The following is a 55,453-nucleotide window of genomic DNA, read 5'->3' as shown; positions in this document are numbered from 1 at the left end:
CCGTGGGGCGGGATGCTGATCAATATCGGTCTGGTGCTGTCGGTTGGCGGCGCACTGCTTGCCTGGACCATGATCTCCAGCGAGATGCTGTATCTGGCTGCGCGCGGCGACAACAATACCGCGCCCAAGGCATTCGGCAAGCTCAACAAGAACGGCACGCCGGCCAATGCGCTATGGCTGACCAATAGCCTGATCTCGCTGGTGCTGGTGATCAACCATCTGAACGATGCCGGTTACAACATCCTGATCCAGCTGGCTTCGTCGATGGCGCTGATCCCTTACCTGCTATGCGCCGGCTTTGGTCTGCGTCTGGCGCTCAAGGCAAAGGTCAAGTCGGTGACGCTGGTCGCTCTGACCGCGCTGGGCACGGTATACGGCATCTGGCTGATCTACGCCGGCGGCCTGAGCTTTTTGCTGCTGTCGATGATCCTGTATGCGCTGGGCCTGCCATTTTATCTGAAGGCCAAGCACGAGCGGGGCGAGAAGTTCTTCTCCCATCCGCTGGAAGCCGCGCTGGGCTTGCTGGTGCTGGCCTTGGCCATCGCTGCGCTGTACATGGTGTCGCAGGGGACGCTGGCCTTGTAAGGCAGATTTGGGTAGCCGCAGACGTAAAAAAGCCAGCCGTTCATCCGGCTGGCTTTTCCTGGTCAAGCGCTGCTTGGTGCAGCGTTAAATCAGGCGCGCTTCTTGAATTCGTTGGTGCGCGTGTCGATTTCGATCTTGTCGCCGGTGTTGACGAAAGCCGGAACCGGGATTTCGAAGGTGGTGCCTGCCAGACGGGCCGGCTTCAGCACTTTACCCGAGGTATCGCCACGTACGGCAGGCTCGGTGTATTCAACTTCGCGCACAACCGTCGTCGGCAGTTCAACCGAGATGGCCTTGCCGTCGTAGAAGGTCACCTGGCAAACGTCTTCCATGCCGTCAACGATGTAGTTCAGGGTGTCGCCCAGGTTGTCGGCTTCGACTTCGTACTGGTTGAATTCTGTGTCCATGAACACATACATCGGGTCAGCGAAGTAGGTGTAGGTGCAGTCCTTGCGGTCCAGAACCACGACGTCGAACTTGTCGTCAGCGCGGTAAACGGTTTCGCTGCCTGCGCCGGTCAGCAGGTTCTTCATCTTCATCTTGACGACGGAGGCGTTACGGCCCGACTTGGTGTATTCGGCCTTTTGCACAACCATCGGCTCGCTGCCGACCATAAAGACGTTACCTGCGCGGAGTTCCTGTGCGGTTTTCATGACTAAACATTCCCAAAGCTTGAATTGATTTCGGGGAATGCTTTCCCCAAGAGGGCGCTATTGTAGCTGTTTTTCAATCATTTGCACCAGCCTCGCGGCAAGTGCGCTGCGCCCCAGTGCCTGTTGCGGCCAGATGCGGGCATGCCCCGCCAGTTCAGGCAGATATTCCTGCAAAGCTATCCACGCGTCTGCCATGCCTGTGCCGCGGTTCCAGCCATGGGCGCAGTTTGTCAGTGCCTGTCGTGCCGGCGTGGACAGGCTCTGGCTGTAGCGTTGCAAAAAGGCATCGAGCTTGACGATATGGGCGTCTTCGTCCTGCGGGTAGATGTGCCACAGGAAGGGGCGCGCGGCCAGTGGCGGATTTCTACGCCTTCCAGCATCTGCTGCGCTTGGGCGGCGTCCAGCATGGGCTCGATACGGGCGAAGCTTTGCATGTCGTCGACCCATAGCCTGACCGCCTGGCCATACTCATGCGCAATCTGGTGCGCCAGACGCCAGGCGATGCCGATATCGCCGTAGTTGTCGATCACATTGCAGAACACGTCCCACTGCTGGCGCTTCATCTGCCGCTCTCCTGCAAAAGGCCGCCATGGTAGCGCCAGCGGCAGCGCGGGGAAAGTGGTGCTGAACAATATCTGCCCCGGTTCTTGTTGCGGGCGCTGGCCGATAGCCTGTCGCCGGCAATTCGTAGGCTATTTCTATTTTACAGGCTGAAAAACAATTCTTATGGCATTATTTGCGTCAGGGTTTTTTGGTGCCCATCAGCTCTGCAAGGGAGAAAAATAATGCAAAACATATTGGATCTTTATCGGCAAAAGCAGCTTGGTGCAGCGGATGCGCTGGGCTGGGTGAAGGATGGCGACAGTATTATCGTGCCGACGGCGGCAAGTGAACCGCCCGAGCTATTGACTGCGCTTGGCGAGGCGAGGCGTAAATTCAGGGATGTGAAGGTTTACCAGTTGCTGGGACTGGGCAATTACGGCTACTACGACCCGGAAACCACCGACCATGTGCGCCATGTGGCCTACTTTCTGAGTGGAACGACCCGCAAGCCTTGCCAGGAAGGGTGGGCGGACCTGGTGCCCAACCATTTTTCCGAAATTCCACGCATGATCAAGCGCGGCGAATTGCCGGCCGATGTGCTGTTCGCGCTCGCGTCACCGATGGACGAGCATGGCTATTTCTCCCTGAGCCTGGGGGCGGATTATGCGATGGCCGCTGTCGAGCGCGCCCGCGCCATCGTGCTGGAAGTCAACCCGAATGTTCCCTTTGCCTATGGCGAGTGCCATGTGCACATCTCTCAGGTGGCGGCCGTGGTGGAAAGCAGCTTGCCGCTACGCGAAGTGAAAATGGCGGAAATCGGCGAGGTACAAAAGGCCATCGGTGCGCATGTGGCCGGACTGATCAACGACGGTGATACGTTGCAGATTGGCTTTGGCGGCATCCCCGATGCCGTTGTGACCCAGCTGACGCACAAGCGCGATCTGGGCATCCACACCGAGATGATAGGCGACGGCATTATTTCCCTGTGGGAGAGCGGCGCCATTACTTGTCGCAAGAAAAACTTTATGCCGGGCAAGATGATTGCGACGTTCGCGCTGGGCACCCAGCGTCTGTACCGGGCGATGCACCACAACCTGATGCTGGAGATGCGGCCATCCGATTTCGTCAATGACCCGGCCATCGCCGGCATGAACGATAATCTGGTGGCGATCAACGGCACCTTGCAGCTGGATTTTGCCGGCCAGTGCGGCTCGGAAAGCCTGGGCTACAAGCCGTTTTCCAGTACCGGCGGGCAGACCGATTTTATTCGCGCCGCCAACCGTTCCAAAGGCGGGCGCGGCATTATCGTGACCCCGTCCACCGCCAAGAACGACACGATTTCGCGCATTGTACCGACCCTGACCGAGGGGACTTTCGTTTCGTGCAGCAAGAATGATGTGAACTATGTGGTGACCGAGTACGGCGTTGCGCAGTTGCGCGGCAAAAGCCTCAGGCAGCGTGCGCAGGAACTGATCTCGATCGCCCACCCCAATTTCCGCGCCGAGCTGACCGAGGAGGCCAGAAAGATGAAGCTGCTGTAAGACCCGCATCAAGCAGCTGATTTCTGCATAAGGGCTGGCATGTGCCAGCCCTTGTTTTTATTTGGCGCTGTTCACGATGAGCGCTGGTTTTAACTAGCGCAGTTCGCGCAGTGGCGCATCCTTTTCCCATGGGCGCTGGTAGGCAAACACCAGTGGCGCCGAGCCCTGCTTGCCGGCGACAAAGCGCCAGATCTGCAGCCAGCGGAAGGATTGGCCGGCAAGGCCACTGTCAGCACCTGCCCGCGATGCTATCCGCCCAGACGGGACTGCAAATCGGCCATCGGCATCGGCCGGTAGAAATAGTAGCCTTGCACCACATCCACCGCACAAAGCTTCATCTGTTCAAGCTCGGCGCTGGTTTCCACTCCCTCGGCCAGTACCCGGGCACCACACACCCGGCACATGCTGACGATGGACGCAAAAAAGGCACGCCCGTCAGGTCTGTCCAGTGCCAGCACCAGCGAGCGATCCAGCTTGATCTTGTCGAAATGAAAACTGGTCAGATAGGCCAGCGTGGAGTAGCCGCTGCCAAAATCGTCCAGCGCGATACGCAGGCCGCGCGCACGCAAGTCGGCCAGATTGGCGGTAAAGCGCTTGAAGTCGCCGGCGGACTGGTTTTCGGTGATTTCTATTTCCAGCGACACCCCGGCAGGCAGCGGCGTGGCGAGCAAACGGTCCAGTACGCCCCCCAGACGCGGATCCAGCAGCGTCTGCGGCGACAGGTTGATGGCCAGGGTAAAGGGTACGCCCTGCCCGAGGTCATGCGCGGCGGCAATGGCGTGCTCCAGCACCCAGAAGTCCAGTTCGGGCATCAGGCCCAGGCGCTCGAAACTGGCGATAAAGGTGGGCGCCATGATGCGGCCATCGGTATGCTGATGGCGCAGCAAGGCTTCGGCACCGGTGATGCGTCCGCTCGCCAGTTCGATCTGGGGCTGGTAATACAGCACGAAATGCCCCTGTGTATGCAGCGTTTCGACTTCTTTTTGCGCACGGAAATTAAGCAGCATGTCCGCCACATAGCTGTGACGCTGGGCGGTGACTTCAATCTGCTCGGTCGCGTGGGTAAACTCGTCCAGCTTGCCTGAAGCGGCGGCCCCGCCCTGGCTGCGGTACTCCATCCAGCCAAAAAACGGCCAGTAGATCGCGACACCCAGGGCAATGATCAGCAACTGCAACAGCACGGCAGCAAAAGAGCCGCCACTGGCAATCCAGCTATTGACCAGTGGCGGCATCATCCAGCCGGTTTGCACCTGCAGCACCGGTACCAGACCCAGCCAGGTGGCCGTGTAGGCCAGCACAAAACCGGTTGCCGGCACCAGCAGAAAAGGAATGGCCATCACCGGATTGAAGAAGACCGGTACACCGAAGATGACGGGCTCGTTGATATGGATGAACGCCAGCGGCAAGGATGCACGCGCCAGCTGACGGTAGCCCTTGTCGCGTGCCCGCAACAGCATGCACAGCACCAGACTCAGGGTACCGCCGCTACCGCCAGATGCGCACCACACGTCGAAAAAGGTATTGCTTACCAGTTGAAGCGACGCTTCGCCGGCACGCCATTGCGCCATATTGATCTGGCTGGACTGCTGCAGGGCGGCACTGGTTTCGCTCCATAGATGATGGCCATTCACGCCGAACAGCCAGCTGATCCCGCGCATGGCCTCGTACAGCAAGCCGCCGCTAAACTCGGTCGGATGCAGGCTAGCCTGCCATTGCAGCCAGTTTTCTACCAGCAGTTGGCGTAGCGGCGCCAGCAAAAAAGCAAACAGAGCGGCACCGGCAGTAATGGCAATCAGGCTCAACATATGGTTGATGCTCTGCTCGACCAGTCCGTGCGCCGTGCCGCTTGAAATCGACGGCAGCCGCTTGCTGGCTTTCAGTAGCATGCTGGACAGGAAACCGGCGAACAGCGCCATCGGGATGCTGTCAGGCAGGATGGCCGCCTTGCCCTGCCATACCAGGTCGAACACCATCAATACGCAGATACCCGCCGTCACGCAAAATACCGGAGACAGGCGGTCCCTGGCCGCGTAATACAGCGCCATATAGATGTTCAGCAGCAACGGCACCAGGGCAAGGCAGATCGCCTGCAGGTCTTGCAACTGTGCGGCCAGGTCCGGCCACTGCAGCGCGCCTGCCGTCATGGACAGCACCTGCAGCAGCGCCCGCAGCACCACCAGCGGCACGATCAGCACCGTCGCACTGATCACCGCCGTCAAGGCGGGATTGGCGACCAGGCGGATCAATAGCCGGTCAAATGCATCCCTGTGCAGTAAAGCTCCCAGCATGGAAGTCCAAATAAATAAACGTTCGCAAAAGAATATCAGATATAAATATCAAGGTGATACCCATGTTTCCCGTTTCAGCACGGATCACGCCCCATGAAACCGGCAAACAGTATCATAAAACACTAATTATGAATCGAAGATATCAAATTAGGTTGGTCATATACCAGAATCGTCCGGGGCAATCCGGCGTTGTTGAATAATTCGAAAGTTCAGCCGCGCACTTTTTTCTTGCGCCAACTTTGATGGTGAGGCCGACGATAGAGGCATCTCTTAGCCTTATATCGGATTTGTTATTAATAACCACTCCGTTATTGATGTTGGCAATGGAAATATCCCACCCTTGCAGGCTACAAACAGGCGCGATCCAGGAGGCCAGCAAGACGGGGCTAACGCCATAAGCGTTAGCCCCGTCTTTTACCGTGAGTATCAACTAAATCAACTGCTTAGACGTGCAGCAAGAGGAAGCGGCGCTCCCACGGGCTGATTACATCAAAATACTCGCGGTATTCCGCCTCTTTGATCGCGCAATAGGTGTCGATAAAGTGGCGGCCGAATACCTGGGCCAAAGGCTCGCAGGCGCGCAGCAGATCGGCCGCATCGTCCAGATGGCGCGGCAGCTGGTGTGGCTGCTCGTAGGCGCTGCCGGTCAGCGGCTCGGACGGCTTGATCTTCTCCTGCATGCCCAGAAAACCGCAGGCCAGGCTGGCGGCGATCGCGAGATAAGGATTGACGTCGACACCGGCCAGACGGTTTTCCACGCGCCGTGCCTCGGGGCTGGAGTGCGGGACGCGCAGGCCGCAGGTGCGGTTGTCAAAGCCCCAGCTCAGATTGATCGGTGCCGAGGTATAGCGCGACAGGCGGCGATAGGAGTTCACATACGGAGCAAAAAACGGCATCGCCGGCGGCAGATAGGTCTGCAGGCCGCCGATAAAGTGGTAAAACGCATCCGACGGTGTGCCATCGCTATTGGAGAAAATGTTCTGTCCGGTCTTGATGTCGACCACGCTCTGGTGGATGTGCATCGCGCTGCCGGGCTGGCCCTGCATGGGCTTGGCCATAAAAGTGGCGTACATATTGTGGCGGATGGCCACTTCGCGCACTGTGCGCTTGAACAAAAACGCCTGGTCGGCCAGCGCCAGCGGATCGCCGTGGTCGAGGTTGATCTCCATCTGGGCGGTGCCCATCTCGTGGATCAGCGTATCGAGCTGGATGCCCTGGGCTTCGCACCAGTCATACATCACATCGAAGATGTCTTCGTATTCGTTGACGGCGTCAATCGAAAAGCTCTGGCGTCCGGCTTCGGTGCGGCGGGTACGGCCGACCGGCGGGGTGAGCGGGATGTCTTCATCCGGCTGTACTTCGACCAGATAAAATTCCATTTCGGGTGCAACCACGGCCTTGAGGCCGGCATCTTCATATAGCTTGAGGATGCGTTTCAATACATTGCGTGGTGCAAGTTCGGCCGGCGTGCCGTCAAAATTCAGGCAGTCATGGATGATCTGCGCGGTCGGCTCTTTTTCCCACGGTACCGGGCGCACACTGGCCGCATCGGCAAGCAGGCGCATATCGGGGTCGGAAACGGCGGTGAAGTCCTGCTCGGGGTAGTCGCCGGTGACTGTCATCGACAGGACAGCTTCGGGCAGGCGCAAGCCTTCGGCGGGGTTGTACTTGTGGCGCGGCACGATCTTGCCGCGGGCCAGTCCGGTCATGTCCGGGATCAGGCATTCGATTTCGGTGATGTGATTGTCGTCCAACCACTGGTTGATCTGTTCTGCGTGTTGCATGGCAAGTCCTTGATGGTGATTACGGGTGAGCGCCGGAGCTGGTGGCCCGGCGGGCAAAATTGACCAGTGCGCCTTTGCGCTGGGCGAGAATCAGAAAGGCGCGCCGGTCGTTTAAATCGTCGATGCTGGCGAGGGCAAGGTTGGCTTTGGGGGCAGGCCATGGGACTGGGGGCATAAGCGTCTCCGTTTGGGCTATGCGGTGCACAGCTGTTTAAAATGCTCAACACGCATCCTATGACTAATGCGTGAATTTGGCAGGAAAAACTGCATGGCAGGCCAAGAGTGTGGCATCTGTGCCATCATTGGCATCACTACACGATAACAAACCCAAGAACTTCATGAATCAAGCTGCTCCCGAACACATAGCCAGGCCGGCCAGGCGCTGGCGTGGCCTTCGCCTGTTGGCCATGACCTTGCTGGCGCTGGTGGCGCTGCTATGGGGGGCCTTGTACGCGCTGGCGCCGCGCCTTTTGCAAAAAGGCGCAGCCGACTGGGCGCAGGGCATAGGTTACAAGCTGCAATTGGGGCAGGTGGATATCGCTCCGTGGGCCATGCGCGCCGAGCTGGGCGACATCGAGCTTAGCGACAGCCAGGGCGCGCCGCTGTTTGCGGCCAAGCGGCTGCTGATTAATGCTGAACTCTGGGCGCTTTTGGCCGGGCGCTGGCAAGTGTCCGCGCTGAATCTGGATGCGCCCAGGTTGACCTTGGCGCGCGATGCAGCCGGGGTGTGGAACTGGGCGCGTCTGGTCGAGGCGGCAAGTAGCAAGGATGAGAAAGCCAAGAGCACAGACGACAGCCTGCCTTCTCTTCTGATCGAAGCGCTGCGCATCAGGCAAGGGGTGATTGCGCTGGAGGATGCGGGCACCCGGGGCGGCAGGGCGGCGCTCACCCCGTTTGATCTGTCGCTCAATGAGCTGTCCACCCTGAGCGGGCGCGATGGGCAACTGCAACTGAATGCCAGCCTGAACGACGGGGCGCGCCTTATCTGGCAAGGCCGGGTGGGACTGTCACCTCTGGCGTCACAGGGCGAACTTTCGCTGCAGGGCCTGAAGCTGGCCAGCATCTGGCCGTGGGTTGCGCCGCATCTGCGCCTGGCAAGCCCGCAGGGCAGCGTCTCGCTGAATACGCGCTACCGTTTTGCCATGCCGGGCAGCAAGCCTGAGCTTGTCTTGCCGCACCTTGCGCTGCAAGGCAGCGATCTGGCCTTCAAGGCGCCGGGCAGCGGCAATCCGCTTTTGCTTAAAACGCTGGATGTGAGCGGTGCCAGTTTTGTGCTGGATGGCATGCGTGCCCGCGTGCAGGGCGTGAGGCTTGATGGCCTGAGCTTTAATGGCCTGCGTAATCAGCAAGGCTTGCTTGACTGGCAGGCGGCTTTGCCGGTGCCGGACACAAGTGGGGACAAGTCCGCCACGGCAACGCCCGGCTTAAGCCTGGCACTGGACAAGCTATGGCTTAAAAATGCGCAGTTCCAGCTGGATGATGCAGGCTTTATCCGGCCTTTGCGGGTATCGGGGCAGTTGCCCGAAGCGTCGGCACGGGTGCGGCTGGATAGCGCCGGTGCAGTTCGCGTCGATCAGGTTCAGGGGCAACTGGCGGCGCTGACACTGCAAAGTGAGGAAGCACGCTGGCTGCAGCTGTCTTCGCTTGCGCTGCAAGGGCTTGATGTGGACACCGCCGTGCGCAAGCTTGACGCCGGCACGCTTGATTTGGCCGGCTTGCAGCTGGACGTGGTGCAGACACGCGGCGGGCAGATCAATATTGCCCGTTATCTGCAGCAGCGCCCTGGCTTGCCTACGTCCAAGGCCGCGCCGGCAAGCGGCCGTGCATGGCAGACGCGTTTGCCGCAGCTGACGCTGGCGGACAGCAGTGTGCGCTGGCGCGACGAGGCGATGCCCAAGCCGCTGACGCTTGCGCTCACCGGCCTTGCCGGTACGGTCATGCCGGAACAGGGGGCGCTGGCCGTTGCGCTTAACGGTCGACTGGAGGGCGGGCAGCTTGATCTGAACGGCCGCACCAGCTTGGAAAATGTCAGCGGCCAGGCCAGGCTGGCGCTTAAGGGTGTGCCGTTACAAGCGCTTGCGCCTTATGCCTTGGCCGCTACCCCTTTGCAGCTGCGCTCGGGGTCGCTGGCGGCGGCGCTGGATGCGCGCTGGCAAGGGGCAGACTGGTCGGTGCGCGGCAAGGGCGATATTGCACGGCTAGCGGTGATGGAGCCGGGCCAGACGCAGCCTCTGCTAGCCTGGCAACGTTTGCAAATACAGGGCATACAGGCCGACGCCAAACGCGCGCGCATTGCAGAAATCCGCCTGGACAAGCCGGTGGCGCGGTTTTTACTGGATGAAAAGCGCAGCAGCAATGTAGAAAAGCTGTTTGCCGGCAAGATGGCGACTGCTAAGCCTGCCGCCGCCAAACAAGGCCCGGGCTATGCCGTGGATATCGCCAGCGTGCGTGTCACCCAGGGCGATCTCGAGTTTTCCGATCAGGGCATGAAGCCGGCTTTTGCCACGCGCATGCACGACTTGAACGGGTCGGTGCTGGGCATTTCCAGCCGCGCCGGCCGCCGTGCCAGCCTGTCTTTCAATGGTGAAGTCGACCGCTACGGCGATGTGCGTATCAAGGGCGCGCTGTCGCCGCAGGCGGTGACTGATGACCTCGATATTGCGCTGGCGTTTCGCAATATTCCGATACACAGCCTGAACCCGTACTCGATGAGTTTTGCCGGCTGGCAGGTGGACGACGGTCGCCTGAGCCTGGATGTCAGCTACCGTCTGGATCGGCGTGCGCTCAAGGCGGAAAACCGCGTGGTGATAGACAGCCTCAAACTGGGTGAAGAACTGCCCGACTATAAAGGCACGCGTCTGCCGCTGCGTCTGGCAATCGCGTTGCTGGAAGACGGTGACGGGCGCATCGATCTGGATCTGCCTGTCAGCGGCAGCCTGGATGATCCCGAGTTCAGTGTCGGTCATCTGGTGTGGCAGGCGGTCAAGAATGTGGTGACCAAGGTGGCGACTGCGCCGTTCCGAGCGCTGGGTGCCTTGCTGGGGGGCGAGGGATTTGACGCGGTGTATGCCGTGCCGGGCGAAGCGGCGGTGTCGCCACCCGAGCGCGAAAAGCTGGACCAGCTCGCCACGCTGCTGCAAAAGCGTCCGCAGCTGAAGCTGGAAATAGCCGGGCGCTATGCCGAGGCCGATCGCAAGGCGCTGGCGCGCTCCAGGATAGACCGCGCCATTCTGGCCGCTGCCCGCTTCCAGTTATTGCCGGGCGAGCCTTTGCCATTGCCGGACATGGGCGACCCTGCGATGCAGGATGCGGTGAAGTCGGTATACGTCGACAAGATAGGGCGCATCAAGCTGATGCAGCGCCTGTTGGCACTGCCGGACAATGATGCGCGCTACCAGGCTTTGCGCGAAGAAATGATTGCGGCAACGCCGGTAGCAGATGCCGAGCTGGCCACGCTGGCACAGGCGCGCGCTGCGGCTGCGCGCGCCATCATGCTGGAGGTGGATGCAGCGCTGGCTGGGCGTATCACCTTGGGCGCACCGGACAAGGCAGGCTCTGATGCCAATGGTGTCGAACTGGGCATCAAGCTGGATACGGCAGGGGCGTGAAGCCCGCTTTGAGTCTGCTGCGCGGACGTATTTGACTTGCCGCTTGCACGCGGTGCACGGGCAGGGCTGCAGGCGTATGGCACAGGGTACGGATAAGTGCAGTGCGGATGATCGCCACAACGCCGTTTCGGATGAACAATAAGTCCTGGCGCGTGCCGGGCAAGGAGCTTGTATGGCTGTCGAGATAGAACGCAAATTTCTGGTAACGGGCAATTTTCGCGCTGAGGCGCATGCGCAGCAGCGCATTACCCAAGGCTATCTGTCATCGGTGCCCGAGCGCACCGTACGCGTACGCATCAAGGGCGAGCAGGGTTTTATGACCGTCAAGGGCATAGGCAATGCCTCCGGCGCCAGCCGTTACGAGTGGGAGCGGGAAATTCCGCGCGCCGAAGCCGAGGCCTTGCTGGCTTTGTGCGAGCCGGGCGTGATCGACAAGGTGCGCCACCTGGTGACGGCAGGCGCCCATACTTTTGAAGTCGACGAGTTCTTCGGCGACAACCAGGGGCTGATTGTCGCCGAGATCGAACTGGGTCATGAAGACGAAGACTTTCTGCGCCCGGCGTGGCTGGGCGCGGAAGTCACGGGCGAGGTGCGCTATTACAATTCGGCGCTGATGCAGCACCCGTTCAAAAACTGGTAAGGCCTCAGAGCCTGTTCACGATCTGCTGCGCATCAGCGATACGGCGTTAAAAATGGCTTCGAAATGCTCATGTACCACCTGTACATTCCGCTTTCTCAGCCATTTTCGCCTTGTCTCGCCCTCGCTCGCGAGATCGTGAACACGCTCTCAGGCTTTCAAGCCTTGTACCCATACGCGGTAGGCGTGTTCGGCCAGACGGTTGGAACCCAGCACCCTTTGCGTGGCATTGCCCTTGAGTTCTAGTGCTTCTTGCACCCCCGGTTTGCCCAGATGCGGCGCCAGTTCGTCTTCGCATTCGCTCCAGTGTTCCAGCATATGGCTGGTCATCTCGATATGGAACTGCATGCCCAGATGGATGCCGTGACTGAAGGCCTGGTGCGGGCAGTGGGCACTGGACATTAATAGCTGTGCGCCTCTTGGCAGGGTGAAATTTTCGCTGTGCCAGTGGAACACTTCGACGCCGTCGGCTGCGCCAAACCAGTGCGCGCCTGCCGGTTCATGGCTGGATAATGGATGCCAGCCGATTTCGCTGCCGCCTGGGTTGTCGGTAATTTCGCCGCCCAGTACTTCGGCCAGCAGTTGTCCGCCCAGACAGTGACCGATCACCGGTATTTCCAGTTTGACCGCCTCGGCAATCAGCCTTTTTTCCGCCTCGACAAAGGGCAGGCGGTCGCGCACGCTCATCGGCCCGCCCATGACCACCAGACCTGCATAGTCGCGGCAGCTTTCGGGCAGCATCTGGCCTTCATAGCCCTGGAACAGGCGGGTTTTCAGGTGGACGCGTTCGGCGAATTCGGCAAAATAACCGGGGCCTTCACCCGGATAGTGCTGGAAAATGGCGACCGGTTTCATGTTTTCCCCTTGCAAAACAAGCAAAAAAAGGCCGCCCTGAAGGGCGGCCATGGTGTTATTCGATTTTCAGCGGAATGAACAGAGTGTTGTCCATGCGCCGCACCAGCAGCGCGATATTGCCGCGTGCGGCATTCAGCTCGCGCTCGAAGCCTTTGACCGTGCCCACCTCGTTCTGGTTGATGCCGATAATCACATCACCCATCATCAGGCCGGAGCGTGCCGCGATGCCTTTTACTTTTTGCACCAGCAAGCCGCCTTTGACGCCCAGCTCTTTTTTCTGCTCGGGCGTGAGCTCGGTCACGATCAGCCCTATCTTGTCGAAGTTGAATGGCTGAACTTCGCCTGATGGGGCTGAGGCGGCTTCATTTGGCTCGGGGCTTAGTTCAGCCAGTTTGGCTGTGACGACCTGCTCCTTGCCCTTGCGCCATAGCGTCAGCTTCACCTCGGTGCCCGGCTGCATGGCGCCAACCAGAATAGGCAGGTCGCGCGAGCTGTCCACCACCTTGTCGTTGAGCTTGATAATGATATCGCCCAGCTGCACGCCGGCCTTGGCTGCGGCACCATCGGGTTCGACCCGCACCACCAGCGCGCCATGCGGCCGGTCAAGGCCGAAGGACTGGGCCAGTTCCTGTGTCAGCTCCTGGATATGGATGCCCAGCTGGCCGCGGCTGACCTTGCCCTTGGTCTTGAGCTGCTCGACCACACCCATGGCGATGTCGATAGGAATGGCGAAGGAAATCCCCATAAAGCCACCGGAACGGCTATAGATCTGCGAGTTGATGCCGACGACCTCGCCCTTGAGGTTGAATAGCGGGCCGCCGGAGTTGCCCGGGTTGATGGCCACATCGGTCTGGATAAACGGCACATAGCTCTCATCCGGCAGACTGCGGCCTTTGGCCGAGACGATGCCGGCGGTGACAGTGTTTTCAAAGCCGAATGGCGCGCCGATCGCTGCCACCCATTCGCCAACCTTGAGTTCGGCCGGGTTGCCTATCTTGACTGCCGACAGGCCGCTCGCCTCTATCTTGAGCACGGCCACATCGGTGCGTTTGTCCAGGCCCACCAGCTTGGCCTTGACCTCGCGCCGGTCGGTCAGCATCACCTTGATCAGGCTGCCGCCGGACACCACATGGGCATTGGTCAGGATGTAGCCGTCTTCGCTGATAATAAAGCCGGAGCCAAAGGACACGCCCTCGTCAGGCGGATTGTCCTGCTGGTCGGGCGGTACAAAGCGTTTGAAAAATTCGTAGAAGGGATCATCTTCCGGAATGCCTCCGGGCAACTGGCTCTGGCGCGGGCTGGCCAGATTGTCGCTGCCGCGTGTGGCCTGAATATTGACTACCGACGGGCCATCGCGCTCGACCAGCAAGGTGAAGTCGGGCAGCAGCATTTGTACACGACCGTCCTGTGCCGGTACCGCGACTTTGGAAATAGGCTGCTCGCCCTTGATCAGCTGGCTGATCTTGTCGCAGCCGGTGAGGACGGACAGTGCAAGCAGGGCGATGGCGAAGGTGCGTAGGCTGGTATTCACAACAAATCCTTTACAGTGGCAACAGCGGCTGCCAGCCCCTTTTACATGCAGCGCGGGGCCATGATTTCAAGTGCTGCATCGCTTAATCATAACGGTTTTGCCCGGTATTCGCAGAGCTCGCGAATAATGCAGCGTCCGCATTCGGGTTTTCTCGCCTTGCAGGTGTAGCGTCCGAGCAAAATCAGCCAGTGATGGGCGTCCTGGCGGAATTCGGGCGGGGTGAAGCGCATCAGCTTGTCTTCCACCTCGCGCACGTCCTTGCCCGGCGCGAGGCCGGTGCGGTTGGCTACGCGAAAAATATGTGTGTCCACGGCGATGGTCGGCACGCCAAAGGCGGTGTTGAGCACCACATTGGCCGTCTTGCGCCCGACGCCGGGCAGGCTTTCCAGCGCTTCGCGCGTTTTGGGTACTTCGCCGCCATATTTTTCCAGCAGCAGGCGGCAGGTGGCGATGGTATTGCGCGCCTTGGTGCGATAAAGCCCTATGGTCTGGATCGCCTCGGCCAGACGTTCCTCACCCAGTGCCAGCATGGCTTCCGGGGTCGGTGCGACGGGAAAAAGCCGGCGTGTGGCCTTGTTGACGCCCACATCGGTCGCCTGCGCCGACAGCAGTACGGCGATCAAGAGCTGGAACGGGCTGCCGTATTCAAGCTCGGTGGTCGGGTGCGGATTGTCGTGTTGCAGAGTCTGGTAAATGGCGCGGCGTTTGGCAGGATTCATCAGGCACTGACCGTTTCATTGTCTGTCGTTGCCGGGAGGCTTGCGCGTTTGCGCGCACGGGCGTCCAGATAGTTTTTGCCGGCAATCAGCAAGGCTAGGCCGAAAAAAGCGCCCGGTGGCAGCAGCGCCAGCAAAAACTGGTAATTGAAAGCCGGCGGCACCACATGCAGCACCAGCGCGTGGCCGATATCGCCCAGCACCAGTTCGGCGCCGGAAAACAGCGTGCCGCGCCCGATCAGTTCGCGCATGCCGCCCAGAATGCCCAGTACGCCGGTGAGCCCCAGCCCCATCATCAGCCCGTCCAGCGCGGCTTCTGGCACCGTATTGCGCGAGGCGTAGGCCTCGGCGCGCGCCATGACGATGCAGTTGGTGGTAATCAGCGGAATAAATATCCCCAGCACCAGATACAGGCTGTGCATCCAGGCATTGATTGCCAGATCGACGCAGGTGACCAGGGCTGCGATCAGCATGATGAAGACCGGATTGCGGATCTCATTCGGAATGGTGTGGCGAAAGGTGGCCACCGCCGCGCCGGACACCGTGGTGACCAGCGTGGTGGCCAGCCCAAGCGACACGCCGTTGACCACGCTGGTGCTGACCGCCAGCACCGGGCACAGGCCCAAGAGCTGTACCACGCCGGCGTTCTGTTTCCATAGCCCGTTATGGACAATGTCACGCCAGGGTCTGGCGTCCGTGTTTGTTTCCATGTGGCTTTCCTTTACGGTTGGGCCAGAAAGTGGCTGCGATTGGCATCAAACAGCGTGACCACGCGTCCGACTGCGGCGCTGACGGCGCGCGCCGAGATGGTGGCGCCACTCATATAGTCGAAGTCGCCCCCGTCCTTGCTTACTTTCCAGCGTGCCTCCATGCCCTTGCCGGTGAACTGTTCGCTCCAGCGGCTTTTGGCGTGGTCGATATAGTCGCCCAGCCCCGGTGTTTCCTTGTGCGCGATCACGCGCACGCCGCTGATTTTGCCGTTCGCAAGAATTCCGACTAGGAGGCGGATCTTGCCGCCGTAACCGTTGGGTGCCACGCTTTCAAACACCAGTCCTACCGGTTTTCCGTTCTGGCGCGCGATAAAGGCCGTGGCGTTTTCAGGCAAGCCCAGCGTCTGGCGCTGGGCCTGATCCAGCGCCACCGGGTCGGCAATCAGGTTGTTGTTAAAGCTGCCTTCGGGCAGGGTTTGCGCCATCAAGCGGGTGCGTGCCGCATCTTCGTTGGCGCGTACCGTGTCATGGGTCAGCGCATAGGTCAGCGCGAGTACGGCGGTGGTGACCAGGGCAAAGACCAGCAGGGTCAGCGCGCTGCGTCTGGCTTGGCGGGCGGCGTTAAGCATGCTGGTCTGCCTTTTTCGCGCGCTTGCGCTTGCCAAAGGCAGGCGGGCGGGTGAGCTGGTCTATAAGCGGTACGGCGATATTCATCAGCAGCACGGCAAAGGCGGCCGCATCGGGGTAGCCGCCAAACACGCGGATCACATAGATCAGCAGGCCGACACCGAAGCCGAAGATCAGCTTGCCACGGGCGCTGGTCGGGCCGGAGACCGGATCGGTCACAATAAAGAAGGCGGCCAGCAAGGTGGCGCCGGCCACCAGATGAAACAGCGGGTCGACATAATGCGCCGGCTGCCATAGCCACAAGGGCACCGCCAGTGCCGTGATCCCCGCGAGCATCGCCAGCGGCGTCTGATAGCTGATCACGCGCTGCTGCAGCAAATACAGACCGCCACCCAGATAGGCCAGCGCCACCCATTCGCTGCCAACGCCGGCAATATGGCCGAACATGGGTGCCTGCTTCAGGCTGGCGATATCGCTGCCGCCCAGCAATAGCTGGGTTTTCAGATAGTCCAGCGGTGTCGCCATGGAGATGGCGTCCAGACTCAGCCCGGCGGGCAACTCGCGGCTGAAAATCCACGCCAGTTGCGCCGCGCTGTCCAGCGGGCCGTGCGGCATGCCCCAGTGCGCCATCTGTGCGGGAAACGACACCATGGCCACGGCAAAGCCGACCATGGCCGGGTTGAACGGGTTATTGCCCAGCCCGCCATAGAGCTGTTTGCCCACCACAATGGCAAACAGCGTGGCCACCACAATCAGCCACCAGGCACCCAGCGCCGGCATGGACAGTGCCAATAGCCAGGCAGTGAGCAGTGCGCTGCCATCCTTGAGAAAGGGCGCGACCGGCACGCCGCGCAGGCGCAGCATGGCCGCTTCGGCCAGCAAGGCAGTGGCGCTGGCTAAGCTTAGCTGCACCAGCAGCCCGATGCCGTAAAACCAGACGCTGACGGCAATGGCCGGCAGCAGGGCCAGCAGCACCTTGAGCATGATGACGGACACGGTGGTCGGCCGGGCGATATAGGGAGCGTGCATCTTAGTTGTCGCCTTTCTGTGCCGCATCGCGTTCGGCTTTTTTAGCCGCGGCGCGCACCATGGCCGCTTCGATGGCCGCACGCTTGGCGTCGTCGATGGCGGGTTTAGCTTGGGAAGGCATCGCGGCTGACGCCGCTCCTACCTCTACCCCCTGTTCGGCTTTGCGCGCGGCGGCGCGCGCCATGGCCGCTTCGATGGCCGCGCGCTTGGCGTCGTCGATGGCGGGTTTAGCTTGGGAAGGCATCGCGGCTGACGCCGCTCCTACATCTACCCCCTGTTCGGCTTTGCGCGCAGCGGCGCGTGCCATGGCCGCTTCGATGGCCGCGCGCTTGGCGTCGTCGATGGCGGGTTTAGCTTGGGAAGGTATCGCGGCTGGCACCGCTTCTGCCTCCGCACCTGTCGCGGCAGCCTGTGCGGCTTTGCGTGCGGCAGCGCGCGCCATCGCCGCTTCAATTGCCGCACGTTTGGCTTCATCTCCCGGCGCAGCCGCTGTACTGACGGCGGATTCGCGCGCAGCCTTGTTGGCGGCGGCGCGCGCCATGGCAGCTTCAATCGCCGCGCGTTTGGCGTCGTCGCTTAATGGCGTTTTGGCGGGTGCGTGACTGTCTTCGGCTTTTTTCTCGGCGGCGCGCGCCATGGCGGCGCGGATGGCGGCCGCCTTGTCCGGGTCGGGTGCGGCACTGCTGGCCGGTGCGGGTGTGGCGCGTGCGGCCAGACGCTGCGCTTTTTCCGCCTTGTCGCGTTCCAGACGCAACTGGCGGAAGTCGTGGCGCATGCGGGCGCGATCGGCGGCCTTTTTGTCGCGCTCGGCCGCCCAGATCTCGTCCTTGGCGAATTTGTAAAAATCCACCAGCGGCAACTGGCTGGGGCAGACATAGCTGCAGGCACCGCACTCTATGCAGTCGAACAGGTCGGCTTCCTGCGCCCGTCCCAGATCTTTGGCCTTGGCAAACCAGTAAAGATCCATCGGTTGCAATTCGGCCGGGCATACGCTGGCGCATTCGCCGCAGCGTATGCAGGGCAGGGCTGGCGGGCGCGGCGGAAACAGTTGGGCGCTTTTGGCAATCAGGCAATTGCTGGCCTTGGACACCCCTGCTTCCAGCGAAGGCAGGTCGAAGCCCATCATCGGCCCGCCCATGATCACGCCTTCGCTGTCTGGCTGGATGCCGGCCCAGGCCAGCAGATGGGCAAACGGTGTACCGATGCGCGCCTCGATATTGCCGGGGCGTGCCAGATGGCCGGTCAGGGTGAGGATGCGGCTGATCACCGGCTCGCCATCCACCATGGCGCGCTTAAGCGAATACAAGGTGCCGACGTTGAAACACTGCACGCCCATATCGGTCGCACGCACGCCATGCGGCACTTTCTTGCCGGTGAGGATGCGGATAAGTTGCTTGGCACCACCGGACGGATACAGGGTGGGAATGGCGACCACTTCAAAACCGCTGCTGGCGCAGGCCGCGCGCATCGCGATGATGGCTTCGGGCTTGTTGTCCTCTATGCCGATTAGCACCGTGCGCGGGTGCATCAATTGCGCGGCGATGCGGATGCCGTCCACGATCTCGCCGGCGCGTTCGCGCATCAGCCTGTCGTCGCAACTGATAAATGGCTCGCACTCGGCACCGTTGACGATGAGTTGCTCCAGCGTATTGACGCCCAGCTTGAGGCTGGTAGGGAACACGGCACCACCCTGGCCCACCACACCCATATCGCGCAAAAAGGTGCGGATTTCGTCGTCGCCGGCATCTTGCCAGTTTGGCAGCGGGCTAGGCGTGCACCAGTTATCCAGCCCGTCGCTGTCGATCACGATGCAGTCTTGCAGCAGGCCCGAGGGGTGACCCACGGCGTGCGGGCCGATGGCGCTGACCACGCCGGAAGTCGGCGCATGCACCGCCGCCGAGATGCGGCCGTCGGCGTCGCCTATGCGCTGGCCGGCCAGTACCCGCTCACCAATTGCGACGCAGGCCTTGGCCGGATTGCCCAAGTGCTGGGACAACGGCACGACAAAGCGCGCCGGCAAGGGCGGCGTGGCAATCGGCGTGGAGTTGGAGAGGTCCTTGCACTCGGGCGGATGGATGCCGCCGTGAAAGCGAAATAGCGCGCTCATGCCTTCACCGCCTTGATCGGAATCACCGGATACGACCATTTCCAGTTGGCCACCGTGGTGCCGACGGGCACCATTTGTATGCAATCGACCGGGCAGGGCGGCAGGCACAGTTCGCAGCCGGTGCATTCGCTGGCAATGATGGTGTGCATCTGCTTGGCCGCACCCACGATGGCATCCACCGGGCAGGCCTGTATGCACAGGGTGCAACCGATGCAGGTGGTTTCGTCTATCAGTGCCACCGATTTGGGTTTGACTTCAATCGCCCCCTCGTCAAATGGCTTGAAATCCACGCCCAAGAGTTCGGCCAGCTTGCGGATACCGTCTTCGCCGCCGGGCGGGCACTGGTTGATATCGGCCTCGCCGCCGGCAATGGCTTCGGCGTAAGGGCGGCAGCCGGGAAAGCTGCACTGGCCGCATTGCGTCTGCGGCAGGATGGCGTCGATCTTGTCGACCAGCGGGTCGGCTTCGACGCGAAAACGCACCGAGGCAAAACCGAGAATCGCGCCGAGCAAGATGGCAAGGGCCGCCATGATGGCCAGCGCAGTCAGAAAACCACTCATGCTTTACTTTCTTATTTGACCAGGCCGGAAAAGCCCATAAAGGCCAGGCTCATCAGCCCCGCCGAGACAAAGGCAATGGCCGAACCCTTGAACGGCGCCGGCACATCCGCGCCTTCCAGCCGTTCGCGCATGGCGCCGAACAGAATCAGGATCAGGGAAAAACCGACTGCGCTGCCAAAGCCGAAAACCAGCGACTCGGCAAAGCTGTGCTGTTCTTGCGCATTCAGTAGCGGCACGCCCAGTACCGCGCAGTTGGTGGTAATCAGCGGCAGGTAGATGCCCAGCACCTGATACAGCATGGGGCTGGTCTTGTGGATCACCATCTCGGTGAACTGCACGATGGCGGCGATGACCACGATAAAGGACAGGGTGCGCAGATACTCCAGCCCCAGCCCTATCAGCAACTCGTTGATCAGATGGCTGGTGCCGGAGGCCAGCGTCAGCACAAAAGCCGTGGCGGCACCCATGCCGATGGCGGCATCCAGCTTTTTGGAAACGCCCATAAACGGGCACAGGCCCAGTACGCGCACCAGCACCACATTGTTGACCAATACGGTGGCAACCAGGATGAGCAGGTAGTGTCCGAAGTCCATGACAAAGGCTCGCGTTCGGGCAAAGGACGAAATTATCCTGTTTTCGAGCAAGTGCTACAAGTTTTGTGCGGCAGGGCGCGCCGACTGTCTGGCGTGTGGCGTGATGTGGCTAGATTTTATGAATAAAACAACGCTCCGAGCGATGCCCATGGCATTGAGATTTGGTTCTTGTTAAAATCAATTTAATAAAATTCTTATTTTGTAGAGATTCTGGTTTTTGGTGATGGGCGTGTGGTCAGGTATCAGAAGAGGGCTGGCATGAAACGGATATTGAAAGTGGGTGTGACGGCAGTATGGCTGGCCTTGCAAGGCATGGCCGCACAGGCGGCCGATGCAGATCTGCTTACCGGTTCGCTGGATGACTTGCTGGCCACCGAAGTGGTGGGCGCCTCCAAGAGCCGGCAGCCGATAGCCGAGGCACCGGCTAACGTGACGGTGATCAGCGCCGACGAGATCCGCCGTTACGGCTACCGCACGCTGACCGACGCGCTGGTGCGCGTCGCCGGTGTGGTGGCCGCTCACACGCCGCATGGTTCGGCGCTGGCGGTGCGAGGTAGCAGCGCCAATCAGTCTACAGACTGGGGCGCTCGCATCCTGCTGATGATCGACGGTCATCGCGTCAATGACGGCATATATAACCAGGCGCTGTTCGGTTACGACAGTCTGGTCGATATCGAGGCAGTCGAACGCATCGAGTTTATCAAGGGGCCGGGCTCGACGCTGTATGGCGGCAACGCGCTCTATGGCGTGGTCAACGTGATCACCCGCCGTGGACGCGCGGCCGAGGGGGTGGTGCTGTGGTCGCAGGCGACGCCGGGCGCAACGGCGTTTGGCAGCACGCTAGGCGGGGTTGGCGGGCGCGGGGTCGAATGGCGGCTGTCGGCGGCGCGGCGCGCCAACCCGACTTTTACCAGCACGGTCGGCGGCCAGCCGCTGGGCGAACGGGGCACCTATAGCGAATCCGTTGACTATGCCGAGCGCAGCGAGCAGGCATCGTTGACAGTCGACGCCGGGCAGTATCGTCTGGTGGCGCTAGCCTCGCGCTGGCGTCCTGACGCTGGCGGGCAGCGGCGTACCGATTTCGACGGTGAATACTATCCGGCCCGTACCGATGGTGAGAACAGCCAGTACCTGTTAGGCGGCTCCGGGCGTTGGGCGTTGGGGAGCACTACAGAACTGGCCGCGCAGTTCAGTGTTGGTCAGAGCGAGCGCGAATTTTTAGAAGCGTGGGAGGAGGTCGGGCATGTGCCGTGGCTGGTGCGCTGGCGTGCGGCCTCGCGCTGGAGCGGGACCGAACTGCGGCTGACGACCGAGGCATTCGCGCGTCAGCGTCTGAGTCTTGGTGTCGAGTGGCGACGCGATTTATGGCGTGATTATGCTGATCAGTATCGTGTCGAAGGAGTGGCGTTGCCCCCCCGGAGGGCACGCTCGGCGCGCGACAGCGTCGGCGTCTACCTGCAGGACGAGATCGCGCTGGCCGAACGCTGGGCACTGACGCTGGGCGGGCGGCTGGACAAGGTAAGCGATTACGCCAGCGAGTTTTCGCCGCGGCTGGCGCTGATATGGGCGCCCACTGCGGCGACCACGGTCAAGCTGATCCACGCCGAGGCGTTTCGCCCGCCCAATGCCTTCGAGTACGAGTCGACCATGAGCGAGGGCGGGCTACCTATACCGCAGCAACGTCCCGAGCTTGAGCGGGTGAAGAGTGACGAACTCTTGCTCGAATACCGCCAGGGTGGCTTCAGCGGCAGTGCTTCGCTGTTTGCCAACCGTAATCAGGGGATGATCACTTATCTGGGCTGGATACCGACGGTCAACCAGATGCAGCTGAAGACGCATGGAGTCGAATTGTCGGCCAGTGCGCGCGATGTTTCCGGCTTCGGCGGCTACGCCAACCTCGCTTGGCAGAAGAGCCGCGACGCGGCCGGCGAGCAGCCCGCCGGCACGCCCGCGTGGGTGGCCAGCGCCGGTGTCGACGTCGCGACGGCAGACGGGCGCTATCAGGGCGCGCTGGAGTGGCAGGCGGTGGCCAGGCGTCAACTGGTCGACAAGCAAGAATGGGCGTGCGCTTATGGTGTTGCCAACCTGCGCCTTGCCGCACGGCCGTGGCACAAGGGGCTAGAGCTGAGCCTGCAGGTACTGAACCTGACCGATCGCAGCTACCTGCAGCCGTCGCAGGGAGCCTTGGCTTACGCCCGCGGGCGTACTGTCTGGCTGGGGGGGCGCTACACGCTATGAGGCCGATCTGTCTGGGTTTGTTGGCTTCGCTCGTGCTGGCTGGCCCTGTCTGGGCCGGGGAAGCTGCACACAAGGCTGTGTTTGTTTACAAGCTGCTCGACTTTGTGCAATGGCCCGATGCGACGACAAGCGGGCGCCGCCTGTGTGCGGTGGTTTCCGATACCGACTGGCCGGCATTTCGTGCGCTTGAGGGCCAAGATGGACTCAAGGTCGAGCGTCTGGTTCGCGATGCTTCGCTGGCCAACTGTTCGGTCGTCTATCTCGGTGAAATGCCGACAGCCGAATTGTCCGGCTGGGCGCGCCGTATCGAGCGTGAGCCGGTGCTGTCGATATGTGAGAACTGGCGCTGTGCGCGTGATGGCGTGATGCTGGGGCTGGGGCTGGAAAACAGCCGGCTGTATTTCGAATTCAATTCGCAGGTGATGGGCCGTTCCGGGCTGAAGCTCAGTTCTCGCCTGTTGCGCCTTGCGCGTACCGTCTATTGAGGTAGCCATGCGATTAGACTATCGAACCTTACCGGTAAGAATGAAGCTGCAGCTGATCGGGCTGAGCACGCTGGCCGTTTGTATCTTGCTGTCCACCTTGCTGTTGATTGCCAATGATTACCGTACATCGCTGGCCTTCATGCAGCAGGGCCTGCAGACCCAGGCGCGCATTATCGCCGACAATAGCGCGGCTGCGCTGCGCTTTGATGATGTAAAGGCGGCGGAAGAAACGCTGGCGGCGCTGCGCGCCTCGCCGATGATACATAGTGCCGAAATTCTGGAGCAGGATGGCGAGCTGTTTGCCGCCTATCCGGATCAGGCGACAGTGGCTGCCGGACGCGAGCATCTGCTGGGCAACAGCACGCTGCAGTTACGCGAAAAAATCATGCAGCGCGATCAGGTGCTGGGCGAACTGGTGATTCACTTTCATCTGACCCGTTTTTATCAGGCTATGCTCGGCAAGGCCGGTGCCGGTGTGCTGCTGGCCTTGCTGGCGATGGTGACGGCCTTTCTGATGCTGCGCCGGCTGCTGGTGGATATTGCCGACCCGATTACCCAGCTATCCGTCCTGATGGCCAAGGTGGCGGCAGATCAGGACTACAGCCTGCGCAGCAGTGTGGTGCGCGCGGACGAACTGGGAGCGCTGGCGCAGGGGCTGGATACCATGCTCTCGCATATCGAGCGCTACCGGAGCGACGAGTTGCATCGCGCCGAGGCCAAGTTATCCGAGAGTGAAAACCGCTACAACACCCTGGTCGAAAGCGTGCCGGTGGGGGTGGTGCAACTGGAGCGGGATGGCAGCCTGGCTTTTGCCAACCGCATGTTCTGGCACATCGCCGGCCAGCCGCCCGGCCTGTATGCGGGCGAGTCTGTGCTTGCATTCGTTCATCCCGATGACAGAGCCGCTTTGTTTGCGCTGTTCCGCTCGGTCATGAGTGGGCAGCCGGTGGCCGAGCTGGCGTTCCGCCTGCAAGGCGCGGGCGGGACAAGATGGGTCGCGCTGGAATTCAATGCCTTGCGCGGCCTTGATGGCCGCGTGCAAGGGGCAGTCGGAACTTTGCTCGATATTACCGAGCGCAGGCACAACGAGACTCAGCTGCGCCTTGCCGCCAGCGTGTTCGAGGCTTCGCATGAGGCGATCATGATTACCGATGCCGACGGGCGGATCGTATCGACCAACCGTGCGTTCACCCGCATCAACGAATATGCCGTAGACGAGGTGGCCGGCTTGACGCCAGCCGTGCTCAGTGCTGGCTCAACGCTGCCCGAGGTTTACCGGGATATGTGGCAGAAACTGGCGCATGAGGGGGCGTGGAGCGGAGAACTGCTTAACCGGCGCAAGAGCGGCGCGACCTATACGGCCTGGGTGTCGATTGCCGCGGTGTGCGACGGGAACGGGCAGACCTCCAACTATATCGGTATCTCGCGCGACATCACTGGCATCAAGGAAGAAAACGACCGCATTGCCTATCTTGCGCATTACGATGGCCTGACCGGCCTGCCCAACCGCACTCTGTTCTATGACCGGGCGCGGGTCGAGCTGGCTCGGGCGCAGCGTGATGGCCTTGGTTTTGCCGTGGTATTTATCGATCTGGATCGCTTTAAGTGGGTGAATGATACGCTGGGGCACGCCGTCGGTGATGCCTTGCTGCGCGAGGTGGCCTGCAGGCTGGAGGCCGGGGTGCGTGCCAGTGATACGGTATCGCGCTTTGGCGGTGACGAGTTTGTGTTGCTGCTTTGTGCCGTGCAGGTGGAAGAAGCCGCCGCAATAGCCGATAAACTCCTGGCGGAAGTGGGCGGGGAAGCCATATGCGGCGGACACGCCTTATATATCACGCCGAGTATTGGCCTGTCTTTGTGGTCACCACAGACGCCGGATCTGGAGAGCCTGATCCGCGAGGCGGACGAGGCGATGTATCTGGCCAAACGCGGCGGACGCAACAAGGTCTGTATCTATGAACATGGCGTGCCGGCTTAAGCTTGGAGCCGGCACGCCATGGCAGGGCAAAGGCGGCCGCGGGGTGTGCCCGTTGCCACCTGTCGGGCGCGCGTCAGCGCGCTGCGGGGGAGGGCGACAGGGCGATCTGCGGGCGGCTGATGGCGGGTTCTGTTTTGCCGACCATCCGCGCGGATGAGGCGGGGGTGCCGAAATGAGCCGCCTTGCCCAGAAAAGCAAAGCAGCTCTCCAGCCTTGTCTTTTCATTGGCCGACAGTTGTGCCGCGTAATTGAGTGCCAGCATGGTTTGGCCTGCTACATCTTTCTGCCAGACAATCTTGCCTTTAAGGCGTAAAGGCTGCTGATTACGGTAGTCCTCCAGATTGGCAAACGGGGTCATGATTTCCAGTTGCACATCGCCATCGGGCTGTGTCAGTGGGATGGGCAGACGCAGTTTCATGCCACTGAGCGACAGATCGGTGCTGATGCATTCGAGTTGCTGCTGGTGATGGCTGAGCTTGACCAGCAGTTTGTTGTCGGCCCGGGGCTTGGTGCGCTGCTCGCTGACCGGCAGCAGTGCTTCCGGTTCGCGTTCAAACTCGAAGCTGGCCAGCAGGTCGCGCAATTTTTGGGTGACCTCGTACAAATCGTGGCTGATCAGACCGGTAGTGTGTACGCGCGCCGTACTTTGTTCCAGCGTGTCGTACAGGCCGGACAGGCGACTTTGCTGACGCAAGACGCACTCGTTTTGCTGATCGACCACATGGTGGATCTGGTGGGCGACCTGACGTGTGTCTTCGGCGCTTTGGGCGATGGCATCTATCGTTGCCAGCGTGTTGGCAGATTGCGCCAGCCCGCTTTGGGTGCTGCTGGCGATGGCGTTGATGGCATGGCCGCTCTCAGCCAGCAAAGTGGAAAAACGCTGGATGATGGCCATGATGTCATTGGTGGCGCTGGCGGTACGCTGGGCCAGATTGCGCACTTCATCGGCGACAACGGCAAAGCCGCGCCCCTGTTCGCCTGCACGCGCCGCTTCGATGGCGGCATTGAGCGACAGGATATTGGTTTGTTCGGTGATATGGCGGATCACATCCACGATATTGCCTATCTCTTCGCCTGCCTGCGTGAGAGCCCTGACTTTGTCTTCTGCCTCTTGCGTGCGCTCGCCTATCGTACCCATTTCTGCCTGGCTGTTTTGCACCGCTTTCAGTCCGTCCAGCGCGCGCCGCCGGGTTTCTTCGACCTGTGCGATAGCCTGATCGGACAATAGCTTCACCTCGCTGACGGCCGTTTGCACCGCATTGGATGCCTCGTTCACCTCCAGCGCCTGTTCCGACTGGGTGCGGTTGACACCGACGATGTCGCCACTGATTTCGGAAATCTGGTAAGAGGAGACGGCAATTTGCTGGCTGGCCTGATGGATATTGCGCAAATGCTGAGCCAGTTGCCTGACCATCTGGTTCAGGCTGCCCAGTACGCTGTCGCTGTCGCCGCGCGGGTTTTCATGCGCTTGCAGGCGTCCGTTTGCCACGGCGCGTACCAGCTGCTGGGCAATCGCAGGTTCGCCGCCCATGATGGAAAACAGGCGTTTTCCCAGACGGATATTGCCACCCAGTAGCAGTAGCAGGGCCAGTAGCGAGACGCCACAGCTGGTGTAAATCAAATCGCGCATGCTGGCATCGGCTTGGGCGGTGTCCGCAGTGACTTTGGCGTCCAGCCTGCTGGCCAGTTGATCGAGCGTGCCGGCCAGGCGGGCTGCGGCGGCATCAAATCCGGTTTCCGGCTGTTTCATAATGGCATTGCCGGCTTCCCGTCCGCTGCCAATATAGGCATGCGCCATGCGCTCGCCGGTGTTGTACAGCGGATCTATCAGTGCGGAAGCGGCATGGATTTCGCTGGCGAGCGCCGTTTGCTGCTGGCCCAGTTGCTGCAATAACGCTTTGGCGCTATCGCGATGCTGGCGCGCATCGTTAAATTCGGCCACGCCGACGGCGGAGGCATCGGTCAAAAATTGCTGGATCTGGACGACGTGAAAGCGCACATCCTTGAATGCCGCGATGGCGGCGCTGGTTTGGCGGTTAGTGGCCTCGGCCTCATTCAGATGGACGCTTTGTTGCACTACCAGCAAAGCCCCCGCCAGAATGACGGCGGCAATCAACAGGGTTTGTCGCAAGAGCAAAGTACGCAGTGAAAACATGGACTGACTTTCGGGATTTGAATGGGCTGTTTAGCCGCGAATTTTCTGGATCAGGCTGAAGCTTGCCAGTGTGAGTGCTCCAGCGATGATGCCGACCAGCGCATTCAGCAGGGTAGGCAGCATGAAAAACAGTTGGCCCTGTTGTTCGATTACATGATGCAAGGGGGCGATGCCGTGTACCAGAATGCCGCCACCGACCAGAAACATGGCGACAGTGCCGACCACTGTCAGTGTTTTCATCAGCCAGGGGGCGGTCGCTAAAATGGTGCGCCCCAGAGAGCGCAGGGCAGGGCTTGGGCGTTGCAGCAGCCACAGTCCGCCATCATCCAGTTTGACGATGCCGGCTACCAGTCCGTACACCCCGACGGTCATCAGTACTGAAATGGCGGCAAGGACGGCCAGTTGCTGGCTGAAGCTCGCGCCGGCCACGGTGCCCAGCGAGATCACGACAATTTCGGCCGACAGGATAAAGTCGGTACGGATTGCACCCTTGACCTTGTCTTGTTCCAGTGCCAGCAAATCGGTGTCGGGTTGCGCCAGTGCGGCGGCCAGTTCGGCGGCGTGACTTTGTTCTTCGGCCGGATGCAGCATCTTGTGCGCCAGCTTTTCCACGCCTTCAAAGCAGAGAAACAGCCCGCCCAGCATCAAGAGCGGCGTGATGGCCCATGGGGCGAGCGCGCTGATGGCCAGTGCCAGTGGCACCAGAATCAGCTTGTTAATGAAGGAGCCCTTGGCGACTGCCCATACCACTGGCAGCTCGCGGCTGGAATCCACGCCGGACACCTGTTGCGCATTCAGGGCCAGATCGTCGCCCAGCACCCCGGCGGTTTTTTTGGCGGCGACCTTGGTCATCAGTGCGACATCGTCAAGGATGCTGGCGATATCGTCGAGCAGGATAAGTAGGCTGCTGGCCATGGCATACTCCGCGCGGGGAAATAAAGCGCTATTTTAGCTGGCCAGTCCGGATTTTACTATTTATTCGTCATCGTGTGGTGCATCAAGAAAAATACCCGCACCGAAAGGGTGCGGGTAGAGTCAGACCTCTGACGGAAGGGGCTTACAGACCTTGCTGCAATTGCTCCAGGATCTGCGGGTTTTCCAGCGTAGAGACGTCCTGGGTGATTTCCTCGCCCTTGGCAATGGAGCGCAACAGGCGGCGCATAATCTTGCCGGAGCGGGTCTTCGGCAGGTTTTCACCGAAACGGATATCGTCCGGCTGCGCGATCTTGCCGATTTCATGCGCCACCCAGCTCTTGAGTTCGGCCGCCAGTTTCTTGGCTTCTTCGCCTTCCGGACGGGCGCCCTTGAGCACTACGAAAGCGACTACGGCTTCGCCTTTCACATCGTGCGGCTTGCCGACCACGGCCGCTTCTGCCACCAGCGGGTTGGCAACCAGTGCCGACTCGATTTCCATGGTGCCCAGACGGTGACCGGAGACGTTCAATACGTCGTCGATGCGGCCCATGATCCAGAAGTAGCCGTTCTCGTCACGGTTGGCCGAGTCGCCAGCGAGGTAGTACTGGCCGTTGAACTCTTCCGGGAAGTAAGTCTTCTTGAAACGGTCCGGGTCATTCCAGATGGTGCGCACCAGGGACGGGAATGGCTTCTTGATCACCAGGAAGCCACCACGGCCCGGCTCAACCTGAGCACCGGATTCGTCGACGATGTCGGCGATAATGCCTGGCAAAGGCAGGGTGCACGAGCCTGGCTTGGTCGGTACTGCGCCTGGCAGCGGCGCAATCATGGCCGAGCCGGTTTCAGTCTGCCACCAGGTGTCAACGATAGGGCAGCGGCCGCCGCCTACCACTTCGTAGTACCACATCCAGGCTTCAGGGTTGATCGGCTCGCCCACAGTGCCCAACAGGCGCAGGCTGGACAGGTCGTACTGCTTGGGCAAATCGCCACCCAGTTTGATCAGCGAACGGATTGCGGTCGGCGCAGTATAGAAGGTGGTGACCTTGTGCTTTTCGATCATGCGCCAGAAGCGGCCTGCATCCGGGTAGGTCGGGATGCCTTCGAAAATGATCTGGGTTGCGCCATTGGCCAGCGGGCCGTAGCAGACATAGGAGTGGCCGGTGATCCAGCCCACATCGGCCGTGCACCAGAACACATCGTTCGGCTTGTAATCGAACACCCAGCGGAAGCTGTTGGCTGCGCCCAGCAGGTAGCCGGCGCTGCTGTGCTGGATGCCTTTAGGTTTGCCGGTGGAGCCGGAGGTGTAGAGGATGAACAGCGGATCTTCGGCATTCATCCACTCGGGTTCGCAATGCTCGCTCTGGCCTTCGGTCAGCTTGTGCCACCAGATATCGCGGCCTTCTACCCAGTTGGCGCCGCTATTGGTGCGCTGGTAGACAATGACATTGCGTACGGTCTCGCAGCCTTCCATGGTCAGCGCTTCGTCGACGGTGGCTTTGAGTGGAACGGTCTTGCCGCCACGCAGGCCTTCGTTGGCGGTAATCACGGCGACGGCACCGGCATCCTGGATACGGTCGCGCACGGCGCCGGCGGAGAAGCCGCCGAATACCACAGAGTGAATGGCACCGATACGGGCACAGGCCTGCATCGCGACGATGGCTTCAACCACCATCGGCATGTAGATGACGACGCGGTCGCCTTTTTTGATGCCTTGAGCCTTGAGGCCGTTGGCGAACTGGCAGACGCGCTGATACAGCTCGGCGTAAGTCAGACGGGTGACTTCACCGTCGTCGGCTTCGAAAATGATGGCGATCTTATTGGCGTTCAGCGGCAGATGACGGTCGATGCAGTTGTGCGAGACGTTCATTACGCCGTCGTCGAACCACTTGAAGAACGGGGCGTTGCTGTCGTCCAGTACGCGCGAAAACGGTTTTTTCCAGCTGATGACTTCACGGGCCAGGTCGCCCCAGAACGACAGGTAATGATCGTCGGCTTCTTCGCACAGGACATTGTAAGCTTCCATCCCCGAGATGGTGGCCTTGCGGCGGAAGTCGTCCGATGGATCAAAGCTGCGGGTTTCTTTGAGGATAGATTCGAGGGCGGACATGGGTGAATTCCTTTTCAACTTGGGTGTATTTCAAGCCGCACCCTCGGGAAGGGTGCGGCCCGGTCAAACGCGTTAAAGCTTAGTGCTTGGAGGCGCCGCTGGCACCGATACCGGTCATGGCACGGACAAACTGTGCGCCGAAGCGGGCTTTTTCTTCTGCGGCCTGCTTGGAGCTGTCGGTGACAGAGAACAACCAGGTAAAGAAGAAGGCCAGGGTCATCGAGAAGATGGCCGGGTTCTTGTACGGGAAGACGGCGGCTTCATGCTTCATTACATCTACCCATACTGCTGGGCCGAGGATAATCAGCACGACTGCACTTACCAGACCGATGGCACCACCGATAACGGCACCGCGGGTGGTCAAGCCCTTCCAGAACATGGACAGGAACAGCACCGGGAAGTTGGCCGAGGCGGCGATAGAGAACGCCAGGCCCACCATAAAGGCGATGTTCTGCTTCTCGAACAGGATGCCCAACAGCATGGCGATCACAGCCAGTGCAATGGTGGTCATCTTGGAGACGCGCATTTCGTCTTTTTCGTTGGCTTTGCCTTTCTTGATCACCGAGGCGTAGATGTCATGCGACACCGCGGATGCGCCGGACAGGGTCAGGCCTGCAACTACCGCCAGAATGGTGGCGAAGGCGACGGCCGAGATGAAGCCCAGGAACAGGTTGCCACCGACCACTTCGGACAGGTGGATGGCTGCCATATTGTTGCCGCCGATCAGCTGGGTCACTTCCTTGCCGTTCTTCATCACGGTTTCCATCATGCCTGGCTGGTTCAGTACCAGGAAGATCGCGCCAAAGCCGATGATGAAGGTCAGGATGTAGAAGTAGCCGATAAAGCCGGTGGCGTAGAACACCGATTTGCGGGCTTCTTTGGCATCAGACACGGTAAAGAAGCGCATCAGGATGTGTGGCAGGCCGGCGGTACCAAACATCAGTGCCAGACCCAGCGAGATCGCATCGATCGGGTTGGAAACCAGACCGCCCGGCTCCATGATCTTGATGCCCTTGTCGTGTGCATCGACGGCCAGCTGGAACATATTGCTGAGGCTGAAGTCAGCCTTGCCTAGCACCATGAAGGCCATGAACGAAGCGCCAGAGAGCAGCATGATCGCCTTGATGATCTGTACCCAGGTGGTGGCCAGCATGCCGCCAAACAGCACATACAGCATCATCAGGATGCCAACCAGAATCACAGCCGAGCTGTAGCTCATGCCGAACAAGAGCTGGATCAGCTTACCGGCACCGACCATTTGCGCGATCAGGTAGATGGCCACCACCACCAGCGTGCCGGTCGCGGCAAACAGGCGTACCGGAGTCTGGCTCAGGCGATAGGAGGCGACGTCGGCAAAAGTGAACTTGCCCAGGTTACGCAGGCGCTCGGCGACCAGGAACAGGATGATGGGCCAGCCCACCAGAAAGCCCATGGAGTAGATCAGGCCGTCGTAGCCCTTCTCGTACACCATGGCGGAAATACCCAGGAAGGAGGCTGCCGACATATAGTCGCCGGCAATGGCCAGGCCGTTCTGGAAACCGGTGATGCCGCCACCGGCGGTGTAAAAGTCGGAAGCAGACTTGGTCTGGCGTGCTGCCCAGTAAGTAATGAACAGGGTGCCAGCGACGAAGATGAAGAACATCACGATCGCAGCGATGTTCAGTGGCTGCTTCTCGACTTCGCCGGTCATGGCTTCACCGGCCAATGCCAGCGCAGGCAAGGCGGCCAGCAGGCCGGCAGTGAGGGAGGTCAGGCGAGCTTTCATTATTTGCGGGCCTCTTCGACGATTTGCTGGTTGAGGGTGTCGAATTCGCTGTTGGCCTTGCGCACATAGATGCCGGTGAGCAAAAAGGCCGAAACGATGATGAATACGCCGATCGGAATGCCGATGGTGATGACCGAACCCGCTGCTATCGGCGTGCCGAGTAGTGTCGGGTCAAAGGCCAGGGTCAGGATAAAGCCGTAGTAGATCACCAGCATGATGATCGACATCTTCCACCCGTAGCTGGTTTTCTTGTGAACCAGTTCGATGAACTTCGGGTTGGACTGTACTTTCTTGAGCACGTCCTCGTTCATTGTGTCCTCCTTGCCTTTTGTAGGGGCGGAACCGCTTTGGCACCGCGTGCAAGGAATCTAAGTGAACTGACGAATGCACGGCTAATCGCTTTTTTTGATTGAGTGAATTAGTGTGGCGAATGATGCGCTGCAATAGTTGTTTTTATTCATCGACTTATAGTCGATTTAAAACTCTAACTCGGGTGAAAAATATTTGATTCGAGTATGGTGTTTTTGGGTTTTTCTTGTTCTGTAGCGATGAGTCTAAGACAATGCTTTTGTAATAAAAAATAAAGCATGCCGAACCGAGTATGCCGTCAGACCGAAACAGGGGAAGAATTGCATGGAAATTTATCAGTTGCGTACCTTCGTGACCGTGGCCCAGCAGGGACATCTGACGCAGGCTGCCGAGTTGCTGCATCTGTCCCAGCCTGCGGTGACAGCGCAAATCAAGGCGCTGGAAGAGGAGGTGGGCATGCCCTTGTTTGAGCGCAGTGCCGGAGGCGTCAATCTGACCGTGGCAGGCGCCGAGTTGTTGCCACAGGCGCAGTCCATTCTGGCTGGCGCACGCGAACTGATTAATCGGGCCAGGAGTTTGAAAGGGCAATTGGCGGGCAAGGCCAATATCGGCATTACGCTGACGCCGGACACCTTGCGTGTCGGCCCCTGGGTTGCGCGTCTGGTCGAGCGCTATCCCTTGCTGGATTTGCGCCTGCATCATGGCGTGACCGGTGATGTATTGAATCTGGTGCGCAAAAAGGAGCTGGATGCGGGTTTTTATCTGGGCAAAAACCCGTATGTCAACGTGACGACTGTGCCGCTGGCGCAAGTTGCCTTTCGTATTATCATGCCGCCAGGGTGGGAAGCGCGCCTGAACGGCATGAGTAGCAAGGCTTTGGGCAAGTTGCCCTGGATCGGCATTTCGCAGTTCTCCAGCCTGTCCAAGATTACGGCCGAACTATGGCGCGAGCTGAATATCGCGCCGCGCAAAGTCACGGAATGTGATCACCTGTCTGCCTTGCAGGAGTTGGTGACATCGGGGGTGGGACTGGCGCTGGTGCGTGAAGATGATGCGCTGGCTGCCGAGCGCGCCGGTCTGGTCAGTGTCGTGCCCGATATCGTCAAGCAGGCTGAGTTGCAGTTTGTCTATCCGTCCGAGCGCGATGGCGATCCGGTGCTGGCGGCCTTGCTGGGTGAATTGTTGCCGGTATGGGGCTTGCCCGCACCGCTGCAGCATGGGGCAATGGCACAATAACCGCGTCAGGCCTTGGGTGTTTGTTGTCTGCTTATCCGCCTAGAATGGCTGCATGACGATACCGACACCTTTGCTGCAACCGGCCCGTTTTGCGGCCTTGCCGGCTGTATTTTACCGCGCCACGACACCGACCTCTTTGCAATCACCACGCCTGGTGATTGCAAATGCGGCACTGGCGCATGAGCTGGAACTGGATGAGGCGCAACTGGGCGCACCGGATAGTCTGGCCTTGTTTTGTGGCAATGCACTGCCCGCGCATGGTCTGCCGCTCGCTACGCGCTATGGCGGCCACCAGTTCGGTGTCTGGGCCGGGCAGTTGGGCGATGGTCGGGCCTTATTGCTGGGCGACAGGGCATGCCCTAACGGACAAAGCGTTGAAGTCCAGCTTAAAGGCGCCGGCGTGACGCCGTTTTCGCGCATGGGCGACGGGCGCGCCGTGTTACGCTCCAGCATCCGCGAATATCTGGCTTCCGAGGCGATGCACGCGCTGGGAATCCCGACTACGCGTGCCTTGTTGCTGGCCACTTCGGATGATGCTGTCTACCGGGAGAGGCCGGAAACGGCGGCGGTGCTGACTCGGGTGGCGCCCAGTTTTATCCGCTTTGGTCATTTCGAGTTGCTCTACCATCAGGGTCAGCATGACGAAATCTGCCAGTTGGCTGACTTTGTTATTGACCAGTATTTGCCGGCCTGCCGCGAGGCGTCCCAGCCTTATCAGGCGCTGTTTGCCGAAGTCGTTGCCCGCACTGCCAGCCTGATGGCGAGGTGGCAGGCGGTCGGCTTTTGCCATGGCGTGATGAATTCCGACAATATGTCGATATTGGGGCTGACGCTGGATTACGGCCCGTTCGGTTTTCTTGACGGCCTGAATCTCGCCCATATCTGCAATCACTCCGATCACAGCGGGCGCTATGCCTATAACCAGCAGCCGCAGATTGCCTTATGGAATCTGTACTGTCTGGCCTCGTCATTTCTGCCCTTAGTCGCCGAGCCCGAGCTGCGTGCCGAGCTTGACCGTTATGATGCTTTGTATCAGGCGGCTTATCTGGCGCATTTTCGCGCCAAGCTGGGCCTGGCTACCGAGGGCAAGGAAGATGAGGCGCTGATTTCAAGCCTGCTGCACACCTTGCATGCTTACCACACCGATTTCACCCTTTTCTTTCGCGCCTTGGCGGATTTTGATACGGCCGCCGGTTCAGATCCTGCACCTGTGCTGGATTTGCTGGTGGATCGTGAGGCCGGATTGCACTGGCTGGCGCGCTACCGTACGCGTCTTATGCAGGAAACCCGCACACAAAAGGCGCGCCAACAGGCGATGCATGCGGTGAATCCGGCCTATGTGCTACGTAATCATCTGGCCGAGCAGGCCATCAGGCTGGCGTGTGACGAAGGGGACTATGGCGAAATTGTGCGTCTGGCCCGCTGTCTGGCCAACCCTTTTAGCGAGCAGGCCGAGTTTGCGTCTTATGCCGCCTTGCCGCCGGAGTGGGCGGCGGCGCTTGCCGTTAGCTGTTCCAGTTAAACGTGTACTGACTAGAGTGGAGCTTCAGCCATGAAAATCCAAGCCATTGCCGCAAGCGCCAAGCTGCAGTCGCACGATCCGCCGCATCAGCATCTGCCTTCTTTTACCCAAGGAAAAAGCGGACAGGAGGATGCCAGCACCATCTTTGATGAGACGCTGGATAGCGAGCAGCGCCGCCATGCCGATGGCGAAGGAGAGAGCGAGGGTAGCCAGCGGCGGCAAGCGGCGCGCTCCCGGCTGTTTTTGCTGGAGCAAAGCGTGGCGCTGCTGGGTGAGCGTCTGCTGGGTGCCACCTTGCCGGTGTTACTGCACGCCGCTGCCGATCTGCTATGGATGGCGCAGGAGCTCACATGCTTGGTCGAAGATCTGGCTGAACCTGCTTTGTCCGAGGCTGATCAGCGCGCCTGTCTGGCTGTGCTGGCACGCCTGAGAGGTGAAGGTGCGTTTGTCGAGGCGCGCAGTGCCCGGGCACTGGATGCGGCTTTGCATGAGCAGCTGGATGCGCTGGCGCTGCGGCTGGCCTGATTGCGCCCAGTGCCTGGGCGCTAAGAGCGTGTTCACGATCTCGCGAGCGAGGGCGAGACAAGGCGAAAATGGCTGAGAAAGCGGAATGTACAGGTCGTACATGAGCATTTCGAAGCCGTTTTCAACGCCGTATCGCTGATGCGCAGCAGATCGTGAACAGGCTCTTAAAGCGTATCCGGCGTACCCCAACTGTCGCGATAAACCAGCTCGGCCAGAGGACGGCGGCTGTCCCAGCCTGCCGTTTCCAGCATCGGTGCAGGGTAAAACTCGGGTACCGGGCCTATGCACAGGATGGCCACCGGCTGGCTGTCGACCGGCATCTTGCACAGCGTGCGCAAATAATCCGGTTCGAAGATGGAAACCCAACCCAGTCCTATGCCTTCGGCGCGTGCAGCCAGCCACATATTCTGGATAGCGCAGGCGACCGAGGCCAGATCCATTTCCGGCATGGTGCGCCGCCCCAATACATAAGGCTCACGCTTTTCTGCCAAAGCCACCACCAGCACTTCGGCGCAGTTTTCTATTCCTTCCAGCTTGAGTTGCCTGATTTGTGCAGCCCGCTCGGGCAGCGCCTGAGCCGTACGCTCGCATTCCTCACTCACATGCTGGTGTATGCGTGAGCGCAAGGCCGGATCTGCCACGCGCAAGAAACGCCATGGCTGCATATAGCCGACGCTGGGAGCCAGATGCGCGGCTTCTATCAGTCGAGCCAGCTGGCCGTCTGCCAGCGGCTCGGCGCTGAAATGGCGCATATCGCGCCGCTCGCGCATGGCGCGATAAACGGCCTCAATCTCGGTTATCGAGAAGGCGTGTGGGTTCATGGACAAGTGTGCCTGTACGGTTGGGGGAGGCGGGCGATTGTACTGTGGTTTTTAAATCTCTTTCAGCACAAGGCGGATTAAATCTTTGTTTTGTTTATTATGTTAAACGGCTAACTGTAATACTATTACCCTTATAAAAAGTCGCAGATCTTTAATAGCGACAAGAAATTTCAAGCTGTTGTGGCCTTATCCTTCTGAGGAGGTGTAATGAAAATCGCGCACAAGTTGTTGCTGTTGATCGTACTGGGGCTATCCGGTTGTATTGTCATGGGGGGCGTTTCCTTGTGGCAACTGTCCCGGATGAATACCGAGGTGGATGCTGCATACGACAGCACGGTACCCAGTATCATGGTGCTGGGAGGGGTTCTCACGGATTATTACGCGCTGGATGGTCAGGTCAAGCAGCATCTGCTGACTAAGGACGCGACACAAAAAGCGGCGGTCGAGACCGAGATTGGCGCCTTGCGGCAAAGCCTGAACAAAGGTGTCGCCGATTATGCGCCGCTGTTATGGGATGACAAGGATCGCGAACTCTACGCGGCAGTCAAGCAGCAACTTGCTTTGGCCGAGCAGACGTTTACCCGCGTTGTCGAATTGTCGCGTCAGAATCAGGATGAGGAGGCCAGCGCGGTCCTGATGAAGTCGCAAGCCCAGATGCAGCAGGTGCTGAGCGCGCTGGACGCACACATGAAATACAATGTGGACTGGGTTGCGATTGGCAAGAAGAACGCCAACGAGATTGCGGCTAATGCGCAGATGATCATGCTGGCCGTTGCCTTGGCCATGTTGCTCTTGCTGGGCGTGAGTGGTTTGCTGATCTATCGCCAGATCGCCGGCGATCTTGGCCGTGCACAGCAAACTGTGGGCACCATCCGCCAGACGCTGGACTTTACTACCCGCATCCCGCTGCGTGGTGGCGATGAAATCTCTGCCATGCTGGGTGAATTCAATGCATTGATGGCGCAGATGCAGCAGAGCCTGAAAAACCTGCAAGGTGGAGCCAGCGAGGTGGCGCAACTGGCAGGAGAATTGTCCGGCGCGGCAGGTCATGTGTCGCATGGCTCGCAAACGCAAAGCGCATCGGCGGCGACTATGGCTGCTGCGCTGGAACAAATGACTGTCAGCATCAATCATGTTGCCGACCGCACACGCGAGGCCGATGGCTTGTGCCGTCAGGCTGGCAGCGAGGCACAGGGTGGCGCGTTGGCGATAGGCCATACCGTCAGCAATATCGAGGCGATTTCCACCTCGGTGAGTGATGCATCGGGCGAACTGACCAAGCTGGATACGCAAAGCCGCGAGATCGAGACCATGATCAATGTGATCCGCGATGTGGCCGAACAGACCAATTTGCTGGCACTTAACGCTGCGATCGAGGCGGCGCGCGCCGGCGAGAGTGGTCGCGGTTTTGCCGTCGTGGCGGATGAGGTCAGAAAGCTGGCCGAACGTACCGCTGGCTCGACCCGGGATATTGCCCAGATCGTAGCCGGAATACGCAGCGTCTCGGCTGGCGCTGTCGCCAGTATGCAGCAGGCGGTAGGCAAGGTGGAGGAGGGACAAGGCGGGGTGAGCCAGGCGCAGCACCGTGTCGCCGGCATTGTGAGTGCCTCGGCCAATAGCAGCGAACTGGTCGGCGAGATTGCGGTGGCGATAGGCGAGCAAAGCATGGCTGCCAACAGCATTGCTTCGCAAGTGGAAAGCGTGGCGCATATGGCGGAAGAAAACTCGGCCGCTGCCGCCCAGGCCGCCGCCCAGGCCGAACAACTGGGTTTGCTGGCGCAGCGTATGCGCGGTGAAGTGGCGCTATATAAGCTCTGAGTCGCTTATCGCGCTGGATTCATACCCGGTTTCCCCTGATGGGAGCCGGGTGTTTTTTTGGCTATGTTCCGCTTGGGTGTGGTGTTTGTTGTTCGCCTCGCAAGCCGTTCATGCGTCAGTCCCCCATCCCGGTTCAGCGTGCTCCGGGGTATGGCGTTTTTATCGGCGCACCGCCATATGTTTTTAGGTAGTGACATCTTCTTTTTTTGCGGCGGCAGCTACGCTTGTGCGCTATCATGCGCGCGTAGCGCGTGTCCGGGGCCCTGCTCTGAAGTCTGGCGGATCTCGCGCACGCCTTTTCCCTACTAAGGAGCAAGCATGCGTCTGTTACTGTTGTCCAATGCCAAGACCGAGGGGATGGCTTACCTCGAATACGCCATTCCGCACTTTCAGTCTTTTTTCGCCGGCAAAATCGAGCGTGCATTGTTTATCCCGTTTGCCAACGCTGCCGGTGACTACCTCGGTTTTGAGGCCAAGGCGGCGGTGGCTCTGGCTCAGGCCGGCATCAAGCTGGAGTCGATCACGCGCTTTGCCGATCCGGTACAAGCGGTGCGCGAGGCGCAGGCGGTGATTGTTGGTGGCGGCAGCACTTGGAAGCTGTTGCGCGATGTGCGCGCTTTGGGCCTGCTGGATGCGATACGCGAACGCGTCGCCGACGGCATGCCTTATGCTGGCTGGAGCGCAGGCGCCAATCTGGCCTGCCCGACCATTATGACCACCAACGATATGCCCATTTGCGACCCCAAGGGTTTTGATGCGCTGGATTTCATTCCCTTCCAGATCAATCCGCACTATCTGCATGGCAATCCGCCAGGTTTCAAGGGCGAGACGCGTGAAGAGCGTATCGGCGAATTCGGCAAACTTAACCCCGACACCTGGGTGGCAGGCATACGCGAAGGCACCGGCTTTGTGATCGAGGATGGCGCTATCCGCATGGTGGGCGAGCTTGATTGCCGCGTATTCAAGGCCGGCACCGAGCCGTGCGAAGTGCCGGCTCGCAGTGACTTCTCCTTCCTGATGAGCAGCCAGCGCCCTTGCGCCTGAGTTTCGCTTGAAGCATGCGCCACGATGCCGGGCATGGTGGCGCATGCCATGCCCTGTCGCCGCAAGTACACTGGATGCTGATTTATATAGGGCCGGTGCTTTATGGTTAAACAGTGGGCTTCCCGCGGCGGCAGCTTGATACGGCAGTTTTTGCAGACCCGCCCGCGTTTGACGCTGGCTTTGCTGGCCGGGGTGTTGTCTTGCTGGTTTTTGCCGGACAGCATGAGGGTGCTGACGCGTGTGCTGCTGGGCTGGAACGTGACGGCATGGGCCTATCTGCTGGCTCTGTGGAGCATGATGTTGCGTGCCCGGGTGCAGCATATCCGGCAGGAGGCGCAGCGCCAGGACGAGAGTGCCGCCAAGGTGTTGGCGCTGGTGTGCGTGGCGACGCTGATGAGCCTGGCTGCCATTGTGGTGGAAATGGTGCTGGCGCATGCCCATGCGGGCGTCTGGCATCTGGCGCTGACCGGCGTGACGCTGCTGGGTGCCTGGCTATTGCTGCCGACCTGTTTTGCCGTGCATTACGCCCATCTGTTTTACCTGTCCGGCGCACAGCTGCCTTTGCTTGGTTTTCCCGATGCGCCTCCCGAGCCCGATTACTGGGACTTCCTTTATTTTTCCTTCACGATTGCCGCAACCAACCAGACCGCCGATGTGGCGGTAGCCAGTTCGCGCGTGCGCCGTCTGGTGCTGCTGCAAAGCATGCTGTCTTTCGTGTTTAACCTGTTTATTCTGGGTTTGTCCATCAATCTTGGTGCCGGTTTGATCGGCGGCTAAGCGTCAGCAGCGGGGCCTGCCAGCTGCTAGTCTGCAGCGAGGCAGCACGGGGCTGCCCTTGGTCTGGAGATTAAAGATGGCACGTCTTCCTCCGCTGGAGTTTGTCGTGTTGGGCGGTGGTCTGGCCGGCCGGCGGCTGGCGCGGGATCTGGCCCGGCACGGCCATCGTGGCGCCCTGATCGAATACCATGCTTTTGGCGGTGCATCGCTGAATGTGGCTTGTCTGCCCGACGCGGTCATGGTGCGCGCGGCGCGCATCGCCCACCAGATGCGCCAGGGGGCTGGCTGCGGGGTGGGGAGCGGCGCATGCGAGGTTGATCTGGCACGCCTGTTTGCCTGTATCGGGGAGACGGTGGCTGCCGCCCGCGCCCATGATCTGGCCTTGTGGCCGGCAGAAAAGGTAGAGCTGGTGCTGGGCCACGGTCATCTGATTGCAGCGGATACGGTAGAAGTCGCCCTGCAGGACGGTACTTTGCGCCGTTTGCGCGCAGAGCGCATTTTCGTGTCCACCGGCTCTAGCGTCAAAGTGCCGCCGGTGGCCGGTCTGGCTGATGCCTGCGCCATGACTCAGCGCGAACTGATGTGCATGACGCGCCTGCCGGCGCATTTGCTGATTCTGGGCTCCAGTTTCGGCGCGCTGGCCTATGCGCAGATTTTTGCCCGTCTGGGCTGCGATGTCACCCTGATAGATGAAGCGCCACGGCTTGCCCGCTTTGAAGATGCGGTGTTTTCCGATGCTATCGGCCAGCTATTACGCCGTGATGGTGTGCGCCTGTTGACCTCGACCATTATCGAGCGGGTGCGCGGCATCAGTGGTGCCGGTGTCTCGGTGGAAGCAAGGCAGGGCCAGCAGTTGCTGGAGCTGGATGGCAGCGATATTTTGCTGGCCGGTGCGCGCCTGCCGCTGACGGCCAACCTGGGGCTGGAAGCACTGGGCGTTGTACTCGCAGCCGATGGCCGCATTGTGGTGGATCAGAGCCTGCAAAGTACGGTGCCCGGCATCTATGCGCTGGGTGAAGTGGCGGCGCATCCTGTACCCGGCCATGCGGTGAGTGATGATGCCCGTGTTGCCTTGTCGCTGTTTCATCCCCCTTTGCAGGGAATGCAGGGGCGGGTATTGCCACGACTGGCCTTTATCGACCCGGAGTATGCGCGTATCGGCCTGAGTGTGGCCGAGGCAGAGCAGGCCGGGCTGGAAGTGCGCGTGCTGAGCCTGGCCATGGATGCAGTGACGCGGGCCTGGGCCGAAGGCGAAACCAGCGGCCTGATGCAGGCGGTGATTGCGGCGGATAGCGATAGGCTGCTGGGCTTTGCCATGCTGGGTGTCGGTGCGGGCGAGGTGGTGTCGGTGGTGCAAATGGCGATGCAGGCCGGTTTACCCTATAGCGCGCTGGCCAATACGCCGCTGGCGCACCCAACCGCATCCGAGGCGCTTAATACCCTGTTTGCCCAGGCAGGCTAAGAACCTGTTCACGATCTGCTGCGCGTCAGCGATACAGCGTTAAAAACGGCTTCGAAATGCTCATGTACCGTATGTACACTCCGCTTTCTCAGCCGTTTTCGCCTTGTCTCGTGCTAGCTCGCGAGATCGTGAACACGCTCTAAGCGCGGGGCTGCCTGCTTATACCCGAAGTGCCGCCATCAGTCCCATGACCAGTACAAAACAGGTTACGCCCACCAGGATCAGATTGAGCATGCGCTCGCGCTCCAGTTTGACGGTGGCGTGCTCTTTTTTGGAGTTGGCGCGGGACAGATGCTGTTCCAGTTCGCTGCAGTGGCTGGCCTGGCTGGCCAATGTATCCAGCAGGCGCTCGCAGTCCAGACGGCGAACAGTCTCGCTATCCCATACGCCCAATAATTGGCTGGCTTTGGCCTTGAAATAGCGGCCGCTGCGCTGCTCCACATCAAACCATTCAAAGTCAAAACCTTGGGTAGCGTAATAACCGTTGCGCCGCAAACGGGCTTCTTCATTGGCGGCATCTTCTGCGCGCAGCAAACCACCCCTGATGCTGTAGTCCGGGTAGCGGGTCTTGGCCCAGATAATGGTCTGGGCAAACAAATAGGCTGGCAGGCCTTTGCCGGCTAGTGTTTCCAGCACCTGCACGCCGTATTCCGGCCCGAAACTGATACTGCTGCTGGCGTGATCCACCCAGACTTCGGCGCTGTGGTAGCCGTTGTGCCACTGGGCCGCTTCCCCTTCCAGTAAAGTCCAGTCGCTGCCGCAGGCACTGGCATGGGCGCGTAGCTGAACCCTGAAATAGTCAGCTTGCTCCGTGCGAGCGTGCAGCTTGCGTTCAACTGCATAAATCGGATTGCCGCTGCCGGCCAGAATCAGGATGGATTCGGACTGGATTTCAGCCTGGCCGGCAAGCGCGCTGGCGCGAGTTGACGCGGGGGTCGGGGTGCTGGCTGTGCTGTTCATTACGCGGGTCAGGTATATAAAGTCGAGGATCGTATTTTAAATTATCCCTACGGAGATAATCGATTAATTTGATGGCTTATTTGGCTCGTCGTCGTTCTCATACGGTAGATATCCTGACCTCTGGGTCAGAAGGTGCTTATCGGCGTAGAGGAACGAAGCGCTATTCGGTGTGTTGAACTGGTGAATATTGAGTTTGAGGTATTCAGTATCACGCAAGCCCCACGCTCGACGACGGCGTAGAGCAATGGCGACATTGCCTGCTTCCAGGCGGGTGGTCGTGGTCTTATGATCGGGCAGGCGGCCAGTATCTCGCCCTTGTTGCGCTGGCAATTTCCACAAGCTATCGGGGGGCTGAGCCCTTATGTGCAAGCCGGTATCGATGCGGCCTGGTTTAACGGCACACGCCTGCAAGACACGGACTTGGGCTCGCGTGGACAGTTTGTCGACCAGTTGGGTGTCGGGCTTGCCGGTAAAAGCTGGAGTCTGGGATTGAACGTGCTGCATTACTCCAACGCCGACCTTAAAAAGCCGAATAACGGTCTGGACCTGCTTGAGCTGAGCGTGCTTTACCGCTATTAAGCATGGCTAGCCGTCGCCCACGCCATGTCGTTTGGGTGGGTGGCTTTGTCAGCGGCGGGCTTTACCGTTATCATGCGTGCGCTAATCACCGGGGGTGCCCAGTCTGGCTGAGAGAGTCCCCATTACCTGATCTGGGTCATGCCAGCGTAGGAAGCGTGATGCGGCTCGTTCTCGTGCGCCGTTTCCCCGTCTTCGCTTTATGGCCTTGTAAGCGGAGAAACCATGAAGCCTGTTCGCATCCTTACCACTGTTTTGCTGGCCTTTGCCGCCTGTGCCGCGCACGCGGCCGAGTTGCGCGTATTGACCCATTCCTCTTTTTCCCTGCCCAAGGCGCGCCTGGCTGCATTCGAGCAGCAAAGCGGCGTCAAACTGTCGCTGATCAAGGGCGGCGACGCCGGCGAGATGCTCAATAAACTGATCCTGACCCGTGCCAACCCGATTGCCGATGTGGTCTATGGCGTAGACAACACCTTGCTGGCCAAGGCATCCGCAGCCGGCGTGATTGCGCCGTATTCCGGTGCTGCGCTTAAGCACAAGGCGCGTTATGCACTGGGCGAGGGGGTGGTCAGCACCGATTACGGCTATGTCACGCTGAATTACGACAAGGCCTGGTTTGCCAAGCACAAGCTGGCCTTGCCTGCTTCGCTGCAGGACTTGACCAAGCCTGAGTACGCCAAGCTTCTGGTGGTGCAAAATCCGTCTACTTCCAGTCCGGGTTACGCTTTTATGCTGGCGACCATTGCCGGCATGGGGGAAGCGCAGGCATTTGACTGGTGGGCGAAGTTGCGCGGCAACGGCGTGAAAGTGGCCAAGGGCTGGAGTGAAGCTTACTACACCGATTTTTCCCGTAATGGCGGCGAGCGCCCGCTGGTGGTGAGCTACGCCACCAGTCCGGCGGCCGAGGTGTTCTACAGCAAGGACAAGGTCAGCACGGCGCCGACTGGCAACCTGTTCCTCAAGGGCGGGGTGTTCCGTCAGGTTGAAGGCGTGGCGCTGGTCAAAGGTGGCAAGGAAGGCGAGGCCGCTGCCAAGTTTGTCGAATTCATGCGCTCGCCCGAGGTGCAGGCCGAGTTGCAGACCACGATGTGGATGTATCCGGTGGTGGAGGGGAGTACCACCGCGCCGGTGTTTGCCCATGCCGCCGAGCCTGGTTTTGCCGCCGAGATGGCACCGGCCACCATCGCCGCCAAAGGCGGGGCATGGCTTAAGCGCTGGAACAAGGTGGTGCTGCGTTAAGCATGACCATTGCCATGGTGTCGCCCGGTGCGTATTCGCGCCGGGCTTTAGCCTTGCTGCCGCTGGGCTTTTTATTTTTGCTGGCCTTGCTGCCGCTGGGGCGACTGCTGCTTGAAGGCTGGGATGGCGTGCGTCTTGAGTTGTTTGCCGATGACTATCTGCAAGGCCGCCTGCTCTGGTCGCTGGCACAGGCGGCCATCACCTGCGTACTGACTGCCGTGATCGGTGTACCGCTGGCCTGGGTGCTGGCGCGGCTGGCCTTTCCCGGACGCGCCTTGCTATTGCGCCTGATGTTGCTGCCTTTCGTGATGCCGACTCTGGTGGCAGGGCTGGGGGTGCTGACCCTGTTCGGTCCACGCGGCATCAGCGGGTTGAATCTGCAGGACACGCCCTGGCTTTTGCTCTACGGCAATCTGTTTTACAACCTGCCGCTGGTGGTGCGCGCCTCGGTTGATGGCCTGCTGGCGCTGCCGGCCAGCCGTCTGCTGGCGGCGCGCAGCCTGGGTGCATCGCCCTGGCGTGCTTTCTGGCGTATCGAGCTGCCGGCGCTGATGCCGTGGCTTTCGTCCAGCCTGTGTCTGGTGTTTCTGTACTGTTTTTCCGGTTTTGGCCTGGCTCTGCTTTTGGGCGGGCAGCAATGGGCAACGATAGAAGTCGAGATTTACACTCTGGTCGCCTATGAGTTGAATCTCGCCGACGCCGGCGCCCTGGCACTGGCTGCCATGCTGGTCAGTGCGACTGCGGCGCTGTTTTATGCCGCTCTGGAAGCGCGTATGGCGGTGCCGGCCAAAACCGAGCCGCTGGCGCTGTTGAAAGTCAATACGCTGCGCCGCCGCGTCCTGCTGGCTAGCGCTTTGCTGGTGTTGCTGAGCATCACAGGCGCGCCGCTTTTGGCTTTGCTGGCACGCGCCGCAACAGTGGAAGCACAAACATGGCGCTTGCTGCTGAATGAAGACACGGCGCTGGCGTTATTCAACACCCTGCGTTTTTCCCTGATGGCCTTGCTTCTGGCCAGCTTGCTTGGTGTTTTGCATGCGCTGGCGGCCAGGCGCAGCACGCTGATGCGCGCGGCGGCATTTTTGCCGTTTGTCGTGTCGCCGGTATGCGTGGCTTTCGGCCTGTTGCTGTTATATCCGGGCTGGTCCGCCAGCCTGTTGCTGCTGGTGTCTGCCTACGCCTTGCTGGCCTATCCCTTTATCGCCAAGAGTCTGGCTGCGGCACTGGATGCGCTGCCGCCGAATCTGCCGGCCGCCGCGCGCACTTTGGGTGCGACGCCCTGGCGCAGCTTCTGGCGCGTCAGCTGGCCATGGTTGCGTCCGGCTTTTCGCCGGGGGCTTGCGTTTGCTGCTGCCACCACGGTGGGCGAGTTTGCGGTCACGCTGTTTTTGTCGCGTCCCGAATGGCTGACGCTGACCACCCTGATCTACCAGCATCTGGGGCGTCCGGGGCAGGCCAATCTTGATGCGGCGCTATTGCTGTCTGTCCTGTTGATGCTGTTTGCCCTGCTTGCGTTTGCCGCAATCGAGTGGCCGGAAAAAAACCATGCTCCAGATCGTTGACCTTGGCCTGTCTTATGCCGGCCGCCCGCTGTTTTCCCGCTTTAATCTGTGCGTAGAGGCGGGGGAGATCGTCGCCTTGCTCGGGCCTTCCGGCTGTGGCAAAAGCTCTTTGCTCAAAATTATCGCAGGCCTGGCTGCATCTGACGCGGGCGAGGTGTTCTTTGCCGGCGAGCCGCTAGCAGGGCTTGCGCCTGAGGCGCGCCGCTTCGCGCTGATGTTTCAGGACTTCGCCCTGTTTCCGCATCTGGATGTGCTGGGCAATGTGATGTTCGGCCTGATCGAGCAACGTGTGCCCAGACGCGAGGCTGCTGTGCGCGCCGAGCTTATGCTGGCCGATGTAGGCTTGGCCGGTTTCGGGCCGCGCCGGGTGTGGGATTTGTCCGGCGGCGAGCAGCAGCGGGTGGCGCTGGCACGTGCGCTGATTACCGCACCGCGTTTAATGCTGCTGGATGAGCCGTTTTCGGCGCTGGATGCGCTCTTGCGTACTGGTCTGGGCGACGAATTCCGCCGTCGTCTCAAGGCCGCTAATAGTCCGGCCATTCTGGTCACGCATGATCCGGCCGAGGCGGCACGACTGGCCGACCGTGTTGTCAGCCTGTCTTAAGCGCTAAGGGTCGCTGCCTGCTCGATCAGGCCGCACACATCGACCCAATGCCCGCCCACCAGTTGTGCCAGCGTCTGCGGTGACAGCCGTACAGCCGTGTGGATGCCGCCTGCTGCCGGTAGCACCTCGTCAAATGCCTGCAATGAAACATCCAGATAAACCGGCAAGGGCGTAGCCAGACCGAATGGGCAGACGCCGCCTACCGGGTGGCCGGTGATGGTCTCGACCTCGTCCGGCGGCAACATTTTACCCTTGCCGAATACTTCCTTGAATTTACGATTGTCTATGCGCGCATCGCCGCGCGTCACCAGAATCACGACTTCGCTGTTTGCTGTTCTGAACGCCAGCGTTTTGGCAATGCGGCCTGCTTCGACGCCATGCGCCGCAGCGGCCAGCGCGACCGTCGCCGTGCTGGTCGATAGCTCGATAATGGGTATGTCCAGTTGTTTGCTGGCAAAAAATGCGCGTACGGAAGCGAGGCTCATGGCGGGGTGTCCTGTCTTTGAAGAGCGGGCGAATAGGTTTTTCCCTGATAGTCAAACGTGAAGTTTTCATGCATATTGTATGACAATTGGTAGTGTTTATAAATATGCCTAAAGCAGGCTTGGGGGAAGTATGTCAGTTAAAAAGCAGTTGATGACCTTGCTGGTTGCAATCGTGCTGGGGATGGTGCTGATGGCTGCCTGGGGTTTGCATAATTTGCGCAGTTCACTACAGGAGTCGTATCAGCAGGAAGTTATCCGCTTGTCCGAGTCGGCATTGACCATTATCCAGTCGTATGAAAAAGCTGCCGCTTCGGGGCAGATGCCTCTGGCCGAGGCGCAAACGCGCGCCAAGGCGGCGGTGATGAGCTCGCGTTATGGCGAAGACGGTTATTTCTTCATTCTTGATGGCAAGATGAATTTTGTTGCCCACCCGGTTAAACCGCAGCTGGCCGGTAGCAGCATGTTTGCCCTCAAAACACCGGATGGCCGCAGCTTGGGTGATATTTTCTCGCAGGCTATGCGTGAAAATGCCGCAGTCTACTACCCATGGCCCAAACCGGGCTCGGATGAGCCGGTTGAAAAGGTGAGCGTGGTACTGAAGTCTGCTGGCTGGGGCTGGATAGTGGGTACTGGTATTTATACCGATGAGATTAACGCCGATGTGCAGGGGCATGCGATCGAGCAGGGGATCGCCTTGCTGATCTTGATCTTGCTGTTGTGCGGCTTGGTCTGGAAAATTTCGTCCAATATTATCAGCCAGTTGGGGGGTGAGCCGGCCTATGCGCGACAAGTGGTGCGGGACATTGCGGCCGGCCGCTTGCAGACGCAGGTGAAGCTGAATGCGGGCGATCACGATAGCCTGCTGGCGGGTATTGCCAGCATGCAGAATGATCTGCGCTCGATGGTCGGGCAGGTTGTGAGTGCGAGTGAAGAGCTGGCCGGGACTGTTGGCGAGTTGTCCAGTCATGTTGCACAGGTGGCCGGTCGCGCCAGCCAGCAAAGCGCAGCGGCTTCTGCCATGGCCGTTTCGGTGGAACAGATGACCCAGAGCGTAGGTGTGCTGTCAGGCAATGCCGAGCAGGCGCGTCTGTTGGGTGCGCGTTCGGGCGAGTTTTCCCGCGAGGGGGGCGCCGTGGTGCGGGATGCGGCTGATGAAATGCGTGAAATCAACAAGAAGGTGGATGTGGCATCCGGAACTTTGTCCAGTCTGGCTGGTGATGTATCCGGCATTTCGTCCATTGTGGCCGTGATTCGCGACATTGCCGATCAGACCAATTTGTTGGCACTTAATGCGGCGATCGAGGCTGCGCGTGCGGGCGAGTCGGGGCGTGGTTTTGCCGTGGTGGCTGATGAAGTCAGGAAACTGGCAGAGCGTACCTCGACGGCGACAGGAGAGATTGTCACCAAGATCGGTCATATCCAGCAGCTATCGGAAAATACCCGTAGTGCGATGCAGGATGCTGTCGGCAAGGTGGTGCTGGGGGTCGGCTTGACCGACCAGGGGCAGGAGGCTATCAGCCGTATCGAGCAAAGCGCGGATGCAGTGCAACACGCGGTGCAGGATATTTCCAGTGCTTTGCATGAGCAGGTCGCAGCCAGTACCGATATTGCACAGCATGTAGAGCAGGTGGCAACCAGTGCCAGCGACAATGCGGCTATTGCCGCCGAAGCTGCAGGCAAGACCGAAGCCATGCTGGTGTTGGCACGGCAACTGCAAGACTCGGTGCAACATTTCAAACTGCACTAGCGTTTTTGGCCTCCTTAACAAGGAGGGGTGTGTCATTTTTTGTCAGGGTAAACCTCACTATACATGGGGTTTACCCTTTTTTTATAAGGCCAAGTGATACCTGCTTGTCATGTATGGTTGCTCATGGCATGATGCATCGCAATAATAGAGCAGGGACTCGGGTTGATGGCTCGGGACATCTGCCGGTGGAAAACCCGTCACAAGCCTAAAAACAGGCTGAAGAACGAGGAAAGCTACCCCTAAAAGCCGGGAAATGCTTATGCGTTACCCATGCTGTGTTGCAACCTCAGGAGAAAGTATGTCTAACAATATCAATGACCGTATACGGTCCAACCCCAAGTATCGCGAGCTGGCAGGCAAGCGTTCGCGTACCGCATGGGGGCTGACTGCATTAGTGCTGGCCGTTTACTACAGCTTTATGTTGCTGGTTGGTACAAGTCCGGAATTTTTGGCAACGCCGTTGTTTGAAGGTGGTGTGTTATCTATCGGCGTCCCTGTTGGTGCTTTTATCATTTTCTTTGCCTGGGCCTGTACCGGCCTGTATGTGCGTCGTGCCAACAGCGAGTTTGACCGCCTGAACGCCGAAATCGTTGAGGAAGCGCGCAAATGAAAAAACTTCTGTCTACGCTCGCTTTGTTTCCGCTGTGCGCCATCGCAGGCCCTGCGGTTGAAGCCGCCGAGAAACAACCGCTGAACCTGACCGCGATCGCGATGTTCTTCATCTTCGTCGCCGGTACCTTGGTGATTACCTGGTGGGCAGCGCGCCGTACCAAGTCGGCATCCGATTTTTATACCGCCGGCGGTGGCATTACCGGCTTCCAGAATGGTCTGGCAATTGCCGGTGACTATATGTCGGCCGCGACCTTGCTTGGCTTGTCGTCCATGGTGTTTGCCAAGGGCTACGACGGTCTGGTCTATACGGTTGGCTTCTTTGTCGGCTGGCCGGTGGTGACCTTCCTGATCGCCGAGCGTTTGCGTAATCTGGGTAAGTACACCTTTGCCGATATCGCATCCTATCGTCTGGATCAGAAGAAAATCCGTACCTTTGCCGCCTTCGGTTCGTTGACCGTGGTCTGCTTTTATCTGATCGTGCAGATGGTCGGTGCCGGTCAGCTGATCAAGCTGCTGTTCGGTCTGGATTATCCGGTTGCCGTGGTGATCGTTGGCGTGGTGATGATGCTGTACGTGACTTTCGGCGGCATGATTGCCACTACCTGGGTACAGATCATCAAGGCCGTGCTGCTGCTGGCCGGTGGTACCACGCTGGCTATCATGGCGATGAGCCAGTTTGGTTTCAGCTACGAGACGCTGGCGCAGCGCGCAGTGGAAGTGCACAAAGGTGGCATGGGTATCATGGCACCGGGCTCGATGCTGGCTGATCCGGTGAATGCCGCCTCCATGTCGCTGGGCCTGGTGTTCGGTATTGCCGGTTTGCCGCACATCCTGATGCGTTTCTTTACCGTGCCGAACGCCCGCGAGGCGCGCAAGTCGGTATTCGTCGCCACTGGCTTTATCGGTTTCTTCTTTATCGTGGTGTGCACCCTGGGCTTTAGCGCCATGGTGATTGTCGGCACCAACCCGCAGTACTTTGTCGATGGTGATCTGGCTGGCAAGATTGCCGGTGGTGGCAATATGGTTGCCATGCATCTGGCGCACGCTGTGGGTGGCAACCTGTTCCTGGGCTTCCTCTCGGCCGTTGCCTTCGCCACCATTCTGGCGGTGGTGTCGGGTCTGGCTCTGGCCGGTGCTTCGTCGATCTCGCACGATATCTACGCCAACGTTATCTGCGGCGGCAAGGCCGATGAGAAGACCGAGATCAAGGTATCCAAGATTGCCGCGATCGTACTGGGTGTGCTGGCCATTATTCTCGGCATCATGTTCGAGAAGATGAACGTCGCCTTCCTCGTGGGTCTGACTTTCGGTATCGCCGCTTCGGCCAACTTCCCTATCCTGATCCTGTCCATGTACTGGAAGGGCCTGACCACCAGCGGCGCACTGCTGGGTGGTTTCACTGGCCTGATTTCGGCCGTGACCATGGTGGTGTTGTCGCCATCGGTGTGGGTGACGGTACTGGGTCACGAAACCGCGATCTTCCCGTATGACCATCCGGCGCTGTTCTCGATGCCGCTGGCCTTTATTGTGACGATTGTGGTGTCCATGCTGGACTCGAGCGCGCAGGCCAAGAAAGAGCGCGCAGCATTCGATGATCAGCTGGTTCGGGCGCAAACCGGTATTGGTGCGGCTGCGGCCAATAACCACTAAGCCTTTATTCTTCATCATTAAACCGCGTGCCAATAGGTGCGCGGTTTTCTTTTGTCCGGCCGATTTTGGTAAACTGCATGTTTTCGCATTAGCCGGATACCGAACACCATGGCCCAATATGTAATGTCTATGCTGCGCGTGAGCAAAGTCGTACCGCCCAAGCGCAAGATCATCAAGGATATTTCGCTTTCCTTCTTCCCAGGTGCCAAGATCGGCCTGTTGGGCCTGAACGGCTCGGGTAAGTCCACCGTGCTGCGCATCATGGCCGGCGTAGACAAGGAATACGAAGGCGAAGTCCAGCATATGCCTGGCGTCAATATCGGCTACCTGCCGCAGGAACCGGAGCTGGACGCCGAAAAAACCGTGCGCGAAGAAGTCGAAAGTGGCATGGGCGAAGTGATGGGTGCACAAAAGCGTCTGGAAGAGGTGTATGCCGCCTACGCCGAACCTGATGCCGATTTTGATGCGCTGGCCGAAGAGCAGGCCAAGCTGGAGGCCATCATCTCCGCTGGCGCCGGTGACAATATCGAACTGCAGCTGGAACTGGCCGCCGATGCGCTGCGCCTGCCGCCATGGGATGCCAAGATCGGCCCGCTGTCTGGTGGTGAAAAGCGCCGTGTGGCGTTGTGCAAGCTGTTGCTGTCCAAGCCGGACATGCTGCTGCTGGACGAACCGACCAACCACCTGGATGCCGAATCGGTCGAGTGGCTAGAGCAGTTCCTGGTGCGCTTCCCCGGCACCGTAGTGGCCGTGACGCACGATCGTTACTTCCTTGATAATGCCGCCGAATGGATTCTGGAGCTGGACCGTGGCGAAGGCATTCCGTGGAAAGGTAATTACTCCAGCTGGCTGGAGCAGAAGGAAGAGCGTCTGGAGCAGGAATCCAAGAGCGAAGGCGCGCGCATGAAGGCGATGAAGCAGGAACTGGAGTGGGTACGCCAGAACCCGAAAGGCCGTCAGGCCAAGAGCAAGGCGCGTATTGCCCGCTTCGAGGAAATGTCGTCGTTCGAACACCAGAAGCGTAATGAAACGCAGGAAATCTTTATTCCGGTGGCCGAGCGTCTGGGGAATGAGGTCATCGAGTTTGATGGCGTGTCCAAGGGCTTTGGTGACCGCCTGCTGATCGACAACCTGAGCTTCAAGGCACCGGCTGGCGCGATTGTCGGCATTATCGGCCCGAACGGTGCCGGTAAGTCGACACTGTTCAAGATGGTGGCCGGGCTGGAAAAGCCGGATTCGGGCGAGGTGAAAATCGGCCAGACCGTGCAGATGGCGTATGTCGAGCAGTCGCGTGAAAATCTGGATAGCGACAAGACTGTCTTCCAGGATGTAGCCGACGGTAATGACCTGATTACGGTGGGCAAGTTCGAGATGTCCAGCCGTGCTTATCTGGGCCGCTTCAACTTCAAGGGCGCGGATCAGCAGAAAAAGGTCGGCATGCTCTCCGGTGGCGAGCGCGGCCGTCTGCATATGGCCAAAACCCTGCTCAAGGGCGGCAATGTGCTGCTGCTTGATGAACCGTCCAACGACCTTGATGTGGAAACCTTGCGCGCGCTGGAAGACGCGCTCTTGGAATACGCCGGCACCGTGTTCGTGATTTCGCACGACCGCTGGTTCCTTGACCGTATCGCCACCCATATTCTGGCGGCCGAAGGCGAGTCGCAGTGGACCTTCTTCGACGGCAACTATCAGGAATACGAAGCTGACAAGCGTAAGCGTCTGGGCGAAGAGGGCGCCAAGCCCAAGCGTATCCGCTACAAGCCGGTGACCCGCTAAGGCGTGTGGTGCGGGTGGTTTCCTGCCCGTACCATCCCTTGTTTCAGTCTGCCCGCCTGTGACGGCGGGCTTTTCCATTCAGAGCGGCCTGCAAGTGCCGGAGAAGAACATGAATATCCTGTCCATACAGTCGCATGTGGTGTACGGCCATGCCGGCAACAGTGCGGCGGTGTTTCCCATGCAGCGCATGGGTGCCAATGTGTGGCCGCTGCATACCGTGCAGTTTTCCAACCATACCCAGTACGGGCGCTGGGCCGGCATGGTGATGCCGTCGACCGAGATCGCCTCGCTGGCAGGTGGCATCGCTGCCATCGACGCGCTGCATGAATGCAGCGCGGTGCTGTCCGGCTATATCGGCAGCGCCGAGCAAGGGGGGCAGATCCTGGACGCGGTGCGCCAGGTCAAGGCTGCCAACCCTGCTGCACTGTATCACTGCGACCCGGTGATGGGCCATCCGGCCAAGGGCTGTATCGTCGCATCGGGTGTGGCGGAGTTCTTGGTGAACGAGGCGCTGCCGGTGGCCGACATCGTCTCGCCGAACCAGTTGGAGCTGGAAATCATCGCCGGGCGCGCGCTGCCCACGCTGGCCGACATCGTCGCGGCCGCACGAGCGGTACTGACAATGGGGCCGCGCGTGGTGCTGATCAAGCACCTGCACTACGCTGACAAACAGCCCGAACGCTTTGAGATGCTGGCAGTGTCAAACGACGAAGCCTGGCTGATCGCGCGCCCGATCTTCGATTTTGCGCGCGACCCGGTTGGCGTGGGCGATATGACTTCCGGCCTGTTCCTGGTTGGCCTATTGTCCGGCAAGTCCCTGCGTCAGGCGCTGGAACACTGCGCCGCCGCCGTATACGGCATGCTGCAGGAAACGCAGCGTCTGGGGCGCTACGAGCTGGCGGTGGTGGCCGCGCAGCGCGAGTATGAAAGCCCGACGCATATGTTTGCCGCGCAACCCATTTGAAAGAGCTATTCATGGCACAAAGTTACGAAATCAAGCCCGAACAGTCGCTTGAATTATTGAAAGAGCTGCATATCCTGACCCGCGATGGCAAGCTGAACCAGGACAGCCGCCGCAAGCTCAAGCAGGTCTACCATCTGGTGCAGTTTATCGAGCCCCTGATCCGCGAAGTGGTCGAACAGAAGGGCGACGTGACCATTGTCGACCATGGTGCCGGCAAGTCTTATCTGGGCTTTATTCTTTACGATCTGGTGCTCAAGGCCCTGAATGTGGGCGAGGTGATCGGTATCGAGACGCGCGACGAGCTGGTGAAAACCACGGCGGCGCTGGCCGAGCGTCTGGGGTTTGCGCGCATGCGCTTTATCAACGAGACCGTGGCCGAATCGATTTCGGACTCGGCCATAGGCAAACAGGTCGATATCGTCACCGCCTTGCACGCCTGCAATACCGCCACCGACGACGCGATCCGCTTCGCGCTGGAAAAGGATGCCCAGTTCATCGTGCTGGTGCCGTGCTGCCAGGCCGAAGTTGCCGCCGAACTGCGTCAGGTGAAGGCCAAGCTGCTGGCGGGTACGCCATTGGCCGAGCTCGTGCGCCACGGCATCCATACCCGCGAGTTCGGCAGCCAGCTGACCAATGTATTGCGCTGTCTGCTGTTGGAATCGCACGGCTACCAGCTTACCGTCACCGAGCTGGTCGGCTGGGAGCACTCGATGAAGAACGAGCTGATCGTGGCCAGAAAAGGCCATAAGCGCGGCGGTGCGCGTGAACGTGCCGAGTCTATCGTCGACACCTTTATGCTGGGAAACCTGAAGGCGCGCTTTATTTATTGATGCACGCTTGTAAGGGGCCGCCGGATGGCGGCCCCTTCTTGCTTTAAAACCGCCTCTCTTGACGCTTTCAGTACGTTACTACCTTGTCCATTTTCAATTGCCAACCCGCTTCGCCTGGCACCAGACGGTACTGGATCTGGCGCATGCCGCCAGTTGGCTTGGCATTGATATCTCCGTCCCGATAGACCGGGAAGCGGCGTAGCAAGCGCCCCTCGCCAACCGCAAATGCATCATGCCCCTGATAGCCTTGTGACAGTTTCTTGTCGGTAGAGAGGTCGGGCAGATGGATCTCGCTCAGCGATTTTTTACGATTGACGGCGTAGCCGACCAGTGAACCGTAGCTGCCGCTGCCGGCCGAATTGACGTAAACATAAACTTCGGGCGAGCCGTCGGCATTGAGGTCAGCCACTTCGGCGCCGCTCACGCTGCCGTCTATTTCACGCTTGATGGGCGTATTGCTGCCTGAAAGTCCGGACGGGGTGATAGTGAGCTGGTTGAGCGAGCCCTCGTTGGTTGCCATCACATGAAAATTGACGCCTTGCAGGTTCAGTGTCTTGTCGAAGGCAGTTGACGTGGCCTTATGTGCGCTTGCTTCTATGCCGACCTTGAGCGTGTAGCGGGCCGTTTCATTGCGTCGCGCGGCATTGCGCATCAGGTAGACGCGTATCGTGTAGACGCCGTCGGCGGGAAGCACGCCGCTGTAGTGGTTGCCCAGTGTCGAGCCGACAAACAGTGCTTCATCCGAGCCTGGTGGCAGCAGGTTGAAGTAGGCTGAGCTGTTGCTCGGCGCGAAGTCGACGCGCATCTGTTGCCCGGCGCGCGCGTGCAGTTGGTAGTCGATAGTCTGGTAGCCCTTGAGCTGATCCTTGATGTTGGTGCTGGTCGCGCCCTTGGCGAACACGACGGTTTTTTGCTGGATGTCACTGG

At 59.9% G+C, this 55,453-nt stretch carries 49 protein-coding genes and 1 riboswitch; of the genes, 24 read left to right on the top strand and 25 right to left on the bottom strand.

Features of this window, described 5'->3' with window-relative positions; all coding sequences use genetic code 11:
• On the top strand, positions 1-585 hold a 585-nt coding region (locus EGI20_RS01805; RefSeq protein WP_498629175.1), incomplete at its 5' end, for an amino acid permease.
• Positions 586-674: 89 nt separating this feature from the next.
• Here EGI20_RS01805 and efp read toward each other — a convergent pair.
• From efp to earP (EGI20_RS01790), 3 genes are read right to left on the bottom strand one after another with little or no spacing between them, the layout of a single operon-like run.
• On the bottom strand, positions 675-1,238 hold the full coding sequence (gene efp, locus EGI20_RS01800; RefSeq protein ID WP_124734448.1) for an elongation factor P: 564 nt from the start codon (positions 1,236-1,238) through the stop codon (positions 675-677).
• 57 nt (positions 1,239-1,295) lie between these two features.
• Positions 1,296-1,538, bottom strand: coding sequence for an elongation factor P maturation arginine rhamnosyltransferase EarP (gene earP, locus EGI20_RS01795; protein WP_498629177.1), 243 nt, complete (start codon positions 1,536-1,538; stop codon positions 1,296-1,298).
• Complete coding sequence (gene earP / locus EGI20_RS01790; protein WP_498629173.1) at positions 1,469-1,801, bottom strand: elongation factor P maturation arginine rhamnosyltransferase EarP; 333 nt, start codon at positions 1,799-1,801, stop codon at positions 1,469-1,471. Before earP (EGI20_RS01790) ends, earP (EGI20_RS01795) begins: the two co-directional genes overlap by 70 nt.
• 222 nt (positions 1,802-2,023) lie before the next feature.
• Here earP (EGI20_RS01790) and EGI20_RS01785 point away from each other — a divergent pair, with 222 nt between their 5' ends.
• Positions 2,024-3,322 (top strand): acetyl-CoA hydrolase/transferase family protein, encoded by a 1,299-nt coding sequence (locus EGI20_RS01785; RefSeq protein ID WP_498629171.1) that lies wholly within the window; start codon positions 2,024-2,026, stop codon positions 3,320-3,322.
• Positions 3,323-3,570: 248 nt separating this feature from the next.
• On the opposite strand, the gene EGI20_RS01780 is transcribed toward EGI20_RS01785, so the two are convergent.
• From EGI20_RS01780 to EGI20_RS01765, 4 genes are all read right to left on the bottom strand, one after another.
• A complete protein-coding gene (locus EGI20_RS01780; RefSeq protein WP_498629169.1) occupies positions 3,571-5,610 on the bottom strand; it encodes an EAL domain-containing protein in 2,040 nt (679 codons plus the stop codon).
• A gap of 142 nt (positions 5,611-5,752) precedes the next feature.
• A complete protein-coding gene (locus EGI20_RS01775) occupies positions 5,753-6,040 on the bottom strand; it encodes a hypothetical protein (RefSeq protein ID WP_498629167.1) in 288 nt (95 codons plus the stop codon).
• A 13-nt stretch (positions 6,041-6,053) separates the two neighbouring features.
• Entirely contained in the window at positions 6,054-7,394 is a 1,341-nt protein-coding gene (locus tag EGI20_RS01770; RefSeq protein ID WP_498629165.1) for a glutamine synthetase family protein, read from the bottom strand.
• A 19-nt stretch (positions 7,395-7,413) separates the two neighbouring features.
• Positions 7,414-7,569 (bottom strand): hypothetical protein, encoded by a 156-nt coding sequence (locus tag EGI20_RS01765; RefSeq protein WP_160795809.1) that lies wholly within the window; start codon positions 7,567-7,569, stop codon positions 7,414-7,416.
• Between the two features lie 163 nt (positions 7,570-7,732).
• On the opposite strand from EGI20_RS01765, the gene EGI20_RS01760 reads away from it, so the two are divergent.
• Positions 7,733-11,002 (top strand): DUF748 domain-containing protein, encoded by a 3,270-nt coding sequence (locus EGI20_RS01760; protein WP_498629163.1) that lies wholly within the window; start codon positions 7,733-7,735, stop codon positions 11,000-11,002.
• A 172-nt stretch (positions 11,003-11,174) separates the two neighbouring features.
• Positions 11,175-11,642, top strand: coding sequence for a CYTH domain-containing protein (locus EGI20_RS01755; RefSeq protein ID WP_498629161.1), 468 nt, complete (start codon positions 11,175-11,177; stop codon positions 11,640-11,642).
• Positions 11,643-11,789: 147 nt separating this feature from the next.
• On the opposite strand, the gene EGI20_RS01750 is transcribed toward EGI20_RS01755, so the two are convergent.
• From EGI20_RS01750 to rsxA, 9 genes are all read right to left on the bottom strand, one after another.
• Positions 11,790-12,494: a type 1 glutamine amidotransferase gene (locus EGI20_RS01750; RefSeq protein WP_498629159.1), complete on the bottom strand. Its 705-nt coding sequence runs from the start codon at positions 12,492-12,494 to the stop codon at positions 11,790-11,792.
• Positions 12,495-12,549: 55 nt separating this feature from the next.
• Positions 12,550-14,025, bottom strand: a complete 1,476-nt coding sequence (locus EGI20_RS01745) for a DegQ family serine endoprotease (protein WP_498629157.1) — start codon at positions 14,023-14,025, stop codon at positions 12,550-12,552.
• An 86-nt stretch (positions 14,026-14,111) separates the two neighbouring features.
• On the bottom strand, positions 14,112-14,744 hold the full coding sequence (gene nth, locus EGI20_RS01740; RefSeq protein ID WP_498629155.1) for an endonuclease III: 633 nt from the start codon (positions 14,742-14,744) through the stop codon (positions 14,112-14,114).
• Positions 14,744-15,451, bottom strand: coding sequence for an electron transport complex subunit E (locus EGI20_RS01735; RefSeq protein ID WP_498629154.1), 708 nt, complete (start codon positions 15,449-15,451; stop codon positions 14,744-14,746). The genes nth and EGI20_RS01735 overlap by 1 nt, the downstream gene beginning before the upstream one ends.
• Positions 15,452-15,462: 11 nt before the next feature.
• The gene (gene rsxG / locus EGI20_RS01730; protein ID WP_498629153.1) at positions 15,463-16,080 is read right to left on the bottom strand and encodes an electron transport complex subunit RsxG; all 618 of its coding nucleotides are present in this window, start codon (positions 16,078-16,080) and stop codon (positions 15,463-15,465) included.
• Positions 16,073-17,107, bottom strand: coding sequence for an RnfABCDGE type electron transport complex subunit D (locus EGI20_RS01725; protein WP_498629151.1), 1,035 nt, complete (start codon positions 17,105-17,107; stop codon positions 16,073-16,075). The genes rsxG and EGI20_RS01725 overlap by 8 nt, the downstream gene beginning before the upstream one ends.
• Before the next feature lies 1 nt (position 17,108).
• Positions 17,109-19,214, bottom strand: coding sequence for an electron transport complex subunit RsxC (rsxC, locus tag EGI20_RS01720; RefSeq protein WP_498629149.1), 2,106 nt, complete (start codon positions 19,212-19,214; stop codon positions 17,109-17,111).
• Entirely contained in the window at positions 19,211-19,774 is a 564-nt protein-coding gene (gene rsxB, locus EGI20_RS01715; protein WP_124734435.1) for an electron transport complex subunit RsxB, read from the bottom strand. Before rsxB ends, rsxC begins: the two co-directional genes overlap by 4 nt.
• 11 nt (positions 19,775-19,785) lie before the next feature.
• A complete protein-coding gene (rsxA, locus tag EGI20_RS01710; RefSeq protein ID WP_498629148.1) occupies positions 19,786-20,367 on the bottom strand; it encodes an electron transport complex subunit RsxA in 582 nt (193 codons plus the stop codon).
• A gap of 258 nt (positions 20,368-20,625) precedes the next feature.
• On the opposite strand from rsxA, the gene EGI20_RS01705 reads away from it, so the two are divergent.
• The 3 genes from EGI20_RS01705 to EGI20_RS01695 are packed head-to-tail and all read left to right on the top strand — an operon-like array spanning position 20,626 to position 25,068.
• A complete protein-coding gene (locus EGI20_RS01705; RefSeq protein ID WP_498629146.1) occupies positions 20,626-22,605 on the top strand; it encodes a TonB-dependent receptor plug domain-containing protein in 1,980 nt (659 codons plus the stop codon).
• Positions 22,602-23,090 carry a YfiR family protein gene (locus EGI20_RS01700; RefSeq protein WP_498629144.1) on the top strand — a complete coding sequence of 163 codons (489 nt, stop codon included), beginning with the start codon at positions 22,602-22,604 and terminating at the stop codon, positions 23,088-23,090. The genes EGI20_RS01705 and EGI20_RS01700 overlap by 4 nt, the downstream gene beginning before the upstream one ends.
• 40 nt (positions 23,091-23,130) lie before the next feature.
• Positions 23,131-25,068: a diguanylate cyclase gene (locus EGI20_RS01695; protein WP_498629142.1), complete on the top strand. Its 1,938-nt coding sequence runs from the start codon at positions 23,131-23,133 to the stop codon at positions 25,066-25,068.
• Between the two features lie 73 nt (positions 25,069-25,141).
• Here the strand turns inward: EGI20_RS01695 and EGI20_RS01690 are convergent, their stop codons facing one another.
• The 5 genes from EGI20_RS01690 to EGI20_RS01670 form a co-directional block, all read right to left on the bottom strand.
• Positions 25,142-27,223, bottom strand: a complete 2,082-nt coding sequence (locus EGI20_RS01690; RefSeq protein WP_498629140.1) for a methyl-accepting chemotaxis protein — start codon at positions 27,221-27,223, stop codon at positions 25,142-25,144.
• Positions 27,224-27,253: 30 nt separating this feature from the next.
• Positions 27,254-28,138 (bottom strand): DUF808 domain-containing protein, encoded by an 885-nt coding sequence (locus EGI20_RS01685; protein WP_498629138.1) that lies wholly within the window; start codon positions 28,136-28,138, stop codon positions 27,254-27,256.
• A gap of 142 nt (positions 28,139-28,280) precedes the next feature.
• Complete coding sequence (gene acs, locus EGI20_RS01680; protein WP_498629136.1) at positions 28,281-30,245, bottom strand: acetate--CoA ligase; 1,965 nt, start codon at positions 30,243-30,245, stop codon at positions 28,281-28,283.
• Between the two features lie 79 nt (positions 30,246-30,324).
• A complete protein-coding gene (locus tag EGI20_RS01675; RefSeq protein ID WP_498629134.1) occupies positions 30,325-32,010 on the bottom strand; it encodes a cation acetate symporter in 1,686 nt (561 codons plus the stop codon).
• Entirely contained in the window at positions 32,010-32,321 is a 312-nt protein-coding gene (locus EGI20_RS01670) for a DUF485 domain-containing protein (RefSeq protein WP_124734426.1), read from the bottom strand. The genes EGI20_RS01675 and EGI20_RS01670 overlap by 1 nt, the downstream gene beginning before the upstream one ends.
• 322 nt (positions 32,322-32,643) lie before the next feature.
• On the opposite strand from EGI20_RS01670, the gene EGI20_RS01665 reads away from it, so the two are divergent.
• From EGI20_RS01665 to EGI20_RS01655, 3 genes are read left to right on the top strand one after another with little or no spacing between them, the layout of a single operon-like run.
• Positions 32,644-33,555, top strand: a complete 912-nt coding sequence (locus EGI20_RS01665; RefSeq protein WP_498629131.1) for a LysR family transcriptional regulator — start codon at positions 32,644-32,646, stop codon at positions 33,553-33,555.
• Between the two features lie 52 nt (positions 33,556-33,607).
• Entirely contained in the window at positions 33,608-35,077 is a 1,470-nt protein-coding gene (locus EGI20_RS01660; RefSeq protein ID WP_498629129.1) for a protein adenylyltransferase SelO, read from the top strand.
• A 30-nt stretch (positions 35,078-35,107) separates the two neighbouring features.
• Entirely contained in the window at positions 35,108-35,602 is a 495-nt protein-coding gene (locus EGI20_RS01655) for a hypothetical protein (RefSeq protein ID WP_498629127.1), read from the top strand.
• 164 nt (positions 35,603-35,766) lie between these two features.
• Here the strand turns inward: EGI20_RS01655 and bluB are convergent, their stop codons facing one another.
• Positions 35,767-36,423, bottom strand: coding sequence for a 5,6-dimethylbenzimidazole synthase (gene bluB / locus EGI20_RS01650; RefSeq protein WP_498629125.1), 657 nt, complete (start codon positions 36,421-36,423; stop codon positions 35,767-35,769).
• Between the two features lie 207 nt (positions 36,424-36,630).
• Here bluB and EGI20_RS01645 point away from each other — a divergent pair, with 207 nt between their 5' ends.
• From EGI20_RS01645 to EGI20_RS01630, 4 genes are all read left to right on the top strand, one after another.
• Positions 36,631-38,241 carry a methyl-accepting chemotaxis protein gene (locus tag EGI20_RS01645; RefSeq protein ID WP_498629123.1) on the top strand — a complete coding sequence of 537 codons (1,611 nt, stop codon included), beginning with the start codon at positions 36,631-36,633 and terminating at the stop codon, positions 38,239-38,241.
• A gap of 318 nt (positions 38,242-38,559) precedes the next feature.
• On the top strand, positions 38,560-39,285 hold the full coding sequence (pepE, locus tag EGI20_RS01640; RefSeq protein ID WP_498629121.1) for a dipeptidase PepE: 726 nt from the start codon (positions 38,560-38,562) through the stop codon (positions 39,283-39,285).
• Positions 39,286-39,387: 102 nt separating this feature from the next.
• Positions 39,388-40,062, top strand: a complete 675-nt coding sequence (locus EGI20_RS01635) for a DUF1345 domain-containing protein (protein WP_498629119.1) — start codon at positions 39,388-39,390, stop codon at positions 40,060-40,062.
• A gap of 76 nt (positions 40,063-40,138) precedes the next feature.
• Positions 40,139-41,524 carry an FAD-dependent oxidoreductase gene (locus EGI20_RS01630; protein ID WP_498629117.1) on the top strand — a complete coding sequence of 462 codons (1,386 nt, stop codon included), beginning with the start codon at positions 40,139-40,141 and terminating at the stop codon, positions 41,522-41,524.
• Between the two features lie 159 nt (positions 41,525-41,683).
• On the opposite strand, the gene EGI20_RS01625 is transcribed toward EGI20_RS01630, so the two are convergent.
• Entirely contained in the window at positions 41,684-42,484 is an 801-nt protein-coding gene (locus EGI20_RS01625) for a hypothetical protein (RefSeq protein ID WP_498629115.1), read from the bottom strand.
• 285 nt (positions 42,485-42,769) lie between these two features.
• Here EGI20_RS01625 and EGI20_RS01620 point away from each other — a divergent pair, with 285 nt between their 5' ends.
• From EGI20_RS01620 to EGI20_RS01605, 4 genes are all read left to right on the top strand, one after another.
• Complete coding sequence (locus EGI20_RS01620; RefSeq protein ID WP_498629113.1) at positions 42,770-43,063, top strand: acyloxyacyl hydrolase; 294 nt, start codon at positions 42,770-42,772, stop codon at positions 43,061-43,063.
• A gap of 80 nt (positions 43,064-43,143) precedes the next feature.
• Positions 43,144-43,234, top strand: a riboswitch (TPP riboswitch).
• A gap of 51 nt (positions 43,235-43,285) precedes the next feature.
• Positions 43,286-44,299 carry a thiamine ABC transporter substrate-binding protein gene (locus EGI20_RS01615; RefSeq protein WP_498629111.1) on the top strand — a complete coding sequence of 338 codons (1,014 nt, stop codon included), beginning with the start codon at positions 43,286-43,288 and terminating at the stop codon, positions 44,297-44,299.
• 2 nt (positions 44,300-44,301) lie between these two features.
• Positions 44,302-45,858, top strand: coding sequence for an ABC transporter permease (locus tag EGI20_RS01610; protein ID WP_498629109.1), 1,557 nt, complete (start codon positions 44,302-44,304; stop codon positions 45,856-45,858).
• Positions 45,842-46,462 (top strand): ABC transporter ATP-binding protein, encoded by a 621-nt coding sequence (locus tag EGI20_RS01605; protein ID WP_498629108.1) that lies wholly within the window; start codon positions 45,842-45,844, stop codon positions 46,460-46,462. Before EGI20_RS01610 ends, EGI20_RS01605 begins: the two co-directional genes overlap by 17 nt.
• Here the strand turns inward: EGI20_RS01605 and EGI20_RS01600 are convergent.
• Positions 46,459-46,947, bottom strand: a complete 489-nt coding sequence (locus EGI20_RS01600) for a YbaK/EbsC family protein (RefSeq protein ID WP_498629106.1) — start codon at positions 46,945-46,947, stop codon at positions 46,459-46,461. The two genes, EGI20_RS01605 and EGI20_RS01600, sit on opposite strands and share 4 nt — an antisense overlap.
• 130 nt (positions 46,948-47,077) lie before the next feature.
• On the opposite strand from EGI20_RS01600, the gene EGI20_RS01595 reads away from it, so the two are divergent.
• The 6 genes from EGI20_RS01595 (at position 47,078) to EGI20_RS01570 (ending at position 54,526) form a co-directional block, all read left to right on the top strand.
• Positions 47,078-48,694, top strand: a complete 1,617-nt coding sequence (locus EGI20_RS01595) for a methyl-accepting chemotaxis protein (protein ID WP_498629105.1) — start codon at positions 47,078-47,080, stop codon at positions 48,692-48,694.
• Between the two features lie 298 nt (positions 48,695-48,992).
• Positions 48,993-49,304, top strand: a complete 312-nt coding sequence (locus EGI20_RS01590; RefSeq protein WP_498629104.1) for a DUF485 domain-containing protein — start codon at positions 48,993-48,995, stop codon at positions 49,302-49,304.
• Positions 49,301-50,956, top strand: coding sequence for a cation acetate symporter (locus EGI20_RS01585; RefSeq protein WP_498629102.1), 1,656 nt, complete (start codon positions 49,301-49,303; stop codon positions 50,954-50,956). The genes EGI20_RS01590 and EGI20_RS01585 overlap by 4 nt, the downstream gene beginning before the upstream one ends.
• 108 nt (positions 50,957-51,064) lie before the next feature.
• Entirely contained in the window at positions 51,065-52,732 is a 1,668-nt protein-coding gene (ettA, locus tag EGI20_RS01580) for an energy-dependent translational throttle protein EttA (protein ID WP_498629100.1), read from the top strand.
• Positions 52,733-52,841: 109 nt separating this feature from the next.
• Positions 52,842-53,696, top strand: a complete 855-nt coding sequence (gene pdxY / locus EGI20_RS01575; protein WP_498629098.1) for a pyridoxal kinase PdxY — start codon at positions 52,842-52,844, stop codon at positions 53,694-53,696.
• A gap of 11 nt (positions 53,697-53,707) precedes the next feature.
• Complete coding sequence (locus tag EGI20_RS01570; protein WP_498629096.1) at positions 53,708-54,526, top strand: class I SAM-dependent methyltransferase; 819 nt, start codon at positions 53,708-53,710, stop codon at positions 54,524-54,526.
• Positions 54,527-54,593: 67 nt separating this feature from the next.
• Here the strand turns inward: EGI20_RS01570 and EGI20_RS01565 are convergent.
• The coding region (locus tag EGI20_RS01565) for a PliI family lysozyme inhibitor of I-type lysozyme (RefSeq protein ID WP_498629094.1) at positions 54,594-55,453 on the bottom strand (860 nt) is incomplete at its 5' end.

The organism is Aquitalea sp. S1-19 (assembly GCF_024343515.1).
Note: the sequence above shows the minus strand (reverse complement) of the source record. Positions and strands in the feature narration are given on the sequence as shown.

Bases quoted from the DNA above. Each gene is read 5' to 3' on its own strand.
- rsxA (WP_498629148.1), bottom strand. From the start codon at position 20,367: ATGGACTTCGGACACTACCTGCTCATCCTGGTTGCCACCGTATTGGTC.
- EGI20_RS01625 (WP_498629115.1), bottom strand. From the start codon at position 42,484: ATGAACAGCACAGCCAGCACCCCGACCCCCGCGTCAACTCGCGCCAGC.
- EGI20_RS01620 (WP_498629113.1), top strand. From the start codon at position 42,770: ATGATCGGGCAGGCGGCCAGTATCTCGCCCTTGTTGCGCTGGCAATTT.
- acs (WP_498629136.1), bottom strand. From the start codon at position 30,245: ATGTCCGCCCTCGAATCTATCCTCAAAGAAACCCGCAGCTTTGATCCA.
- EGI20_RS01705 (WP_498629146.1), top strand. From the start codon at position 20,626: ATGAAACGGATATTGAAAGTGGGTGTGACGGCAGTATGGCTGGCCTTG.
- EGI20_RS01600 (WP_498629106.1), bottom strand. From the start codon at position 46,947: ATGAGCCTCGCTTCCGTACGCGCATTTTTTGCCAGCAAACAACTGGAC.
- EGI20_RS01785 (WP_498629171.1), top strand. From the start codon at position 2,024: ATGCAAAACATATTGGATCTTTATCGGCAAAAGCAGCTTGGTGCAGCG.
- EGI20_RS01655 (WP_498629127.1), top strand. From the start codon at position 35,108: ATGAAAATCCAAGCCATTGCCGCAAGCGCCAAGCTGCAGTCGCACGAT.
- EGI20_RS01780 (WP_498629169.1), bottom strand. From the start codon at position 5,610: ATGCTGGGAGCTTTACTGCACAGGGATGCATTTGACCGGCTATTGATC.
- EGI20_RS01570 (WP_498629096.1), top strand. From the start codon at position 53,708: ATGGCACAAAGTTACGAAATCAAGCCCGAACAGTCGCTTGAATTATTG.
- EGI20_RS01635 (WP_498629119.1), top strand. From the start codon at position 39,388: ATGGTTAAACAGTGGGCTTCCCGCGGCGGCAGCTTGATACGGCAGTTT.
- EGI20_RS01645 (WP_498629123.1), top strand. From the start codon at position 36,631: ATGAAAATCGCGCACAAGTTGTTGCTGTTGATCGTACTGGGGCTATCC.
- earP (WP_498629173.1), bottom strand. From the start codon at position 1,801: ATGAAGCGCCAGCAGTGGGACGTGTTCTGCAATGTGATCGACAACTAC.
- EGI20_RS01670 (WP_124734426.1), bottom strand. From the start codon at position 32,321: ATGAACGAGGACGTGCTCAAGAAAGTACAGTCCAACCCGAAGTTCATC.
- EGI20_RS01750 (WP_498629159.1), bottom strand. From the start codon at position 12,494: ATGAAACCGGTCGCCATTTTCCAGCACTATCCGGGTGAAGGCCCCGGT.
- EGI20_RS01695 (WP_498629142.1), top strand. From the start codon at position 23,131: ATGAAGCTGCAGCTGATCGGGCTGAGCACGCTGGCCGTTTGTATCTTG.
- pepE (WP_498629121.1), top strand. From the start codon at position 38,560: ATGCGTCTGTTACTGTTGTCCAATGCCAAGACCGAGGGGATGGCTTAC.
- pdxY (WP_498629098.1), top strand. From the start codon at position 52,842: ATGAATATCCTGTCCATACAGTCGCATGTGGTGTACGGCCATGCCGGC.
- EGI20_RS01665 (WP_498629131.1), top strand. From the start codon at position 32,644: ATGGAAATTTATCAGTTGCGTACCTTCGTGACCGTGGCCCAGCAGGGA.
- EGI20_RS01725 (WP_498629151.1), bottom strand. From the start codon at position 17,107: ATGCACGCTCCCTATATCGCCCGGCCGACCACCGTGTCCGTCATCATG.
- EGI20_RS01630 (WP_498629117.1), top strand. From the start codon at position 40,139: ATGGCACGTCTTCCTCCGCTGGAGTTTGTCGTGTTGGGCGGTGGTCTG.
- bluB (WP_498629125.1), bottom strand. From the start codon at position 36,423: ATGAACCCACACGCCTTCTCGATAACCGAGATTGAGGCCGTTTATCGC.
- EGI20_RS01685 (WP_498629138.1), bottom strand. From the start codon at position 28,138: ATGGCCAGCAGCCTACTTATCCTGCTCGACGATATCGCCAGCATCCTT.
- efp (WP_124734448.1), bottom strand. From the start codon at position 1,238: ATGAAAACCGCACAGGAACTCCGCGCAGGTAACGTCTTTATGGTCGGC.
- EGI20_RS01770 (WP_498629165.1), bottom strand. From the start codon at position 7,394: ATGCAACACGCAGAACAGATCAACCAGTGGTTGGACGACAATCACATC.
- EGI20_RS01585 (WP_498629102.1), top strand. From the start codon at position 49,301: ATGAAAAAACTTCTGTCTACGCTCGCTTTGTTTCCGCTGTGCGCCATC.
- rsxG (WP_498629153.1), bottom strand. From the start codon at position 16,080: ATGCTTAACGCCGCCCGCCAAGCCAGACGCAGCGCGCTGACCCTGCTG.
- EGI20_RS01735 (WP_498629154.1), bottom strand. From the start codon at position 15,451: ATGGAAACAAACACGGACGCCAGACCCTGGCGTGACATTGTCCATAAC.
- EGI20_RS01590 (WP_498629104.1), top strand. From the start codon at position 48,993: ATGTCTAACAATATCAATGACCGTATACGGTCCAACCCCAAGTATCGC.
- EGI20_RS01610 (WP_498629109.1), top strand. From the start codon at position 44,302: ATGACCATTGCCATGGTGTCGCCCGGTGCGTATTCGCGCCGGGCTTTA.
- rsxC (WP_498629149.1), bottom strand. From the start codon at position 19,214: ATGAGCGCGCTATTTCGCTTTCACGGCGGCATCCATCCGCCCGAGTGC.
- EGI20_RS01760 (WP_498629163.1), top strand. From the start codon at position 7,733: ATGAATCAAGCTGCTCCCGAACACATAGCCAGGCCGGCCAGGCGCTGG.
- EGI20_RS01595 (WP_498629105.1), top strand. From the start codon at position 47,078: ATGTCAGTTAAAAAGCAGTTGATGACCTTGCTGGTTGCAATCGTGCTG.
- EGI20_RS01755 (WP_498629161.1), top strand. From the start codon at position 11,175: ATGGCTGTCGAGATAGAACGCAAATTTCTGGTAACGGGCAATTTTCGC.
- EGI20_RS01660 (WP_498629129.1), top strand. From the start codon at position 33,608: ATGACGATACCGACACCTTTGCTGCAACCGGCCCGTTTTGCGGCCTTG.
- EGI20_RS01700 (WP_498629144.1), top strand. From the start codon at position 22,602: ATGAGGCCGATCTGTCTGGGTTTGTTGGCTTCGCTCGTGCTGGCTGGC.
- nth (WP_498629155.1), bottom strand. From the start codon at position 14,744: ATGAATCCTGCCAAACGCCGCGCCATTTACCAGACTCTGCAACACGAC.
- rsxB (WP_124734435.1), bottom strand. From the start codon at position 19,774: ATGAGTGGTTTTCTGACTGCGCTGGCCATCATGGCGGCCCTTGCCATC.
- EGI20_RS01605 (WP_498629108.1), top strand. From the start codon at position 45,842: ATGCTCCAGATCGTTGACCTTGGCCTGTCTTATGCCGGCCGCCCGCTG.
- EGI20_RS01690 (WP_498629140.1), bottom strand. From the start codon at position 27,223: ATGTTTTCACTGCGTACTTTGCTCTTGCGACAAACCCTGTTGATTGCC.
- EGI20_RS01765 (WP_160795809.1), bottom strand. From the start codon at position 7,569: ATGCCCCCAGTCCCATGGCCTGCCCCCAAAGCCAACCTTGCCCTCGCC.
- EGI20_RS01615 (WP_498629111.1), top strand. From the start codon at position 43,286: ATGAAGCCTGTTCGCATCCTTACCACTGTTTTGCTGGCCTTTGCCGCC.
- ettA (WP_498629100.1), top strand. From the start codon at position 51,065: ATGGCCCAATATGTAATGTCTATGCTGCGCGTGAGCAAAGTCGTACCG.
- EGI20_RS01675 (WP_498629134.1), bottom strand. From the start codon at position 32,010: ATGAAAGCTCGCCTGACCTCCCTCACTGCCGGCCTGCTGGCCGCCTTG.